The 41,993-nt window shown below is 68.2% G+C and carries 45 protein-coding genes, 1 tRNA gene and 2 pseudogenes; 31 read left to right on the top strand and 17 right to left on the bottom strand.

The window, feature by feature from the left end; translation table 11 throughout:
• Positions 1-90 precede the first annotated feature (90 nt).
• Positions 91-882 carry a CbtA family protein gene (locus tag AV521_RS44225; protein WP_079249726.1) on the top strand — a complete coding sequence of 264 codons (792 nt, stop codon included), beginning with the start codon at positions 91-93 and terminating at the stop codon, positions 880-882.
• 95 nt (positions 883-977) lie between these two features.
• On the opposite strand, the pseudogene AV521_RS48420 reads toward AV521_RS44225, so the two are convergent.
• Positions 978-1,109 (bottom strand): annotated as a pseudogene (locus AV521_RS48420) (serine hydrolase); the annotation flags it as partial.
• Between the two features lie 2 nt (positions 1,110-1,111).
• Here AV521_RS48420 and AV521_RS51980 point away from each other — a divergent pair.
• Together AV521_RS51980 and AV521_RS51975 are read left to right on the top strand one after the other, a co-directional pair.
• Positions 1,112-1,339, top strand: a complete 228-nt coding sequence (locus AV521_RS51980) for a hypothetical protein (RefSeq protein WP_256725981.1) — start codon at positions 1,112-1,114, stop codon at positions 1,337-1,339.
• 390 nt (positions 1,340-1,729) lie between these two features.
• Positions 1,730-2,101 carry a hypothetical protein gene (locus AV521_RS51975; protein ID WP_256725978.1) on the top strand — a complete coding sequence of 124 codons (372 nt, stop codon included), beginning with the start codon at positions 1,730-1,732 and terminating at the stop codon, positions 2,099-2,101.
• 56 nt (positions 2,102-2,157) lie between these two features.
• On the opposite strand, the gene AV521_RS44215 is transcribed toward AV521_RS51975, so the two are convergent.
• The 3 genes from AV521_RS44215 to AV521_RS44205 form a co-directional block, all read right to left on the bottom strand.
• Positions 2,158-3,201: a YncE family protein gene (locus tag AV521_RS44215; protein WP_076097590.1), complete on the bottom strand. Its 1,044-nt coding sequence runs from the start codon at positions 3,199-3,201 to the stop codon at positions 2,158-2,160.
• Positions 3,202-3,274: 73 nt separating this feature from the next.
• Entirely contained in the window at positions 3,275-3,640 is a 366-nt protein-coding gene (locus tag AV521_RS44210) for a hypothetical protein (protein ID WP_076097589.1), read from the bottom strand.
• Positions 3,637-4,638 carry a DUF1259 domain-containing protein gene (locus AV521_RS44205; protein WP_076097588.1) on the bottom strand — a complete coding sequence of 334 codons (1,002 nt, stop codon included), beginning with the start codon at positions 4,636-4,638 and terminating at the stop codon, positions 3,637-3,639. The genes AV521_RS44210 and AV521_RS44205 overlap by 4 nt, the downstream gene beginning before the upstream one ends.
• A 187-nt stretch (positions 4,639-4,825) precedes the next feature.
• On the opposite strand from AV521_RS44205, the gene AV521_RS44200 reads away from it, so the two are divergent.
• The 6 genes from AV521_RS44200 to chrA all read left to right on the top strand — a co-directional run bounded on the left by AV521_RS44200 (position 4,826) and on the right by chrA (position 9,355).
• Positions 4,826-5,536 carry a response regulator transcription factor gene (locus AV521_RS44200; protein WP_076097587.1) on the top strand — a complete coding sequence of 237 codons (711 nt, stop codon included), beginning with the start codon at positions 4,826-4,828 and terminating at the stop codon, positions 5,534-5,536.
• A complete protein-coding gene (locus AV521_RS52460; protein ID WP_076097586.1) occupies positions 5,533-6,615 on the top strand; it encodes a cell wall metabolism sensor histidine kinase WalK in 1,083 nt (360 codons plus the stop codon). Before AV521_RS44200 ends, AV521_RS52460 begins: the two co-directional genes overlap by 4 nt.
• Before the next feature lie 103 nt (positions 6,616-6,718).
• A complete protein-coding gene (locus AV521_RS44190) occupies positions 6,719-7,246 on the top strand; it encodes a Chromate resistance protein ChrB (RefSeq protein ID WP_076097585.1) in 528 nt (175 codons plus the stop codon).
• A complete protein-coding gene (locus AV521_RS44185; protein WP_076097584.1) occupies positions 7,243-7,674 on the top strand; it encodes a chromate resistance protein ChrB domain-containing protein in 432 nt (143 codons plus the stop codon). Before AV521_RS44190 ends, AV521_RS44185 begins: the two co-directional genes overlap by 4 nt.
• A 22-nt stretch (positions 7,675-7,696) precedes the next feature.
• On the top strand, positions 7,697-8,071 hold the full coding sequence (locus AV521_RS44180; protein ID WP_076097583.1) for a hypothetical protein: 375 nt from the start codon (positions 7,697-7,699) through the stop codon (positions 8,069-8,071).
• 45 nt (positions 8,072-8,116) lie between these two features.
• On the top strand, positions 8,117-9,355 hold the full coding sequence (gene chrA / locus AV521_RS44175) for a chromate efflux transporter (protein WP_079249725.1): 1,239 nt from the start codon (positions 8,117-8,119) through the stop codon (positions 9,353-9,355).
• A gap of 274 nt (positions 9,356-9,629) precedes the next feature.
• Here chrA and AV521_RS44170 read toward each other — a convergent pair whose 3' ends face one another.
• Entirely contained in the window at positions 9,630-10,319 is a 690-nt protein-coding gene (locus tag AV521_RS44170) for an HAD family hydrolase (protein ID WP_076097582.1), read from the bottom strand.
• 1,003 nt (positions 10,320-11,322) lie between these two features.
• Between AV521_RS44170 and AV521_RS44165 the strand changes: the two genes are divergently transcribed.
• The 5 genes from AV521_RS44165 to AV521_RS44145 all read left to right on the top strand — a co-directional run bounded on the left by AV521_RS44165 (position 11,323) and on the right by AV521_RS44145 (position 15,869).
• Positions 11,323-12,345 carry a tyrosine-type recombinase/integrase gene (locus tag AV521_RS44165; RefSeq protein WP_076097581.1) on the top strand — a complete coding sequence of 341 codons (1,023 nt, stop codon included), beginning with the start codon at positions 11,323-11,325 and terminating at the stop codon, positions 12,343-12,345.
• Positions 12,345-14,174, top strand: coding sequence for a tyrosine-type recombinase/integrase (locus AV521_RS44160; protein WP_076097580.1), 1,830 nt, complete (start codon positions 12,345-12,347; stop codon positions 14,172-14,174). The genes AV521_RS44165 and AV521_RS44160 overlap by 1 nt, the downstream gene beginning before the upstream one ends.
• Positions 14,175-14,279: 105 nt before the next feature.
• Positions 14,280-14,795 carry an SMI1/KNR4 family protein gene (locus tag AV521_RS44155; RefSeq protein WP_143658757.1) on the top strand — a complete coding sequence of 172 codons (516 nt, stop codon included), beginning with the start codon at positions 14,280-14,282 and terminating at the stop codon, positions 14,793-14,795.
• A 67-nt stretch (positions 14,796-14,862) separates the two neighbouring features.
• Positions 14,863-15,594, top strand: coding sequence for a hypothetical protein (locus tag AV521_RS44150; RefSeq protein ID WP_076097578.1), 732 nt, complete (start codon positions 14,863-14,865; stop codon positions 15,592-15,594).
• The gene (locus tag AV521_RS44145; RefSeq protein WP_076097577.1) at positions 15,591-15,869 is read left to right on the top strand and encodes a hypothetical protein; all 279 of its coding nucleotides are present in this window, start codon (positions 15,591-15,593) and stop codon (positions 15,867-15,869) included. The genes AV521_RS44150 and AV521_RS44145 overlap by 4 nt, the downstream gene beginning before the upstream one ends.
• A 45-nt stretch (positions 15,870-15,914) precedes the next feature.
• Here the strand turns inward: AV521_RS44145 and AV521_RS44140 are convergent, their stop codons facing one another.
• Positions 15,915-16,613, bottom strand: coding sequence for a hypothetical protein (locus AV521_RS44140; RefSeq protein WP_076097576.1), 699 nt, complete (start codon positions 16,611-16,613; stop codon positions 15,915-15,917).
• A gap of 256 nt (positions 16,614-16,869) precedes the next feature.
• On the opposite strand from AV521_RS44140, the gene AV521_RS44135 reads away from it, so the two are divergent.
• A complete protein-coding gene (locus AV521_RS44135) occupies positions 16,870-17,847 on the top strand; it encodes an SEC-C domain-containing protein (protein WP_076097575.1) in 978 nt (325 codons plus the stop codon).
• A 45-nt stretch (positions 17,848-17,892) separates the two neighbouring features.
• Here AV521_RS44135 and AV521_RS44130 read toward each other — a convergent pair whose 3' ends face one another.
• On the bottom strand, positions 17,893-18,195 hold the full coding sequence (locus tag AV521_RS44130; RefSeq protein WP_305965225.1) for a hypothetical protein: 303 nt from the start codon (positions 18,193-18,195) through the stop codon (positions 17,893-17,895).
• A gap of 39 nt (positions 18,196-18,234) precedes the next feature.
• On the opposite strand from AV521_RS44130, the gene AV521_RS49920 reads away from it, so the two are divergent.
• Together AV521_RS49920 and AV521_RS44120 are read left to right on the top strand one after the other, a co-directional pair.
• Entirely contained in the window at positions 18,235-18,456 is a 222-nt protein-coding gene (locus AV521_RS49920) for a hypothetical protein (RefSeq protein WP_179023855.1), read from the top strand.
• 1,163 nt (positions 18,457-19,619) lie between these two features.
• Positions 19,620-20,057 (top strand): VOC family protein, encoded by a 438-nt coding sequence (locus AV521_RS44120; protein WP_076097574.1) that lies wholly within the window; start codon positions 19,620-19,622, stop codon positions 20,055-20,057.
• A gap of 480 nt (positions 20,058-20,537) precedes the next feature.
• Here the strand turns inward: AV521_RS44120 and AV521_RS44115 are convergent, their stop codons facing one another.
• From AV521_RS44115 to AV521_RS44110, 3 genes are all read right to left on the bottom strand, one after another.
• Positions 20,538-21,068 carry a hypothetical protein gene (locus AV521_RS44115; protein WP_076097572.1) on the bottom strand — a complete coding sequence of 177 codons (531 nt, stop codon included), beginning with the start codon at positions 21,066-21,068 and terminating at the stop codon, positions 20,538-20,540.
• A 183-nt stretch (positions 21,069-21,251) separates the two neighbouring features.
• On the bottom strand, positions 21,252-21,446 hold the full coding sequence (locus tag AV521_RS48960; protein WP_143658755.1) for a hypothetical protein: 195 nt from the start codon (positions 21,444-21,446) through the stop codon (positions 21,252-21,254).
• 42 nt (positions 21,447-21,488) lie between these two features.
• A complete protein-coding gene (locus tag AV521_RS44110; RefSeq protein WP_076097570.1) occupies positions 21,489-22,028 on the bottom strand; it encodes a MarR family winged helix-turn-helix transcriptional regulator in 540 nt (179 codons plus the stop codon).
• A gap of 68 nt (positions 22,029-22,096) precedes the next feature.
• On the opposite strand from AV521_RS44110, the gene AV521_RS44105 reads away from it, so the two are divergent.
• The 3 genes from AV521_RS44105 to AV521_RS48955 all read left to right on the top strand — a co-directional run bounded on the left by AV521_RS44105 (position 22,097) and on the right by AV521_RS48955 (position 25,231).
• Positions 22,097-23,389: an MFS transporter gene (locus tag AV521_RS44105; RefSeq protein ID WP_256725977.1), complete on the top strand. Its 1,293-nt coding sequence runs from the start codon at positions 22,097-22,099 to the stop codon at positions 23,387-23,389.
• Positions 23,390-23,805: 416 nt separating this feature from the next.
• Entirely contained in the window at positions 23,806-24,315 is a 510-nt protein-coding gene (locus AV521_RS44100) for an NUDIX domain-containing protein (protein ID WP_256725979.1), read from the top strand.
• Positions 24,316-24,943: 628 nt separating this feature from the next.
• Positions 24,944-25,231 carry a hypothetical protein gene (locus AV521_RS48955; protein ID WP_143658754.1) on the top strand — a complete coding sequence of 96 codons (288 nt, stop codon included), beginning with the start codon at positions 24,944-24,946 and terminating at the stop codon, positions 25,229-25,231.
• Positions 25,232-25,816: 585 nt separating this feature from the next.
• On the opposite strand, the gene AV521_RS44090 is transcribed toward AV521_RS48955, so the two are convergent.
• Together AV521_RS44090 and AV521_RS44080 are read right to left on the bottom strand one after the other, a co-directional pair.
• Positions 25,817-26,461, bottom strand: coding sequence for a hypothetical protein (locus tag AV521_RS44090; protein WP_076097562.1), 645 nt, complete (start codon positions 26,459-26,461; stop codon positions 25,817-25,819).
• Between the two features lie 328 nt (positions 26,462-26,789).
• A complete protein-coding gene (locus tag AV521_RS44080; RefSeq protein ID WP_256725976.1) occupies positions 26,790-27,257 on the bottom strand; it encodes a replication-relaxation family protein in 468 nt (155 codons plus the stop codon).
• A 214-nt stretch (positions 27,258-27,471) separates the two neighbouring features.
• Between AV521_RS44080 and AV521_RS44075 the strand changes: the two genes are divergently transcribed.
• The 3 genes from AV521_RS44075 to AV521_RS44065 all read left to right on the top strand — a co-directional run bounded on the left by AV521_RS44075 (position 27,472) and on the right by AV521_RS44065 (position 29,660).
• Positions 27,472-28,428 carry a serine protease gene (locus tag AV521_RS44075; RefSeq protein WP_076097558.1) on the top strand — a complete coding sequence of 319 codons (957 nt, stop codon included), beginning with the start codon at positions 27,472-27,474 and terminating at the stop codon, positions 28,426-28,428.
• Between the two features lie 441 nt (positions 28,429-28,869).
• On the top strand, positions 28,870-29,208 hold the full coding sequence (locus AV521_RS44070) for a hypothetical protein (protein ID WP_256725975.1): 339 nt from the start codon (positions 28,870-28,872) through the stop codon (positions 29,206-29,208).
• A gap of 242 nt (positions 29,209-29,450) precedes the next feature.
• Positions 29,451-29,660, top strand: a complete 210-nt coding sequence (locus tag AV521_RS44065) for a cold-shock protein (protein WP_076097555.1) — start codon at positions 29,451-29,453, stop codon at positions 29,658-29,660.
• Between the two features lie 481 nt (positions 29,661-30,141).
• Here the strand turns inward: AV521_RS44065 and AV521_RS49915 are convergent.
• A tRNA-Ser gene (locus tag AV521_RS49915) sits at positions 30,142-30,236 on the bottom strand.
• Positions 30,237-30,670: 434 nt separating this feature from the next.
• Positions 30,671-31,678: a zinc-binding alcohol dehydrogenase family protein gene (locus AV521_RS44060; protein WP_179023858.1), complete on the bottom strand. Its 1,008-nt coding sequence runs from the start codon at positions 31,676-31,678 to the stop codon at positions 30,671-30,673.
• Positions 31,679-32,599: 921 nt separating this feature from the next.
• On the opposite strand from AV521_RS44060, the gene AV521_RS44055 reads away from it, so the two are divergent.
• Together AV521_RS44055 and AV521_RS48415 are read left to right on the top strand one after the other, a co-directional pair.
• A complete protein-coding gene (locus AV521_RS44055) occupies positions 32,600-33,136 on the top strand; it encodes an RNA polymerase sigma factor (protein WP_076097551.1) in 537 nt (178 codons plus the stop codon).
• Between the two features lie 11 nt (positions 33,137-33,147).
• Entirely contained in the window at positions 33,148-33,957 is an 810-nt protein-coding gene (locus tag AV521_RS48415; protein ID WP_076097549.1) for a hypothetical protein, read from the top strand.
• Positions 33,958-34,715: 758 nt separating this feature from the next.
• Here the strand turns inward: AV521_RS48415 and AV521_RS51955 are convergent.
• Entirely contained in the window at positions 34,716-34,859 is a 144-nt protein-coding gene (locus AV521_RS51955) for a hypothetical protein (protein ID WP_256725974.1), read from the bottom strand.
• Here AV521_RS51955 and AV521_RS51950 point away from each other — a divergent pair.
• From AV521_RS51950 to AV521_RS44030, 3 genes are all read left to right on the top strand, one after another.
• Positions 34,858-35,295, top strand: a complete 438-nt coding sequence (locus AV521_RS51950) for a hypothetical protein (RefSeq protein ID WP_256725973.1) — start codon at positions 34,858-34,860, stop codon at positions 35,293-35,295. The genes AV521_RS51955 and AV521_RS51950 overlap by 2 nt on opposite strands.
• A 73-nt stretch (positions 35,296-35,368) precedes the next feature.
• Entirely contained in the window at positions 35,369-36,820 is a 1,452-nt protein-coding gene (locus AV521_RS44035) for a S1 family peptidase (RefSeq protein ID WP_256725972.1), read from the top strand.
• Between the two features lie 106 nt (positions 36,821-36,926).
• On the top strand, positions 36,927-37,694 hold the full coding sequence (locus tag AV521_RS44030; protein ID WP_256725971.1) for a hypothetical protein: 768 nt from the start codon (positions 36,927-36,929) through the stop codon (positions 37,692-37,694).
• Positions 37,695-37,965: 271 nt separating this feature from the next.
• On the opposite strand, the gene AV521_RS51945 is transcribed toward AV521_RS44030, so the two are convergent.
• Complete coding sequence (locus tag AV521_RS51945) at positions 37,966-38,094, bottom strand: hypothetical protein (RefSeq protein ID WP_256725970.1); 129 nt, start codon at positions 38,092-38,094, stop codon at positions 37,966-37,968.
• Between the two features lie 356 nt (positions 38,095-38,450).
• On the opposite strand from AV521_RS51945, the gene AV521_RS44025 reads away from it, so the two are divergent.
• On the top strand, positions 38,451-39,005 hold the full coding sequence (locus AV521_RS44025; RefSeq protein WP_076097542.1) for a hypothetical protein: 555 nt from the start codon (positions 38,451-38,453) through the stop codon (positions 39,003-39,005).
• A 224-nt stretch (positions 39,006-39,229) separates the two neighbouring features.
• Positions 39,230-39,634 carry a hypothetical protein gene (locus tag AV521_RS44020; RefSeq protein ID WP_143658753.1) on the top strand — a complete coding sequence of 135 codons (405 nt, stop codon included), beginning with the start codon at positions 39,230-39,232 and terminating at the stop codon, positions 39,632-39,634.
• 162 nt (positions 39,635-39,796) lie between these two features.
• Here the strand turns inward: AV521_RS44020 and AV521_RS44015 are convergent.
• A pseudogene (locus tag AV521_RS44015) lies at positions 39,797-41,174 on the bottom strand (IS1380 family transposase).
• 198 nt (positions 41,175-41,372) lie between these two features.
• On the opposite strand from AV521_RS44015, the gene AV521_RS44010 reads away from it, so the two are divergent.
• Entirely contained in the window at positions 41,373-41,954 is a 582-nt protein-coding gene (locus tag AV521_RS44010) for an SMI1/KNR4 family protein (RefSeq protein WP_076097538.1), read from the top strand.
• Positions 41,955-41,993: the final 39 nt, after the last annotated feature.

The following is a 41,993-nucleotide window of genomic DNA, read 5'->3' as shown; positions in this document are numbered from 1 at the left end:
CCAAGGCCGTCCTCACCCTGGAGAGTCACCGCTGAAGAAGCTCAGTGACCCACGAACTCGGCAACGGTCCGAAATCTGCTGGTGCGTGGCATGCTCGCGGGACTCGCCGCGGGCTTGCTCGCCCTCGTCGTCGCCTACTTCCTCGGTGAGCCGCGCGTCGACTCGGCCATCGCCTACGAACAGGCGCACTCCCACGAACACGGCATGGAAGTCGTCAGCCGCACGCTGCAGTCCACCGGCGGCCTGGCCACCGGGGTCCTCGTCTACGGGGTCGCGTTCGGCGGCATCGCCGCCCTCGCTTACTGCTTCGCGCTCGGCCGGATCGGCCGCTTCGGGCCACGCGAGAGCGCGCTGCTCCTCGCCGCGGCTGGCTTGATCGCCGTGTATGTCGTGCCGTTCCCGAAGTACCCCGCCAACCCGCCGTCCGTCGGCGACCCCGACACCATCGGCAAGCGCACCACCCTGTACTTCCTGATGATGCTGCTCAGCGTGCTGCTGGCGATCGCCACCCTGATCCTCGGCAAACGTCTCGCACCACGCCTGGGCAACTGGAACGCGACGGTGGCCGCGGGGGCGTTCTTCGTCGTGGCCGTCGGGCTGTCGTACGCGTTCCTGCCGGCCGTCAACGAGGTCCCGAAGGACTTCTCGGCCACACTACTCTGGCAGTTCCGCCTGGCGGCCCTGGCCATCCAGGCCACCCTGTGGACTGCCTTCGGGCTGGCCTTCGGAGCCCTCGCCGAGCGGCTGCTGGCTCCCGAGCTGCTGGACAGGCCGCCCCGGGAAAGTCGGCCGCGGGCGTTAGAACGACTTCTGTCCCGCGCTGAGCAGTCCGCTCGACAAGGCCCCGTCCAACCACCTGGTCGGGGCCTTCGGCGCACATGAGGTGACCGGGCCACGGCAGAGCGCTGGCAGAGCAGCAGCTTTGGGTGGTGCAGCGTGAGGGTCAGTTGGACCACCTGGCTCACCCGCGCATTGCCTCACCCGAAGGCGAGTTCACGGAAGGAGTTGCGGAGGTCGGTCAGAGGTCCGCGGTCGCGGCTGTAGTAGAGCCTGTTGGTCAAGAGCACCGCCCATCGGCCTTGCATGGGCGAGATCCACGTGCCCGTGCCGGGTGCAGGAGACGAAGTACCGGGCCCGGTTCTCGGCCGACATCGACGAGTTGATCGCGCTGATCCGGGCCGAGCGGCCCGATGTGGTGGTGGCCAACCAGATCGAGGAGGCACCGGCCGGCCGCACGGCCCTGCTGGAGGCCCGATCCGATGCTCTGCTCGCCGGATCTCCCGCTATCTGCCATTCTCCTTCAACGGCAGCGGCCAGCTCCTGCTGGACCCCTCCCTGAACGATGCAGGGTTCGGCCGACCGGTGCTGCTCGCCTTCGCTGCCGGTCTGGCCGCCTGTGATCGCGTGCTCGTGCATTCCGCCACGGCTGCCTCCTGGGTGTCGGTCGCCGCCGCACGGATGACGCTGGACGTGAGCGAGATTCGGCGGGTGGTGCCGGCGCCCAGGGACGTGCGCCTGGTGCGCGACCCGGCCAGCGCACAGCCTGGCCCCAGCACTGGCGAGGTGATCGGCGTCTACAACCACCGCCTGTACGCGCACTACGGCACTGAGCGGTTCGTCGCCCTGGCCCGTGAGCTGGTTTCCACGGGCACCGTCCGGGTGCTGGTGATGGACCTGTTCGGGCAGCGCCGTACCGAACGCACCGGCCTGGACGACAGCCCCCGAGAAGATGCGCGACCTGCTCGCCGCGCTGCCGCACGTCCAGGTCGTCTCCGACCGGGGCGACCGCGTCCGCTACCGGCGCCTGCTGGTTGGAGCCCGCTTCGGCATCGCCCCGTTCCGGTCCGGCTGTCCGTGGTCGATGAGCATGATCGACTGCCAGGGCATGGGGATGCCCGTGATCTCGCCCCGGCCGGGGTGGCTCGCCGAGCACATCGACCCAGACTTGTGCTTCACCACCACGCAGGAAGCCGTGGCCCTGGCCGAGCGCCAGGCCACGGATGACGAGTTCCACGCCGTCCAGGCCAAGCGCGCGCACGCTTCCACCGCCAACTTCGCACCCGCTCTGGTCGCCGCGCGCTACTTGGAGGCCGTCGCGTGAGCCTGTTCGACGCCGTCTTCCTGTCGTACGACGAGCCGGTGGCTCTCAGACCAGGCTCACGACGAGGGTCGGTAGACGAGGAGGGCCGGGTGCCCGCCGGAGCCGTGCGGGACGGGGTAGTAGCTGAGGTGGGTGGTGGGGTCGGCGGCGACGACATGGGCGCCGTCGGCGAGGTGGGCACGGCCGGTGACGGTCAGGTGCCGGTTGCGGTTGTCGGCGGTGGTGACCCAGCCGGACTCGGCGGCGACGTAGAGGTGGCGGGCGGTGGGGTCGTAGGCGAGGACGTCGGGGTCCTGGCCGACCTGGTCGGTGCCGGTGACGCGCCAGGTGGTGAGATCCATGGTGAGCAGGCGGGCGTTGCCGTCGCAGGCGACGAAGGCGAGCCGGTCGGCGGGATCGAGGGTGAGGCCGTGGTCGTGGTCGCAGCCGGGCAGGGGCACTCGGCGGGTGATGTGGAGGTTGGTCGGGTCGATGACGGCGAGTTCGTTGTGGGTCTGGACGTCGACGAGCATCTGCCGGGTGGTGGGGTCGTAGGCGACGTTGCCGGCCTCGCCGCCCAGGATGACGGTGCCGCGTACGGCTCCCGTGTTGGCGTCCACGACGGTCTCCGAGCCGCCGGACTCGTTGGTGGTCCACACAGTGTTGTGCAAGGGGTCGTAGGCCAGTCCGTCCGGGGTGCCGCTGGTGGGGCTGCGGTGCAGGACCTTGCCGGTGGTCTCGTCGATGGCGGCGACCTGGTTCGCGTCACTGGCGGTGGCGTATACCCGGTGCAGGGCGGGGACGACGAGGACGCCGTGAACGCCGGGCAGGTCGTCGATGGTCCGTACGACCTTGTCCGCGTGGGTGTCCACCTCGATGACCTGGCTCGCGCCGAGGTGGGCGATGAACAGCAGGCCGCGGCCGGAATCGAGGCTTGCGTAGTCGAATCGGGAGCTGTCGCCCGGCAGGGCGATCTCCTTCACCTGGCGGAGCGGCAACGCTGTCCTGGGTGGCTGGTCGCCGCCCCGGGTGAGCAATACGCCAGCCACGGCGGCGGCGACCGCGAGGATCAAACCGGCGGTCAGGGCCAGCAGGGCGCGGGGGTTGAGGCGACGGATCATGTGTGGGCTTTCCGGGGTCGGTGGTGAAGCGGTCCGGTCGTCCGGGCGGCAGCAGTGGGACGACCGGGCCATGTCAATACAAGTAGATGTCGACGAGCAGGGCCGCAACAGCGGCCAGAAGTGCATAGCGGATGCTGCTGCGGCTCGGCTGCGTGGCCAGTGGGCCGAGTCCGTAGCCGAGGGATGCGGCGGCCAGCGTGAAGACGCCGGAGCCGGTGTCCTGCCAACTGATGGGGAAGACAGGTACGGGCGCGTCGGTGAGGAACTGGTCCCCGTGAGCGGCCCGCAGGATGGCGTTCCAGGCGAGGGGCCCGACGGCCGCGGCGAGCGCACCGGTCATGACCACCGCTCGGGTGCGCCCCCGGGCGGCGACGATGAGGACGGCGGCGAACGCTGCCGACAGCGCCGCGCCGTAGCCGACCTGGCCCCAGCCGATCATGAGGCGGGTGCCGGTGCGGTCGCGTCCAGGGCCGGGCGCAGGGCCTTGGCGAGGGTGACTCCGTCGGCGGTGGCCCAGAAGTGCAGGTAGAACAGGCGTGGCTGGTCGGTCAGGGCGTGGTTGTGCAGTTCGACGATGTCGATGTTCCCCTTCCGCAGTGCCTGGATGACCTTCTGCACCTCGGGTGCGGTCATGACGAAGTCGCCGTTGATGGCCGCTTTGTTGCCGCCAAGCGGCTGGAAGTTGATGCCGGTGGTCAGGCCGAGGGCGGCGGGCAGCACGTGGGTGCCGTCGTTGACGGCCTGCTTGCGGGCGACGGTGAACTTGTAGATGCCGCCGTCCGCAGTGCCCTTGCGGCCGAGCGCCTTGTCGATGCCGGCGGTGTCCAGCGCGATGGGCGGCTGGGTGGGCAGAGGCGGCGAGGCGGGCGGGATGGCGGTGGCGTCGAGCGCGGACTTCAGGCCCTGGGCGAGTTTCACCGGGTCGCCCATGGCGTGGACGTGGGTCCACCAGACGGCCGGGGACTGCTGGAGAAGGTGCTTGTGCAGGGCGGTCTGCTCGATACCGGCGGCCTGGAGCGCGTCGGTGACCTTGGGCAGTTCGTCCTCGGTGATGACCAGGTCGCCCATGAGCATGGTGCCGTCGTGGTACTTGGCGAAGTTCGCGTAGCCGCCGAGCGACAGGCCCGGCTTGATCGCTATGCCCTCGGTGGTGACCTTGAGGTCCTTGCGGGGCAGCGCGATGTGGTAGACGGTGCCCTTCATCAGCGTTCCGGTGCGGCCGAGGGCGTCCGCGACGGGCTTCCAGTCCTTGTCCGTGGTCTGCATGGGCTGCTGAAGGCGGCCGGGCTGGACGGCGGCTTGCGCCGCGGCCACGCTCGTACCGCCGGCATCGCTTCTCGTCTGGGTGCCGCAGCCTGCCAGCAGGCCGCTGCCCGTCACCAGCAGGAGCGCGGCCGCCGTCCCTACGGCCGGCTTGGTGATCGAACGGGGTGACATGACCACTCCTCGTCGAGATCGTTGTCGAAGTCGAAGATGCCTATGTGGTCAGAGAACCCACCCCTGATGAAGTTGCCATGAAGAGCCACCGGGACAAACGGGTGACTTCATGCCACCTTCATGAGCGGCGGGGATCGTGAACCCCGCGACGACGTGCGGGCCAACGACGGGACGAGGGGAAGGTGCGATGCGGATCCTGGTGGTCGAGGACGAGCCCAAGATGCGGGACCTGCTGCGCCGGGCCCTGACCGAGGAGGGTTACGCCGTCGACACGGCCCCTGACGGCCCCCAGGCCCTCGCCCTCACCGACGTCGCGGCCTACGACGCGATGGTGCTGGACGTGATGCTGCCCGGTTTGGACGGCTTCGAGGTCTGCTCCAGCCTGCGCAGACGCGGCACCTGGCTGCCCGTGCTGATGCTCACCGCCAAGGACGCCGTCGCCGACCGCGTGCGCGGCCTGGACGGCGGCGCGGACGACTACCTGACCAAGCCCTTCAGCCTTGAGGAACTCTTCGCCCGGCTGCGGGTGCTGATCCGCCGTGGCCCGTTCGAACGCCCGGCCGTCCTCACCGCCGGAGACCTGTCCCTGGACCCGGCCACCCGGACCGTACGGCGCGGCGATGCGGAGATCTGCCTGACCGCCAAGGAGTACGCCCTCCTGGAGGCGCTCCTGCACCGGCCCGGCACCGTGCTGACCCGTGCCATGCTCGTCGAGCACTGCTGGGACCTGGGCACCAGCCCCGGCTCCAACGTGGTCGACGCGCACATCAAGGCCCTCCGCGACAAGATCGACCGCCCCTACGGCACCCAGGCCGTCGAGACCGTCCGCGGCGCCGGATACCGGATCCGCCGCGACGGCGGCCGCACCACCACCCGCAGCACCCCCGGCACGTCATGAATCGCATCCCGCTCCGCATCCGCCTCACCGCGATCTTCGCCGCCGTGATGGCCCTGGTCCTGGCTGGCGCCGGCTACCTGACTCTCAGCCGCTTCCGCGAGTCCCAGGCCGAGTACGGCGCCGCCACCGGCATCGCTCACCAGGCCCAGCAGGAGGCCCTCGACGACCTGGTGCGCGAACTGCTCACCGCGCTGCCCATCGTCTTCGTGCTCGCCACCATTGGCGCCTACCTGCTGGCCGCTGCGGCCCTGCGCCCGGTGGAGCGCATGCGCACCCAGGCCGCCGCCGTCACCGAGGACACCCCCGACTACCGGCTCGACGTCCCGCCCAGCCGAGACGAGATCGCCCGCCTGGCCACCACCCTCAACGACATGCTCACCCGGCTCCAGACCGCTCTCGACCACGAACGGCTCTTCGTGGCCGACGCCAGCCACGAGCTGCGCACCCCGCTCAGCCTGCTGCGCACCGAGATCGAACTCGCCCTACGGCACCCCCGCGACGCCACCGAACTGCACGCCGCCCTCGTCTCCGCCCACGAAGAGACCGAACGGCTCGTCCAGCTCGCCGAAGACCTGCTGCTGCTCGCCCGCACCGACCGCCGGGACACGACGCAGACCGGGTCGGCGGTACCCGACCTGGCCCCTCTCTTGCACCGCGTGGCCGCCCGCCTGCGCAACGGCTCACCCGACAAGGCCATCACCGTCGACTGCCCCGCCGGACTGACCGCCGCCGTCCCGAGCGACCGGCTCGACCGGGCGGTGACGAACCTGGTCCACAACGCCCAGCAGCACGGCCGCGGCCCCGTCGAAGTGACCGCCCGCCCCGACGGGGACCGGATCCGTATCGAGGTACGCGACCACGGCCCCGGCTTCCCGCCCGACTTCCTCCCGCACGCCTTCGACCGCTTCACCCAGGCCGACCGTTCCCGCGGCACCACCGGCATCGGCCTGGGACTGGCCATTACAGCCGCCATCGCCCGCGCGGCCGGCGGCGAGTACGGGGCCTTCAACCACCTCGACGGCGGGGCGGTGGTCTGGATCTCCCTCCCGGCCCTGGCGCGGCCACCCGCGTCGGCTTGATGGGCCCCGAGTGCCATGCAACCATGGTTACGTTTCTTCAGGATCAAGCTGTGGGGGGCATCGATGGACCGGACAAAATCCGCCACACGGATCGGTACACGTCGTGGCCGCTAACACTCCGATCCGCGAGCCGGGCGAGTGGGTCCTGCTCTCCTACCGGATGCCCCGCGAGCCGTCCACGCCTCGCATCGCCCTGTGGCGCAAGCTCAAGCGCCTCGGCGTCGCCCAGATCTCCGACGGTCTGGTCGCCCTGCCCGCCGACGCGCGCACCCGCGAGCAGTTGGAGTGGATCGCCGACGAGGCGATCGAGGCCGGCGGCACTGCCTCCATCTGGATCGCCCGGCCCGCGACCCACGCCCAGGAACGCGAGCTGGCCACCACCATGGCCACGGCCCGCGCCGCGGAGTACCAAGCCGTCATCGACCAGGCGACCCAGGCCGCCGACATACCCAACGTCGCGTCCGTCGTTCGCAAGCTGCGCGCCGAACTGCGCCGCATCGGCCGCCGTGACTTCTTCCCGCCTCTCGAACGCGACCTCGCCCACGCCGCCGTACGCGCCCTCGCCGACGAGCCGGGCGGCAAAGCCCGCACAGCACCGAAGACCGCAAGCCACCCGGAGAAGAACGCATGAAGTGGGCGACCCGCGCCGGCATCCACATCGACCGGGCCGCGTGCGCCTGGCTCATCCGTCACCACATCGACCGGGATGCGGAGTTCGTCTTCGTCACCGACCCCGGCGAAGTCCCGGACGGCACCACCCCGTTCGACATGCGCGGTGTCGAACTCGGCCACCACGGCGGCGACTGCTCCTTCGAGACGATCCTGCGCCACTACGACCTGACCGACCCCGTGCTGTGGAAACTCGCCGAGATCGTCCACGAGGCCGACCTCGACGACGAACGCTACGACGCCCCCGAAGCCCCCGGCGTGGACGTCATCCTCCGCGGCCTGTCCATGATCTGCGACGACCAACGGATCCTGGAGCTGACCGGCCCGCTCTTCGACGGCCTGTACGAGTACCACCACCGGGGCATGCTGCTGGGGCGCGAGCCCTCCTGACCACGTCATCCCGGAGCACGCCATGCCACTCGTCCTCGCCTCGTCACCCGAGGTCTTCACCACCGCCCACATCGGGCTGACTGCCGCGATCACCGGCGTCCTCGCACTGGCAGTGGCCGTCTGGCGGCTTCCGCGGGCCGCGTGGGCCGACATGGCCGCGGTCGCCGTGTTGTCTGCGGCTTCGGTGTACCTGTGGCGGACCTCCGCGAACATGACCCAGCTGAACACCGACGGTCTGCCGAGCTTCTCGGCCAACGACTGGGCCGCGCCCGTCCTGACCTACGTTTTCCTCAGCCTCTACGCCGATGTCCGCCTCCCGGCAGACCCACGTCGCTACGCCCAGACCCGGGCACTAGCCACCCTCGTCTCGCTGGCGGTCAACGTCATCACCATCTGACCGGCGGCCGTTGAGGGAAAATGCAACCATGGTTACAGTGCCGCTATGGGTTCCGACGACACGACCACGCCCGGAAGCGCAGGCAATGGTGAGATACCCGGACCGGCCACGGCAACGGCGCCGGTCGACCCGGGCTTTGCAGCTGTGCTCCGCTATTTCCTGCGCCTGGGCACCCTCGGCTTCGGCGGCCCCATCGCCGTCGTCGGCTACATGCAGCGCGACCTGGTGGAAAAGCGCGGCTGGATAGCCGAGCAGGAGTTCCTCAACGGCGTCGCCCTCGGACAGACCATGCCCGGCCCGCTGGCCGCCCAGGTCGCCATGTGGGTCGGCTACCTCAAGCGCGGCGCGCTCGGCGCCGCGGCCACCGCCCTCGCGTTCATCGCCCCGTCGTTCCTCATGGTCACCGGCGTCGCCGCCGTCTACGCCCACTACGCGGGCCTGAGCGTCGTACAGGCACTTTTCTACGGCATCGCCCCCGCCGTCATGGCGATCATCACCATCGCCGCGTACAAGCTGGTCCATCTCACCGACGGCAAGGACTGGCGGGCCTGGGCCATCAGCGCGGTGGTCTTCTCCGCCACCGCCCTCACCGGCCGGGAACCGATCTACCTCATCGTGGGCGCCGGCCTGCTGATGATCGCCCTGGACGCCCGGCCGCGCCCGCGCCTTCCGCGGCGCCGGCTCCCGAGCCCCGGCACGGACAAAGCCGTGCGCGGCATCGCCGCCTGGCCCCTGGCCTCCACCACGCTCGGCGCCCTCGCCTCCGGCGGGACGCTCGCCTCCCTCGGCCTGTTCTTCCTCAAGACCGGAGCCCTGGTCTTCGGCTCCGGCCTGGCCATCGTCCCCCTGCTGCGCGACGGCGTCGTCGCCCAGCACCACTGGCTCACCCAGGCACAGTTCCTCGATGCCGTGGCGATGGGCCTGATCACCCCCGGCCCGGTCGTCATCACCGCCGCCTTCATCGGCTACCTCGTCGGCGGCACCACCGGCGCTCTCGTCGCCACCGTCGCCATCTTCATCCCCATCTACCTGGGCGTCGTCGTCCCCGGCCGCTGGTTCGTCCGCCACCGCGACAACCCCCAGCTCAAGGCGTTCGTCACGGGAGCCACCGCCGCCGCGGGCGGCGCCCTGTGCGGCGCGGTGGTCGTCCTGACCCGCCAGGCCGTCACCGACCTCCCCACCGCCGCCATAGCCCTGACCACCCTCGCCCTGCTGTGGCGCTTCAAGATCCCCGAACCGTACGTTGTCGGTGCCGCTGGGGTCCTCGGCGTGCTGCTCCACTGACCGGCTGTTTGTAAGCACTTCTCTGGGCACCAGCGCACCAGCGTTTCACGGCTCCATGACGTACGAAGTTGATCTGGCTCCACCGGTATGACAAGACAGTTCAGGCCAGGGGCAGGAGCGCCTGTGCATCGCGTCTGGGGCGTGATCGGATAGGGGATGACTTCGTGCTGAACTGGTAACGGGTACGTTTGCGCGGTATCGAGCCCTAGGACTGGACGGCGTTCGGTCGCCGGGCCCTCAACATCGCGCTGAAAGTCGTCTCGGTCGGGCCACGTCAGAGGAGCTGGAGCACCTCGGCCAGCGCGCCGGGACGCTGGTCAACGGGCAAGGGATCGACCAGGTGGACCCGGCACCCCAGCGTGGCAGCGCCGGAGTCCGCAACAGGCTCGTCTCCCACCATGAGTGAATCGCCTGGCGCCACTCCGAGCTTGTCGCACGCCATCTGGAAGATCCGGGGATCGGGCTTCTTCACCCCGCGCTCGAAGGAGAGGAAGTAGGCGTCTACGAGGTCAACGACACCGTGGTCGCGGAAGACAGGGCGCATGTCCCAGCCGATGTTGCTGACGACAGCGACCGGGATGCCTCGCCCGCGCAGGGCGCGGAGGGTTTCCTCGGTGTCGGGATAAGGCAGCCATGCCCCGGACACTTGGGAACGTTCATACAGGGCCTCGGCCAGGTCAGCCGCAGGCAGCTTCGCTTCCCGGGTAAGGGCTGTGAAGGCAGCCCGGTGTCGTTCGGCGGTCAGATCGCGCTCCCGCCACAGTGCCTCCAGATGGGGCGGCACTTTGCGCGGAGGAACTCCTCCGGGCTGAGCCCCGAACTCTTCCAGCCGGCTGACGCACGCATCGAGTTCACCTTCGGGCACGTCCAGACCGGCCTTCGTTGCCACCGCGCGCAGCCACTGCGCGGCTGATTCGATCCGGAAGAGGGTCCCGGAGAAGTCGAACATCACACCCTTGATCATGCAGCCGATCCTGGCGGCGCCGACGAGCCGGCCGCAACCCCAAGACGATCAAGGTCTGCAACCCGAGCAATCCACCAACGTCCTCAGGCCCTTGATGTCCCATTCAACTGAGGAACAAGACACACGCTGGTCGATTCAGGAATCGCCATGACGATGAGCGAACTCGAGTGATGCTCGGCCTCCGAAGCAAAGTGAGGCTACGGCAGCTTACCGACGACCTGTCCTCTTTGGAGTGAATGCGCTGCTCCGTCCGCCCGGCGACGGCAGGGTTTGTGCGTCGATCGCGGTCATGTCGGAGGCCGTGTTGCTTGATCACGGTCGTGCCGGGAGGCCGGGATGGGTTTGTCGCGGACGGAGCTGTTCGCTGCGATCCGGAGGGACAAGCGTCTTGATCCGGAAATGTCGCAGCGGGTTCTGGCGGAGAAATACGGAGTGCATCGCAGGACGGTGCGGCAGGCCCTTTTGTCTGCTGTTCCGCCGCCTCGGAAGAAGCCAGCACCGCGGGCCACGGTCCTGGACGCCGCCAAGCCGTGGATCGACGCGATGCTGCGGGAAGACGCGAGTGCGCCGCGCAAGCAGAAGCACACGGCCCGCCGGATCCATCAGCGTCTTGCCCAGGAGTACGACTTCGACCTGGTGTCGTACTCCACGGTCTGTGACTACGTGCTGGCCAGGCGTCCGCAGATCGAGGCCGAGGTACTGGAGGGCCGCCGGCACCTGACCGGCATGGTCCCGCAGGTCCACCTGCCCGGCGAGGAAGCCAAGGTCGATTTCGCCGACGTCTGGGTCCGCCTGGCGGGCCAAGTCGTCAAGCGCCACCTGTTCACGCTGCGACTGTCGTACTCCGGCAAGGCCGTCCACGGCGTCTATGCCTCGCAGGCCCAGGAGTCCTTCATGGAAGGGCATGTCGAGGCGTTCAACGTCCTGGGCGGTTATGTGGGTGACAACTCTTCCGCGATCTCGCGCTGCCCGTCAGGATGGTCGCTCCCGTCGAGGAGCTCGGATGGCCTGGCAGCCGCAGTTGGTACGACGCGTCGATGCCGCGGGGAACCCCGCGGCATCGCTCGGGCACGCCCTGGTCGACGACTATCTGGAGTTCGTGGCGGCCCGTTGCCGACCGAACACTCTGCTGGCTACCGCCTACGACCTGAAGGTCTTCTTCTCGGTGGTGTCCAAGGAGCCGGCCGACGTCGTCACCGCGGACATCTTCACGTTCATCACTGCGCAGAAGAAGCCGCGGCGGGGACCGAAGGTTGTCCGGCTCGAGGACGGTGAAGCAGGGCTCTCGGCTCGGACCATCAAGCGCCGACTGGCCAGCGTCTCCGGACTGTTCGGATACCTGATGACCCGTGACGACCTGGCCATTGATCGCAACCCGGTGCCGACAGGGCTGGCCAATCGCCGCCGCAGCGGCAACCGCGCGGCACCGCTGTTGCGCACGCCGCGGACCCTCCCTCGCGTCCTCGGCCTGGCTGAGGTCGAAACGGTGCTCGGCGCGGTGAACACCGCGCGGGATAGGGCCATGGTCCTCGCGATGCTGCTCGGCGGGCTTCGCCGCTGCGAGGTCCTCAGCCTGCGGCTGGGCGACCTGTCACCGGGTGAGCGTCGGGTCTTCATCAGCGAGGGCAAGGGCGGCCACCAGCGCCTGATACCCGTCTCCGCGCAGTTCTTCACCGCGGTCGGCGACTACCTGGACCGCGAGCGTCCACCCGTCGACCACGATCGGCTGTTCGTGGTACTGCGCGGGCCCACCCGCGGCCGACCGCTCTCCGCCGACGGACTGGACGAGATCCTCGACGGCGTCCAGAAGCGGACCGGACTACCGAGGCTGACCTGTCACCAGCTCCGCCACACCTGCCTGACCCGGCTGAGAGAGGCGGGCATGGCCCTGGAAGCGGTACAGGCCCAGGCCGGACACCGCTCCATCGAATCAACCCGCATCTACATCCACCTGGCGAACAACTGGCTCGTCGAGCAGTACCTGCAGGCGAGTGCCGCCATCGACGCCGACTGGGCAGAGTCCTGATGCGCCGGGCCCGCGCCGCCGCCCTGCCGATCGTGCAACCGGACCTGGTCGAGTTCTACCTCTCCCACCGGGCCGCGCAGGGCATGAACACCGATCACAAGGTCCGCTGGGGAGCCCGCGCTCTGCTCGCCACGGTGCCCGACCTGGCCGACTTCCGTCGCCTGCCGCTGGCACGCCAGCTCGCCTTCAACCACGAGACCCACCGATTCATCAGCTGGCTCTCGGTCACGGGACGTATGCAACCCGGGGCGGACTACCTGGTCGCCCGACGCCCGCGCTTGGGCATCGTGCTCGCCCGCACGGAGCCGGAACTGCACCTGAAGTTTATGGAAACGGCCCGGTCCCTTGGTTTTCGCGACGCGGTGGCCATGACCCAGTTCAACCTGCTGGCCCACTTCCTCGCGCTGTTCGGCAAGCAGCCGCACGATCTGCAGCAAAGCGACTGGGACGAGGGACGCCGGCTGCTGCTGGCTGCCGCTCGGCGCATTCCCAACCGCGGCGTCAAGGCTCTGTCGACCGCCTTGTTCAACCTGGAAGCGACCCTGTTCCACTGCGAGTTGACCGACCAGCTCCCACGCCGACGCTCCCCGGACCACGCCGACATCCGAGCTCAGGAGTGGGCCCGCGTCCCGGCCGCGATGGCGGACACCATGCACCACTACCTGCAGCAGATCGCCGGAACAATGCGGCCGGGCACCGTGAAGAACGCCGAGCTGACGCTGCGAGAATTCGCCCTCCTAGTCGTCACCGAAGACACGCACGTCACCTGCGTCGCCGAGCTCAAGCGACGGCACGTCGAACGCTACCGCCAGTGGCTGCTGGAGCGGCCGGCCGCCCGGGGCGGCCCACTGCACCGGCACACCGTCCGCGACCGCCTCAGCAAACTCCGCGGCTTCTTCCGCCGCCTGGACGAGTGGGACGCCGACGACCGGCCGCCCCGCCAACTGGTGTTCGACAGCGATTTCCCGATCGCAGACGAGCCGCTGCCCCGCTTCCTCGACGACGCCGCGGCCGCCAAACTGCTGGCCGCCGCCCGCCAGGACCCCGATCCGTTCGCCCGGCTGGCCATCGAGATCCTCGCCCGCACCGGCATGCGCCGCAGTGAGATGCTCGGCCTCACCATCGACGCGGTCGTCCAGATCGGCTCCGCCTACTGGCTCCGTGTCCCGGTCGGCAAGATGCACACCGACCGCTACGTTCCCTTGCATCCGCAACTCAAGACGCTGCTGGACGACTGGCTGCTGCACCGCCCGGAGGGCCTGCGCTCGAACCTGCTGTTCACCGACCACGGCCGCCCCATCAACGCCTCCCGCATTGAAGCCGCTGTCCGCAGGGCCGCCGAGCGGGCCGGACTGGGCAGGGTCACCCCGCACCAGCTCAGACATACTCTGGCCACCCAAGCAATCAATCGGGGCATGTCCCTGGAAGCCATCGCGGCACTGCTTGGACACAGGTCGTTGTCCATGACACGTGTTTACGCCCGGATCGCGGACCGGACCGTCGCGGACGAGTACTTCGCCGTCTCGGAGAAGGTCGAAGCACTCTACGATGCACCTCGTCAGCTGCCGGCCGACGCCGAGGGAACGGAGATGGCCAAGCTCCGCAGGGAGATGCACCGCCGGATGCTCGGCAACGGTTACTGCGCTCGCCCCGTCGAGATGGACTGCCACTTCGAATCGATCTGCGAGTCCTGCACGTTCTTCGTCACCACGATCGAGTTCCGACCCACCCTCGAACGCCAGCGGGACGATGCGGCAGCCAAGGGACAAGTCGCCCGTGAGCAGATCTTCGACGGACTCCTCAGCCGGCTTGACGAACAGGCTGGCTGAGGCCTCCTTCCAGGCGGCAACCGATAGCTACCCCTCCGTCCAACCGCCCGGTCGATCCAGCTACGTTTGCCGCGTCCAATGACGGCGATCAAGCAGGTGAGATGCATGGCAGGACTTGATGAGTTGCAGCAACTGCTCGGCACACCGGCACTACGCCAGCAGTCGCCAGACGATTGGGCCGCGGTTGAGAACTACATTGGGTCGCCGCTTCCCAGCGACTTCAAGGCTTTCCTGAACACCTACGGCGCCGGAGTCATCGCCGAGGAACTCGTGGTCTTCCATCCTCGGGGGTCCAGTCCGCTGCTGGAGCGCATGCGCAGCATCCACGAGAGATTCGCCGCCCGGCGCGAGCGTCGACCGGACGACTTCCCGCACCCGTTCCACCCCGAGCCCGGCGGCCTGATCTCCTGGGGCTACGACTACGGCGGCGACGAGCACTTCTTCTTGCCCAGCCACCCGGATCCGAACCGTTGGAAGATCGTCACCATGGCCCACGAGGAGGGATGCGAGACCTTCGACGGCCCGTTCGCCGACTTCATCGTGGCGTTTATGGAACGACTCGAGTTCATGGACGAAGACGGCAACATCCGCCCTGCCACCCCAAGCTTCGAATCCTGCTGATCGATCGGCTCTCCAGACCGCGGCATGGTCCCCTCGGGGTTGACACCGAGACCCGCATATTAGAGGAGTGCCGACCAAGCACATCCGCTACGACAATCTGAAACCGGCGGTCAATCGCATCTGCACCGGCCGCAGCCGCATCGAGTCCGAGCGATGGGTGTCCTTCCGGGCCCACTACGGCTTCGACGCCTTCTACTGCATTCCCGGCGAGGACGGCGCCCACGAGAAGGGCGGGGCCGAGCACGAGGGCGGCCGCTTCCGCCGCACCCACCTGGTCCCGGTTCCCGAGGTCGCCACGCTGGAGGAGCTGAACGCGAAGATCGCCGAGATCGACGCGGTCGAGGACGAACGGATCCTCGCGGGCAGGCTGACCACCGTCGGCTTCAACTTCTACACCGAGGCGGACCAGCTGGCTCCGCTGCCGCTGGAGGAGTTCGAGTGCGGCATCACCATGACGCCGAAGGTTGACCGCAGCAGCCGGATCACCGTTCGGCAGTGCCACTACTCGGTGCCGGCTCGCTTCATCGGCCAGAACGTGCGGGTGCTGCTGCGGGGCAACGAACTCCTCGTCTTCGAACGGCGGGAGGTCGTCGCCCGGCACCCGAGGCTGACCCGCCGCGGCGACTTCCGTGACGGACTCGACGACTACCTGGAGATTCTCCTGGCCAAGCCCGGGGCGATGGCCGGCTCGACCGCGTGGTCACCGCCCGGCAGAACGGCTCGTTCACCGAGGTCCACGAAGCGTTCTGGGCCGCCGCCCGGGCCGCCCACGGCGGCGCGGCCGGGACGAGGGTCTTGATCGAGGTCCTGCTGCTGCACTGGCGGATGCCCGCGCCGGCCGTCGAGCAGGGCATGGCCGCCGCGATCCGGGCGGGCGCCATCACCGCCGACGTGGTGGCCGTCGAGGCCCGCAGAGCCGCCGCGGCGGCCCCGTCACCACCTGAGGACCTGGACGACGAGGGGTCTGGGCGGAATTTCGTGACGGTCGTGATCGCAGCAGCGGGCTACGGTCACCGGCCCGCGGTGCTCGACTGGCGCCTGGATCCGGTAGTGCGGGTCTCCGCCGCCCGGTAGGGGGTGGCGGACACCCATCTCGCCACCCGACATCGTCGCGTGGGATCAGTGTGCGGCCACGAGGGCGTCATCGAAGTGGTCGTTGGTCCGGCAGCCCAGGTTCTCGTAGGTGTTGACCTTGGTCTCCGGGTCGGTCCTGAGGAGGTGGTATTTGCAGGCGCTCTTGATGTAGCTGCCCTTGATGCCGCCGGGGAAGTCGATCTCCTTGTTCCAAAGGTATGGGGACTGGTAACCGTTCAGGTGGGCGGTGGCGTTTACGTCGATGCCGCCCGGGGCCTCGATCTCGTACACCCACCCCGTCTTCGCCGCGCCGTACGTGGCGAACTTCTCTGCAACCCACTTTTCGCAACTGGTGCTGACGTGCGCGTTGTTCTGGCCACCGCCCTTGACGATGTACTCAGCGAGCGGGGTGAGCGTCTGGCCGCGGGGAGTGAAGCCGTCATCGAAGAGCTGCTGTACGTTCTCCCGGGTGTCGCCCCGCCAGAGCGTGTTGGCGTCGTCGCGCCACTGCCAGTTCTCATCAGCCGCGGCGTGCCGCACGGCCGGGGCGATGGCGGGGGAGGTGGTGGTGCGCCACCAGTCGGACGGGTGGAACCGGCCGACCGGCCCGCAGGGCCCGGTGTCAGGGGTCGGAGCCTTCGCCGTGGTCGTGCGGTGGACGGTTGCGCTGGCAGGGGCAGCGACGGTCAGCGAAGCGGTGGCGAGGGTGGCGGAGGCGAGAACGCCCAGAGCTGCCTTCAACATGGTGAGCCCATCAGCTGATCAACAGGACGGGCCCTTTTATATCGGCGTACTGATCAAGAACCGGCTGGAACGGATGCCGGGTCACCCTCACGGGTAAACAGTCATACCGCCCCGCCGGCCGGTGACCGGTCCGTTCCACTACGAGAGGGTCTGGGTGGAATTCGTGATGGTCACGATCGCAGCAGGACACGGGTGCGGAGGAGCCGGAAGGATCCCCGGCCGTACATCTGCCGCTTGATCGTCTTAAACGGTTGACGTGGCCGCACGCCTGCGGGGCCAGCACCCCACCGATGCCGGGGCCTGGAACTTCGTCGCCGAGATGCTCGAAACCGTCGGCGAACTCCATGACGCGGCGGACTGGTTCACCGCGGGCCTCACGCATCTCCTGGGACCTGCCACCCCCCTCACACGCACCGCAGTCGAACACGCCCCCGATCCCAGCGGCATCGAGATGCTCGTCATCGGCCGCCACCGGGTCCGGCGCCGACTCGCCCAGCCGCACGACGACCTCGACCGTCTCGCCGACGAACTCCACGCGTACCGCCCGGCCCTGCTCCGTGGCCCCGGCACCCTGGACGACCTGCACGACCCAGACCAACTGCAGGCCGCCGAGAGCGGTGACCCGGACGTCCTACGCGCCTCGATCGAGAAGCTCACCGCCGAGGTCACCGCACGCCGCGCCGCCCGGTCCAGGCCCCGCATGACCTGCGCACTGTTCTGGCCTGAGACCGAGTTCACCCGGCTTCTGACCCAGTGGCCCGCGCTGGAAGAGGCTTACGGGGCTGATCCCCACGATCACATCCGCCGTGTTGAGGAGATCCTGCGCCGCCTGTCCGAGGAGGGCGAAGCGCATCTGGGCATCGCCGAGGCCAGCGTGAGCGACTTCGAGGAATTCACCCGCAACGAGGGCATCTCCCCGCAGGACGGGGACACCCGGGCCGAATACGCCGCCGACCTCGCTGCCCGGGGCCCGGCCCAGGCATGGCCCCCGCCCCGCAACAGCCCCTGCTGGTGCGGCTCTTCCCGCAAATACAAGAAGTGCTGCGGTAACCCCGCCCTGACCAAGATCAGAAGGCGCCTTTCGCTAAACTCGCGGCAGAGCCAGAACCAACTGGCCGCCGACATTCTTGGCGAACAGGGCACCGAGGTCGCAGTAGGCGTCAAGGTACTGGGCTGCACCGAAGTCGTACGCCGCTTTGGCGATCTGCCCCCGCGACCCGGGACAGGTCGTTGAGTCAGTGCCCATGATCACCTGGATTTGCTCGGTCGGTGCCCATGATCAGCCGATGGCGCTCACCCTTTTGCGGAACTGCATGCGTACCGCCGTGCCCGGCCTGCTCAGGAGTTTGTTGATGACGTCTGTGGTTGCTGTTTCGGGTGAGCAGTCCAAGGCCCGGTTGGTCTGTTGCACGCGGGTGATGGCGGTGTGTAGCCCGGAGCGGTTTCCGCGCGCGGCTTCGAGACGCATCCAGTCCCGGTGCAGCAGCTCAGCCGAGTCGTCTACATCGAGGCCGGTCGAGACGGCCTGGCGCGCGGCGTCGAGGTCGTGATGACGGCCCGCGGGGATGCGGTAGGTGGCCACGGTGTTGCAGCATGGGCGCTGGCGAGCGCCTGGCGCGGCGTGACCCTGTATCCGCTGCACGGCCCCGTCGTTGTCACGGGCCGCACGCCGGACGGGGAAGCGGCCGCGCTGGCCGACGCCCTTGCCGAGCACGCCCGCACGGTGACGCAGACCGTGTGGGAAACGCTGAAGGAATGGCGGGCCCGGCCGCCTGTCTCGAACGAGGCGGCCATCAGTGAACTGCTCGCCTACGCAGCTCGGGACGTGGGCTCCGGCCGGTAGCAGGTGCTGCGCATCTGGGGTACCGGCCGTCTACAGGGCTTTGCGTGTGTTCCGCGGATTCGTGAGCACAGGCTCCTGCGGAAACGTCGGAATCCGCGCATGATGAGCACTACTTGTGTCGGTGATCACGAGCAGAACTCACTGCCGGTACGTCCTCGGCGATCACCGTGAGCAGCGGTTGTTGGGCTCGGCCGTGGGACCGGGGCCAGCAGGGCCTGGGGGTGGTGCATTGCCGATGATTCGTTGTGGGGAGCTTGGGCTGACGTGGCGCATCACTGGTCGCGGCGATCGCGGGTTTGGGGAGATCGGGGATCCCAGCTACAGACAGCGATGTGTCAGGGGCGGCGAGGTGTCCAGGGACTCCCGCTGCACTGCGCCGCGGCCAGAGGCGAGCACGAGGAGGCACTTCGCGCTGCGGCTACCGGCATGCGGTAGGGGGTTGCCCGACCAGGGCAGCCTGACTGGATACCGAGAACGTACCTACTGTGCACGGTGCCCTTGTTCGTTCGTGGCGGAATGGGAGGTGTGCCAGGCGTCCCAGATTTCTGCACGGAGCCTGCCACGCGCTGGTACGTCCATGCCCTGTTCGCAGGCCCAGGCTCGTACCTCGGCCACGCTCGGCGCCGGAGCCACAGACTGAGCTCGCCGGGTGGTGAGGACAGGCGCGCGGGGCGGCGTGGGTGGCAGGTTCTCCGGAGTGGTCGTTGTGAATCCGCGGTGTTGGAGGACGCGGCGGCGTTTGTGGTGCATGCGCTCCAGGAGGGGGACGTCGGCCGTCGAGGTAGTCGTGGGCTTCGACGTGGGACTTGCGCTCTTCGGTGTTGCGCATGATCAGGCCGACCTGCTGGATGACGCGTCCCTTGAACGAAATGGGGCTGGTGAGGAAGAGGGTGTCGAGGCGCGGTGCGTCGAAGCCTTCGCCGGCGAGTTTGTGGAGCGCCGGCAACAAGCCGGGGATCGGCGGCACGACGGCACGGTCTTGATCGGCAGTGCGAAGATGAGCGGGCCCGATCGGGGGACTCAAGTTTGGTGTTGGCGCGGTGCCTTGGCCCTTGGGGAGCAGGCGGATAGTTTGAGTGGGATCCGGCTGCTGAAAGCGGTGCCGAGGAGGCCGCATCTGTGGCCCTCAGAGTCCAGTCGCAGCAGGGAGTGTCTCCACCGGCATGGACGTTCTCTTCATCACGAGCGTGGCGGTAGTCGTCGCCGACCCGCCGCTGAGCCGCAAATTGTTCATCGAGGCTCTTGGTCTCCCCCTGGAGGGGGAAGGCAACGGCTACTACTCCAGCGGGAGCGTCCCCGGCAGCAAGCACTTCGGCCTGTGGCCGCTCTCGCAGGCAGCCGAAGCATGCTTCGGCACGACCCAGTGGCCCGCCGACCGCGTGGTCCCGCAGGCATCGATCGAGTTCGAGGTGGCGAGTGCGGAAGCCGTCACAGCTGCCGGTGGCGAGCTGCAGCGTGCGGGCTTCGAGCTGGTGCATCAGGCCCGCACCGAGCCGTGGGGCCAGACAGTGGCCAGACTTCTCACGGCGGATGGTTTGATCGTCGGGATCTCCTACGCCCCTTGCTTGCACGATGTGCAGGACGACCAGCACCCCGGGTGAGGCCGGCCCGAGACCGCCTGTATCGGTGGCCGGTGTGCTGCTGATCCCTTGAGTTCACGGGCACCGCTGCCGTCCGTATCCCGGCTTGCGGATTGGGTGTCTGGTAGGCGAGGGCGTTTCCGGCGAGCGCTGCATCTCCGGCTTGGTGGGAGCGTGGTGACCTCGTCCAGGCTGGCGGGAATCTGCTGGGCACCGTGTGCCGAAGGCTGTCCATCCTGCGTGCTGAGCTTGTTCGGCCAGCACCCGACAGCAGGGCGCGCTCCGTTGCTTCGGTGTGGCTGCGGTCGCGGATGAACGTCTTCGTGTATTGGTACTCGCCGACGTAGGGCCTGTAGGTGTCGCCGCCACGATGGATGTCGTCCGGGCGGTGATGGCGGGCGGTCCGCTCGCGCAGCAGTTGGGCGTGAGGGCGCCGCGCGCAGCGCAAGGCGCCGCCCATCCGCCACGGGGGAGACGGACGAGCAGGGCCGGTCGTGAGGTCTACCAGTGGATGCTCTGGCCCTCCGGAGTGGCATGGATGGTGGCCTGTTCCACTGCTGGCGTCCCTGCGGTATGCCAGCGGCCGAGGTGCTCCTCGACCGCATCCCAGAGCAGGTCAGGGCCATCCTGCCGAACGATCCAGTGGCCGTCTTCTTCGTGGAGCGCGGCGAACGATCCGCTGTCGACGTCGATGAGCAGATCCTCGTGGTGCTGGTCGTGCCGCAGTTTCAGGCGCCGCGCGCTCGGCACGGCGAACTGTGCGACGAAGCGGGTCGGCCAGTCGTCCAGGACATCGGCGTCGATGATGGCCTCGCGTTCCGTGCCCCGGCTGAGGTCTGGAAGCAGGCCGAGCGGCGGCGCCTGGTGGGGCCGGGCGAGCATGAAGCTGACATGTCCGCCCAGTACTGGTCCGGAGGCTGTGCCGTCGTCGTGGACCGTCAGGCGCACCAGCTCGGATGCGTTCAGCCAGCCACCGATGGTCGTCAGGATCTGCCCGCCCGGCCGCGTCTGCTCGAGCCAGACCGCGGGCACTGTGCGTACGGCGCACGTGGCGATAACCCAGTCGTACAGTGCGCCCTCTGCGCCGGCCGCTCACCAGCGACTACATTGCCGAGCAGGCCGATGACTTCGAGCGGCGCTGGCAGGCACTGACCCGCCACCACGCGCAGCAGTGACAATTTGCGCCCCGGTCGTCACTGCGTACCAGTGATCCTGTCAGCGCCACGGCTGCACATCGAAGAGATACCGCAGGTCACCCCAGCATTGCGCCGACTGGCTGTCTAGTGCGCAGCTGGTGCGCACAGCGGTCTGCGCACTGAACCAGTCGCCGAGTAAGTCGCTGTTTTCAATCCGATCTTGCGGGGTGTCGATCGAACGTGAGTGTCCTTGGGTGGCGGCGGCCAGCGACATACCGAGACCTGACGGCGAGAAGCAACGCCGTCGACTCGGGGTTCACCGGTGGCGGCTGTCCGCCTCCGCCTGGATCAGCATCCGCTTGAGCAGGGCGCTGAGCGCGTCCTGCTCTGCCGGGTCGAGCGGGGCGACCATCGAGTCCTCCGCCTGCCCGCGCAGCTCCATCGCGGCCAGCCATCGGGTGCGCCCCGCCTCGGTGAGTTCCACGTCCACCCGGCGTCGGTCCTGACTGCTGCGCACACGTCGCACCAGCCCTGACTGTTCCAAGGTGTCCAGACGGCCCGTCATGCCAGCAGGGGAGAGCATGAGTTCAGCCGCCAGCTCGGAGGGGGTGGCCCGCCCCGGGGCCTCGCGCGCGCCGAGCCGGTGCAGCGTGGCGAACTCGAACTCCTGCAGGCTAACCTCGGCCAGGGCGCGGTCTTTGGCTTGGCTGACGTGCTTGGCCAGGAGCTGTATGCGGGTGATGATCCCTTCCACCCGCGCGTCGAACGGGGCCTTGCCGCGCCAGCGTGCGAGGTGCACGTCGACGGAGTCGTCCCCCTCTGCGGGCCGCTCCCGGCCCTGACTCTCGGTGTCCATGTCCTCAGTATGCTACGCCAACTTACATTTCGTTGCCAAATGATTAGCTGGCGAAATACTATGCGTGCATGACGCAACCCATGCGCCGACTGCTGGTCGGCCGTACCTGCGCGGCGCTGGCCACCGCGCTGATACCCACCACGCTCACGCTCGCGATGCTTCGAGGGCACGCCGCAGGCTCGACGGGTTCGGCGGGGGATCTGGGCCTGGTGCTGGCCTGCGAACTGCTGCCCATGCTGGTGCTGCTTCCTTTCGCCGGCGTGCTGGCGGACCGCTTCCCGCCACAGCGGGTCGTGCTCGCCGCCGACCTGCTCAGGGGCGCAGCACAGACCGCGATCGGCGCGGAGCTGCTCTGCGGCCTGGTCCGGGTGCCCGACCTCGCCGTGCTCGCCGCGGTCACCGGCGCCGCGGTCGCCTTTGGCACCCCAGCGGTCCGCACCCTCGTCGTGGCGACCGTCGACGCCGAGCAGCGGCTGCGGCTGAACTCGCGGCTGGACGTTGCCACCGGCCTGGCCCAGACCGCCGGCCCTGCTACGGCGGGCGGCATGATGCTGATGCTCGGCGCCGGCTGGTCCTCGCTACTGACCGGCGCGCTCTTTATCGGCTCTGCGACCACCCTGGGTGGCCTGCACACCCGCCGGGCCACCAAGCCGGCCGACGGCAGCCACGCGGGGTTCCGGGCGCAGTTGCGTGAAGGCTGGACCGAGACCCGGCGCCACCGCTGGTTCCTCACCAATGTGCTGGGCCATGGAGTATGGCATCTGGCGGCTGGCTTCCTGCTCACCCTGGGACCGCTGATCGCTGTCCGGAGCATGGGCGGTGACGGCGCGTGGGTCCTGGTGGCCCAGCTGGGGACCGTCGGCATGCTGGTCGGTGCTTTTGCCGCAGGACGGCTGCCGATGCGCCGCCCGCTGATCGGCGTGGCCGTGGGCGCGGCCGTCTTCGCGCTGCCGCTGACGGCCTTCGGGCTGGGACTGGCGCTACCCTGGGCGGCGTCTGCGTACTTCCTGGCGATGTTCGGGCTAGGAGTGCTCAGCCCGCTGTGGGAGACCGCCATCCAGCACCGCATCCCGCAGGAGATGCTCGGGCGGGTAGGCTCCTTCGACGCGCTGATCTCGTTTGCCGCCCGCCCGTTGGGCCTGGCCGTGGCCGTTCCGGTTGCCACCCTCCTCGGCACCTCGACACCACTGCTGGCAGGCGCGGTGCTCGTGGCAACGGCGAACCTGGCCGTGCTGCTGCTGCCCGAGGCATGGGAGCACCCGGAGCCGGTCACGGCAGAGGGCGATGCCAGGCGCGAACCTGTGGCCGCGGCGGGCCGGGGTCAGTCGGAGGCTGGCTCCAGGGCAGCGGACGGCAGGTAGCCGGAGGATTGCAGACCCGGTGTCGGCCCATGCCGTTGCCTGACTGACTGTCGTCGTGCCCATCTTGAGGGGCACGACGGGGTCCCGATGGGGTGATCGTGGCAACTGCCGCGCATAAGAACAGGGCCTCTTGGTAGCTCGAAAGGTGTCCACGCCAACGAGCTGTCCAGTAGATCCTGTTGCCGCAGTTCTACGGCATGGTGGGAGCCGATTCCACTCCGGTCACTCTCGCGTGTGACTGCCTGGCGCACAGGTTCGGGAACGCTGGCGACCATGGGGCGCGCCAACGCCGCTACCCGACCGACATCTCGGAGGCCGAGTGGGCGGTGGTCAGGCTGCTGCTGTCGGTGCCGGGCTGGCTGCGGGGCCGGGGCGGCCAGGTGGTGCATGCGATCGTATGCGTCGTGGATGAACTCGTGGAACGTGTTGACGCTCGGGACCGTGTGCTGGGGGTAGTCAGTCGGCGGGATGCCGTTCGGGAGGGCTGGCTGCACCGGGTCGGCGTGGTGGTGTGCCGCGATAGGCAAGGCCGTTTTCTCGTCCATCGGCGGGCCGAGCACCTGTCCCGTTTCCCTGGGCACTACGAACTCGGGGTCGGGGGTGCTGCGGGAGTCGGCGAGTCCTATGAGCAGGCAGCTGCCCGCGAGCTCAGCGAGGAGCTGAGAGTGTGGGCGACAGCGTGCCTTCGGTTCAAGTTCCTCAACCGGGGCGGGCTCAGCCCTCACTGGCTTGCGGTCTGTGACGCTGTGCTTCCGGAGACAGTCGCCCCTGAACCGGAAGAGGTGGCCTGGCACGGGTGGCTGACTGAGTCCGAGCTGCGGCGGGCTCTGCAGCAGTGGACCTTCACTCCTGATAGCCAGGCGGTTTTCGACCGATATCTCGCTTGTCGCGCTGCCCCGGCTTCTGCGCAGGAAGGGTGCTCATGAGCTGGGTCAGTGGGACGAAGGCGCCGGTCGTTCCGAGCTCCCGCGGAGTGGGGCCGACGGGGGTTGGGGTGTCCGCAAGACGTTCGGGGGCCCCGAGGTTGAGGCCGCCGTCGACCAGTTCGAGCCCACCAGCGCGCAGTTCGCTGGGTGGCTCCTAGATCGGTACGGCATCGCCACGTCGGCCGGCGGGCTGCTGTCGGATGAGCAGCTCCAACCCTTGTTGCGGCTCCTCAAGCAGCGTCACACGCCCTCAGCCGAGGACGGGACCGAACCCCACGACCCGCAGGACGCGGACGACGGGTGGGGTGACTACTTCTAAAATGCCTGGCTCGCGTACGCGCAGGAGCACGGGGTCCACCCCGATGCCGACGCGCTTGCCACGTACGTCTACGAACGCGACGGGATCACTGGCTGCGGCGGCCAGCCCATCACGGGCGCAGACTTGGAGGGATTCGTGGCGACCTTCCGGCAGCGTGAGTTCGGCGAGACGCAGCCGCCCGCCGGCGAGGAAGCCGCCGGGTCCGCCGCGCAGATGCCTTCACGTGATACCCGCCTCAACGAGAACGAGGTTGGGGAGTCTCCGGCGGGCGCGGGCGCGCACCCTGCCAAGGGGAAGCGCAGTCGCAGGGTGAGAGCCGCCATTGATGACCTGCCGGGAGAGGACGGCGCGACCGGAGCGCCCGCCGCGCTCACCACCGTCGACCGCTACTACCTCGCCTGGACCGAGTTCCAGACCGAGCACGGCGAGGAACCCAGAGCCGAGCAGCTCTCCGCCTACCTTGCGAGCAAGAAGGGTATGACCGGCCGCGGCGGAAAGCCGGTCAGCCCGTCCACCTTGCGCCGCTACCTCTGGGTCCGCTGCACGATCGCGTACGAACTACTCTCCGAGCAAGACACCATCCCCGCCGCCAGTTAGCCACCGCAGCTGGAACCCAAACTGTGGGGCAGGTCAAACCTGTCACCCGACCCTGCAGCAGACCCAAGAACTCCCCGACGCATGCTGACCCACGGCTGACACAGGCGGGGGCCTCATCGGTCGGCCTCGCCACGGAACCGACCGGAGAGACTCCTGACGGTGCCCGGTACGAAGACTTCCTGTATGACGCGAGGGAACTGGACGTGCGGCAATCGCCCCAGGACTGGGCTCAAACCAAGTGGCGTGGCCCTTCACACCCCTCGTCATCGAGTTCATCGACAGGTGGGCCAGATGGCTGGCCCACGCAGCGACGGGCCGGCTCCAACACCCGAGCCACATGCCAGAGCGCGACCCCCAGGGATCGTGGAGGAAGTGACACCGGGCGGCGCAAAAAAACGCCGCCCGCCCGGTCACATCCGCTGCACTCAAGATCCGCGCCTCACGCCCACCCCACCCCCAGTTCCGCGAGCGCGGCCCGCTGGTTCTCGGTGAGCTTGTCCCCGCACCAACAGTTCCGTTCGCTGAACAGTCACAGCAAGCGTTCAGCGAACGCTTGCTCAGGCCGAGCGCAGCAAGCAAAAGGGTTCAGCCTTCGAAGTCGGACCAGATGATCCCGACGCCCGTCCCGCTCTCGTCGCGGCCGATCAGGATGCTGTTCGAGTTGGTATCTGTGGTGGGGAAGACGAGCGTATTGGCGCCGTTGGACGGGTTGACGACCACGTCGAGCAGCGGGGTCCGGGAACCGGCGGCCAGCTGGGCCGCGAACTCGGCCCCGACCCGGGCCATCGCGTCCGCGTACCCGGGCTCGCCGGCGGTCAGGTTGAGGGCACCGGCGATGCCCCAGCTGTCCGGGGTGCTGGAGTAGATCGCCGAGGCGCCATCGCTGAGGCAGTTGACGTCGTCCGCCTCGTCCTCCCAACTCGCGCTCAGCAGCGCCTCCGGCCTGGTTCCGTCGACGACCAGGGCCACCGCCGTGACGTAAGCGCCCAGCTCCTCGTCCCAGTCGTAGGCCAGGTAAACGTCGTGCAGGCCGTGAGCGATGTCGTCGAAGGTGAAATACTCCGGGGCGCCGAGCCCGCACATCGCGAGGTCGCCGTGCACCCGGAGCTGCCCGGCCAGGATGAATTCGCCCTGGTAGCCCGCCTGGTCAGCAGCGCTCGATTCGTCGGCCGCCCACAGCGGCTCGTAGTTGGCCTTCAGGACTTCGTGGATCGCCTCAGTGATCTTCATGGCGGTGAGTCTGACACGCCTGTCTGACACTCCATCGGCATGCAGCGGACTGTAGCCCCCAGCCAACCCGCTTATACGATCTTTCGCCGAAACTGCACGAGCACGTCGGTCTCCAGCCCGCTCGCGATGGCGCGCAGCGCTGCCAGGACAGCCCAGGACAGATGAAGGCGAAGACGAACTCGCCGCCGTGTTTGGGCGGTCGTCCGCCCGTGGGGACGTAGACCCGCAGCGGTGTCGGTCGACGCATGACACCGTCGGAGCACAGCCGCCCAAGGATCTCGACGGGCAGGTCGGTGATCAAATCGTGAAGCCGGAGGACGAGCCATGCTCAAGACCTGTGGATCGAGCTCCGGGAGCACGCGAACGGCGTACCTTCCCGAGTGATCGACCGATGGTGGACTTCAGGGGTCCAGTCCAGCGGCTGGCACACCTCGCCGCGACGGCGGGCGTCCTCGAGGAAGACGGGCGCAGTCTCAGTCACGATCAGCGTGTGGCTGGCCTTCAGCCGCACGGCGGTCGGATCGGACACGGTCCTGGAGGGCCGGCGCCCGCACAGCGCGGGCCACTCACAGGCGAGCTGCGCGCCGTACAGGGTGGGGAACCACACCCGGGTCCGCCCGGCGTGCGGCAGCGTGATGCGGTCGACCAGCCCCTCCACGCGCAGCCGGGCCAGCCGCCGCCGGGTCTGCTCGATACGCACCTCGGGGGCGGTCACCCGGTGCATCTGCTCAGTGGTGGCCATCCGGTACTGCGCCAGCACGCCTAGCCCCATCCGGTTCCCGCTGCCCGCGTCCACGCCCAGAGGGTGAAGCCGCGCGCGAAGGACGAACCCGCGCGTGCGAGGGGCAAACCCCGCGCGTGGAGGCGACGTCGCGCACGTAATGACCTGACGCGCTCCTGACAGAACCTGTTCCTTCGTGGCACGCTGCCTCACGCACGTCGATCCGCACCGTTCTCATCCCCACCTGCCCCGGTACCACCCTGGCCGGGCACGGCAGAAGGAGACATGCGTGAGACGCCATCGCACTGCCGCGGGCATCCTGTTGGCCGTCGGAGCCCTGCTCACGGGCGGGCTGTCGGCCGCCACCGCAGCCAACGCGGCCGCCCTGGAACCCGTTTCGGCTCACAGCCCCTCGGCCGCCGAGCAGCAGAAGGCCGGAACCTTCTGGACCGCGGACCGGATGCGAGGCGCCACCCCGCTCGATCTGCTGCTCACTCCGAGTGCGGCGAAGACCCTCAAGGCCCCGAAGCCCGGCAGGAAGGCGACGACCATCGCCCCCACCGCGTTCCCGCAGGCCGGGGGCCCCTGGACGGGTGGCGGCGCTGTGGTGAAGACCTCCGGCCGGGTGTTCTTCACCTTCCAGGGCCGTACGGCGTCGTGTTCAGGCAACGCTGTGACCAGCCAGAACTCCAGCACGATCATCACGGCCGGGCACTGCGTCAAGTACCAGGGCAGCTGGCACACCAACTGGGTCTTCGTGCCCGCGTACAACAACGGCCAGGCACCGTACGGCCAGTGGACCGCGTCCAGGACGCTCACCACACCGCAGTGGGAGGCGAGCGAGGACATCAACTACGACGTCGGCGCGGCGGTCGTCGCCCCACTTAATGGCCAGAAGCTGACCTCGGTGACGGGTGGACAGGGCATCCAGTTCAACGGCGGCTACAACAAGCAGATGTACGACTTCGGCTTCCCGGCGGCGTCGCCGTACGACGGCACGAAGCTGATCTACTGCAGCGGCAACAGCTCGAAGGACTTCCTGTTCTCGAGGGACCACAGCCTGGGCTGCAACATGACGGGCGGCTCCAGCGGCGGCCCCTGGTTCACCGGCTTCAGCGAGACGGCCGGCACCGGCCTTCAGGTCTCGGTGAACAGCTTCGGTTACGCCTTCCTGCCGGACCGGATGTTCGGACCGTACTTCGGCGACGAGGCGAAGGCGCTGTACGACAAGGCGCAGGTCTCCTGACGGCACGGGCGCGTGACGGCAGGCGCCCTGACCGAAGGTGCCCTGACGCAGGGCACCTTGGTTCCTCAGGGCGGGCCACGCGGTGGTCGGCCTGTCAGATCTCGTTGGGGGCCTTCGCCTCGCGCCGGTACACCAGCTCGTACACCTCCCGGCAGCGCTTGGCGCCGGAATGCGCCATCACCACGAGCCCCGGGTCCAGGGCGGCGACGATCCCGTACCCGGGGGCCGGCTAGCCATGCGCCGCCGCGACGCTGACCGCCTGACGGCGGATGGCAGTCACCGGGACCGGGGGTTTGCGCAGTGCCAGGCCCTCGATGAACTTCACGAGATCCCCGGGGATCCTGCGCCGCGGCCAGGGCCGACTCCGGTGCGGGCTACTCACGTTCATCTAGGTAGCTGCACCCAGGCGGAACACACCGTCTACCGTCTAGCCTTCGGACCATGAGTTCCGCACAGCAGATCGATCCGTTCGAAGAAGAGGCGATCCCGCGGTCGACGGGCGCGGGGTCACTCATGCTGGGCACCATTGCTGTCGCGCTGATCGGCTGTCCCCTGCTTCCAGCGTCCGTTCCGAACCAGCTCCGCTTCCCCCCTCTCTTGTTCATCCTGCCCCTGGGGATCTGGGCGGTTGTCTCAGGAGGCATCGCCCTGCGACGCACGCACGGCGGCGAGGGAGCCAGTCGCATCCGGGCGCGGGCCGGGATCACCCTTGGCACGGTGGCCATCGTGACGGCAGTGGCCGTCATCGTCTGGGCGTGCTGGGCGCTGCGCCACATCTAAGAGTGACGGCCCATGAGGCCCCCAGCGGGAGAACGCGCCTCACCGTCCCATCGCAAGCCCCAAGTAGCGCCAAAACAAAGGCTCATCGACACATGACGCCCGCAACTCGGTGTACGAAGCGAGGACCGAGGCTGAGCGCAATGCGCTATCAATCTAGTACTCTCCGTGATATCGACTGGGAGTGGTCGGGGTGAACGGTCCCGTCCCTGCGGTGTGGTGCCCCGGCGTAGGAGGAGAGCAGCATGGCCACTGGCACGGTGAAGTGGTTCAACGTGGACAAGGGCTTCGGTTTCATCACGCAGGACGGCGGCGGGCCGGACCTGTTCGTCCATTTCTCCGCCATCCAGACGCGTGGCTTCAAGGAACTGCACGAGAACGACCGCGTCACGTACGACCTCGCCCGGGGGCCCAAGGGTCCTCATGCCGAGAACGTGACGGTCAACAGGGCCTGAAAGGGGCCTGCCGCGGCGCGGGCGTCGACGCATCCCAGAGGGCCGCGGTTCGTTGGCCCGCCGCACGCTCGGCCTGTCCGTGAAGTACTTCGAGAACTTTGACAAATCCGTGAACGATCACTGGATGGGTGAAGCGTTGATCTGGGGGCTAGTGATCGTTTCAGGATTCGTGACTGTGGTGCGGTGAGTCTTTGAACTGGCGTTTTCGTGGGGCTGTGGTGGCTGGAGAGGTCCTGACGTGCGAGTTCAGTGATCGTCTCGCAATGTTGTGATCGGTGCGGGATTTCGTATTGTCTGCGGGTCCGGGCGGGTGGTTCGCACTGTGTGTCGCGTCGGCGCCGCCGGTAGAACGCGGTGGGCCGCTCCGGGAGTCGATCCCCCCGGGGCGGCCTGGTTGGTGGGCAGGCACCAGGGCGGCGGCCCTTGGTGGGCCCAGGACTTCGCGACCGGATAGCCCCAGGTAGGCGTCTGGCCCCCGTTGCGGAGAGGGCAGGATTCGAACCTGCGTGGACCTTTGGGGGTCCGACTCTGGGCAGCTGCCCTGGGTCCCCGATCAACCACTCCGGGCACCTCTCCTCGTTCCCGGCTCTCGCGGTTTCCCGCGGTGCCGTTCACGAGTACTACGGTGCCAGGTCGGCCTGACGTGCCCCTGACGCCCTGCTGATGGGTACGACAGGGACCGTGGCCCGACGGGCGACGGTCCCTGTCGCATTCGAATTCGGGGTGCTCAGCCGGTCACTTCGCCCCACATGTTGACGGCCGCCGCCCATGCCGCAGTCGAGGATGGAGGCCCATTCCTGACCGCTCTGGCGGCCGCCCTCGGTGCCGGTGTAAGGGCCGCGCATGCCACGGACATTGGCACAGTAACCGTGGACCCTCCAGCGGCCGTTGTCGCTGTCGCACCATCCGCTACACCCTTGTGGCGCTGGACGGGCTGGACAAGGTGCAGCGCATCGTGGCGGCCGTCGCAGCCGGCCGACGCGCGGACGTCGCTGTGGCGCACGGGCCGGTCAGGGCAAGTCGTTCACGAGTACAGCCGCTCCGTCGAACCGTCCCGCCTTGAGAGCTGTGAGCGCCTGGTCGGCCTGCGAGAGCGGATAGGCGTGCGTAGTCGCGTGCACCCCGTGCCGCGCGGCCAGGGCCAGGAACTCCCGTGCGTCCTCACGGGTGTTGGCGGTGACGCTGCGCAATTCCTTCTCGTAGAAGAGGTCGCTCTCGTAGTGCAACGGCGGCGTGTCGCTCAGGTGGATGCCGGCGATGGCCAGCACGCCGCCACGCTCCAGGGCCCGCAGCGCGACGGGTACCAGGTCACCGACGGGGGCAAAGAGGATCGCGCTGTCCAGCGGCTCGGGCGGCACGTCGTAGGCGCCCCGCGCCGAGGCAGCGCCCAGTTCCAGAGCCAGTCGCCGGGCGGCCACACCTCGTGTCATGACGTGCACGGTGGCACCCTCGGCGATCGCGACCTGCGCACACAGGTGGGCGCTGCCCCCGAAGCCGTACAGCCCCAGACGCCCGCCCGGCGGCAGCAACGCCCGGCGCAGCGCGCGATAGCCGATGATGCCCGCGCACAGCATCGGGGCGAGGGCAATGTCGTCGAGTTCGCCGGGCAGCCGGTGCGCGAAGGCGGCCGGCACCGTCGTGTACTCGGCGTAACCGCCGTCGGCGTCCCAGCCCGTGTAGAGCGAGGCCGGGCACAGATTCTCGGACCTCCGCCGGCAGTACGTACAGTTTCCGTCGGTGCGACGCAGCCAGGCCACTCCCACGCGCTCGCCGACCGTGAAGTCCCGCACCGCGGCCCCGAAGCCCTCGACCACGCCGACCACCTCGTGACCCGGCGTGACCCCGGGACGGTGCACCGGCAGGTCACCCTCGATGACGTGCAGGTCCGTGCGGCACACCCCGCACGCGCGCACGCGCACCAGCAGCTCATCGTCCTCGGGCACCGGAACGGGCTTTTCGACCAACCGGAGGGGATCTTCCTCTATGGGCCGGGGCCGGTCCACGACCCACGCCCGCATCGTCATTCTGTTCGTCATAACGCTCCCCGTTCGCCGAAGCCGTACCTCTCCGCACGTCTCATCCGGAACCGGTCCGGCAAACCCAGTCTGGAACTCCAGTCTGGAACGAAGGACGGTTGCGGGGCGTCAGCCGACGCCGTAGTCGAAGATCTCGTCTTGGCGGGGTCATCTGGCTGCGAGGATCATCGTCACCACGAGGAACCCGGCGACGACGAGGCCGAGGATCAGGGGATCGGCGACCGGGCCCCGCCTGGCGGGGGCGCGGTGGGCACCTCTGCTCATGGTGGTCATGGTGGCGCCTGGCGGTGCTCCGCGAGCGGAGGCGGGGCCGGTGACGGGCGCGAATGGTTGTGCCCGACCCGGAAACGGGGCGGCTCCCGGCAGGACGTGCACCAGCTGGTTGAGCCGGGTGGTGTTCATCTGCCGTGGAGAAGCCCTGGGACGGCGGGCCCGGGGCTTTGTGGGGTCCGGCGGTCACAGGTTCCCTTCAGCGGGGAGCTGCGGGACGCGCTTCGAGCGCCCCCTGTGTGGGCGATCGCGGACGGCAAGGAACAGCGGGACGCTTCCCCTGCGCGGGAGCGCGGGGCGAGGCCCCGGCAAACCCTCCTGCCCGGCCAGAGCGACCACCTGCCACCTCGAGGCCCGGAAGCGGAGAGGTGACCCTGTCTTGGCTATCTGACGGGCGCTCTGCCGCGCCGCGCTCACCTGGCACCTCTTCTGCACGCGTCTGCGCTTGTGCGTCTGGCCTTGCCGCGTCGGCCGGGGGACGCGAGGTGGTCCTCACTGCTGACCTTTGTGTACGAAACGGCTGATCGAATGGTTCAGCTCCGAGATCATACGGTCCGGAAAACTCGCGTGCTTGGGCCTGTTGCAGTTGTGCGGGTGATGGACATGTAGGGGCAGGCGCTACGGAAGGAAGCCATGCCCATCGATACCGAGGCCCAGTTCACGGAGGTGTACCGGGCTCACTATGAGGACGTGTTGCGGTTCGTACGCCGCCGCGCCCACCCGATGAACGTCGACGACATCGTGGGCGAGACGTTTCTCGCTGCGTGGCGCCGCCGACGCGAGCTTCCGGGGAACCCGCGGCCATGGCTGTTCGGCGCGGCACGCAACGTGATGCGGAACGCGGACCGCGGCATGCGCCGGCAGTCCGCACTCGTGGTGCATATTCAGCAAACCACCGCGGCTGGCTGCCACGAACCGGCGGTCGACGTGACGGCCCAGGCAGACAGCCGGGTGGACCTCGTTGCCGCCTGGCAGTCACTCACTGCGGCCGACCAGGAAGTCCTCTCGCTGCACGTCTGGGAGGCACTCGACGCCCGGGACGCGGCCACGGTCCTCGGCTGCACCCGCGCGGCCTACGCCATGCGCCTCACGCGTGCGAAGCGGCGCCTTGCCGGCCGTCTTCACACCGCCGCCGTCCCCGCATCGCCCGCCCTCTCCCTGACGCACTGACAGGAGCCCTCATGAAGCGCGACCCTTTTTCCCATCTCGCCGAGCTCGATGCCGCACCGCGCACCGAACCCTCCGCCGCCGACCTGGATCGTGAGAAGCGGCTGCTGCGGACCATCCTGAGCGACACGGAGCAGCCCAGCCGCTCAGTCGTCGCCGCGTTCCGCCGCCCGTTCATGCGACGCGTGACGTTCACGGTGGCTGGCGCACTCGCCGCGGGTGCTGTCCTGCTGTCCGTGTCGGCTGATCCGCCCCGGCAGGGCGGCTCCGGGCCGCTACCGGCAGCAGAAGTGGCCACCTGGACCGACACTGCGAGCGACTTGAACGATGCAGGCAGCGCGGGTTCCTCCTCTCTGGTCTGGTGCGTCAGGGAGACGAAGGGAGCTTCGGGGGAAGGAGGGCCAGGTGAGCTCGGTAACGTGGACATCCGCGGAACGATCGCCTCCATGATCGTCACGCGACACGGCCACGCAGCGTACTGCCTGGCCGGATCGGACGGCTCCGGCGTGGCAATGGCCATCAGCCCGGCGGTCGCGGTACCCGCGGACGGCATCACGCTGGACGCGCAGGGAGCCCGGGGGAGCGGCTCGGCCCGGTTTCATTACGCGGTCGGGTCGATGGGTTCCGGCGTGAAGGAGATCACCGTGCGCGACCACGGACGCACCGTCCACGCCACAGTGCGGCAAATCCGCACACTGCCGTACGGCCGGTGGACCGCCTGGTGGCCGGACAGCGATCCTCACGGCCTGCTGACCGGCACTCTCACCCTCACTCTCAGCAACGGCACGACCCGAACCGTCAACGCAGACTCACTGATGAAGTGACCAGAAGATACAGGCGACCTGGGGTAGTCGGCGCGTCCGGACCTTCTCCTGCTCCCCATACGGTCCCTGGTCCCACCACCGGCACATCACCACATACGCCTCCAAGCGGACTCGGACCAACCGCGCCGTCCGGCGCAGCGCCCTCGACGACCTGTTCCGCACCGCGTCTGGGAGGGTCGGCCGCACCGCCTACGCCGCAGAGCGAGCCATCACCGGCTACCTCTACCACGTCGCGCCCGACGCCCCGGCCAGACGATGACCGAGGAGATCGCGCGCCACCGCCGCTCTCGAAGGGGCCGACGACGACGTGAAGACGAAGGCCCACCGGCGCCTTCTCCTGCTCATCCGGGCCTGAACCATCAGGCGGCCGGGCTCGCGCGGGCCCGGCCGCTCTGGAGGGCCGCCGCGCCGCTCCCTGGCCTGAAACGCGGCCCACCACCCGCCTGGCCCCACCTGAGCCGACACCAGCCCATTTGTCGCCAAGACCGGGCCGGGCGACGACGTCGAGCCGGTCATGACGGTCATCTGCCGTGCCCTGGTGCCGCCGGCCCCGGTCCCCACTCGCCGGCCTCCCGGGTCGGGCTGCCCTCAGCTTCAACCGCCCTGCTGCGACAGGGCGGCGGTAGCGTCCCTTCACCGCCACTCGAACAACTCGCGTTTCACGGCGTACCTTTGGTGTTCGTCACACAAATCCAACGGCTGCCGAAGGCACTGTGGTTACGCCTACGGCACACGACTGCGGGAGATAGCGTCCCCGGTCACAGGCGGGTGGCGAAGCGGCCGTCGGGCAGTTTGCGCAGCAAGCCGCGGTCGACGAGTCTGACCAACCTGCCGCGCAGCGGCTCCAGCTTGGCCCGCAAGGTGACGTCGACTCCCAGTATCTCGCCGACTTGACGGGCCATGACTGGTCCGGCGGCCTGCCGCACGGGCAGCGAGGATGCGCTGGTAGTCCAGCGGGAGCAGGGTCTCCTCCATGTCCGGCGTGCGGTGCGGGATCAGCATCACCGCCCGGCCGCCCACCTGCCCCGGCGACGGGGCGACCGAGACTCGTTCATCGGCAAGCTGTTCGCTCACCCGCTCAAGGACCCGCTCGGCGACAGCGAGTTCGTCCCGCTCGGCCCGCACCTCTGCCAGCTGCTTGGCCAACCGTTCTTCGAGTTCATCCAGTTCCGCGCGCCGCGCGGCGATCCGTTCCAGCAGCTCGGGATCCACGCACCGGATCGTAGATGGCAGCCCCGCCCCAACGAGCTGGAACCAGCGAACCGTCCGGCTCCGTCAGACGATCTACACCGCACCTGCCTCAATTTCACCTTGCTTCCAAGATCACAACCGAACTAGCTTGATCATGACAATTGCGCAACTGAGGAAATGAGGTCTTGTGAAGGACACTGGCAGAAGCCGCAGTCGGGCAGTGACAGCCATCCCCGTCGCGGCGCTGGCCCTCTCCCTCCCCTTCATCGCTTCCCCCGCCGCGGGCGCGTCGCCCCAAGCGCCCGCCAGCGCGGCGGCAAAGGCGGCAGCCGTCGCCGGGAAGGGCCGCCCTGTCACGGATCCGCGCATCATCGCGCTCGAGAAGAAGCAGGAAGTGCTCGACAAGATCGCCGGGCAGATCACTGAAGGGCTCTCCGAATCGGACCGGGCCAGGATTCCCGGCTTCACCGAGATCGAAGTCGACCCCGACCACAACAGCCTGCGCCTGCACTGGAAGGGCTCCCCGCCGCAGCGTGTGCAGCGCATCCTTGCTCACCTGCCCAAGGGCGTGACCGCTTCGGTCCTTCCGGCCCGCTACTCCAAGGCCGATCTGCACACGGCCCGCAACAAGCTCCTGCGCGGCGGGAAGCCCGTGAATCTGCGCGTGGCTGGCGTATCCACCCCCATCCGCATCACCAGCCTCGGCGGGGCCGTGGACGGCAGTGGCCTCGACATCACTTATGCCGATGCCTCCGGTCCGGGTACGGCCGCCCCAAGGGATCACCTCGCGCCAGCTGCCCGCAAGGACCGTTCGCGCGAGGTCAAGGCCCTCACCGACCGACTGACGGGCATCAACACCGCCGCGAGTTACAAGGCTCCGCCCGCAGATGCCACAACCCCCACGACCCCGGCCAGGCGTGCTGCCCCAGCAAGCCCCAGGGTGGGGGGGCTCAACAGGCAGCATGACGCCGCCCCCTGGACCGGAGGTTCCGGGCTGAAGAATCCCACCGGCGGTATCTGCTCCAGTGGCTTCGGCGTCAAGAACTACAAGGGGGTGAACATGCTGACCACCGCCGCCCACTGCAACGGGAACGACGGCCTTTGGCGAACTTATCTGGGTGGCGACGCCGTCGGCTCAAGTGACGGCCTCGCGATCTCCATGAGCGATGACGTCCAGGGAATCGACCTGCCGAAGCCCCAGCTCAGCGGCGCCCTGTACGACGGGACAGCGATGCGGTTCGACTACTACGCGAAGCCGGTCGGCGGCTGGGGCCACAACAACGTTGGTGACTACGTGTGCGAGGACGGCGCCAACGGCGGTGTCCACTGCAACATCAAGATCGCACAGACTGACGTCCCAGCCACTGGCGCCAACGGTGTATTGCGGCCAATCACCGACCTCGCGTACGCCACCTCGCTGACACCGGACGGCATCGCAGGAGTCAACGGCGACAGCGGCGCCCCTGTCTTCGCCGGCGCGAACAACTTCACGACCGACGAGGCACGCGGAACACTTACTGCCTTCGATACCACGGTTACCTGCCCGTCAGATGAAACCTCCAGCACCGTGACGGATGGCTGGCAGCGCACGCCGTGGTGCTTCAAGGGTCTCTACTACGTGCCGATCTACCAGACGCTCCAGGACATGAACTGGACCCTCGTCACCAGTTGACATCACGGCGGGGGGCCCAGCACGCCCCCCGCCTCTATTTCTCTTCGGTTCCGCCATGGCAGGCTTGGCGTCAGCCATCCGCCGGAAGACTACGGAGTACGCGACCGTGCCCTTGAAGAACCCCCGCCGTTTCCGCTGGATCATCTGGGCCGGTGCCGGGTTGATCTGTCTAGCGGCAGCCGTGACCGGCTGGATGGCTCTGGACAGAGTGCACACCGACGACGGGCCTGTAAACAGCGACGTATTCATAAGCAACCACGGGCGCACCCTCACCACCGTCACATCCTGGATGGACTGCGAGAACAAGCCCGATCTCCAAGCTCACGAGTCTGACCACGGCATCGCGCTGACAGAAAAGCGCAAATGGCATGGTCAGCGTCGGTCCAGTGACTCGTGCCACAACCCGCATGGCGGCCTGATCAGCACCTCCCTCGACAAGCCCGTGGGCGACAGGAAAATCACCGACGGTGTCACCGGCGATGGCATCATTACCTTCGACGACACTCACTTCCCCTACCCTCGATATCTGCCGTCCGGCTTCGCGCCTGCAGATAAGACCATCGGCCCCAATAACCCCCTGGGGCTGCCGAACCCGGTGAGCAGCAAAGCCACGTGGACCTACACCTATGAACGCAAACCGGGCAAGGGGGGGCAGGTCGGCGCCCTGAGTATCACGGCGGACGCTGGTGAGACCACACCCACAGAGGGGACTCCGATGTCCTTCGCCGGTCATGCTGGCCGGCTTCAGAAGACGTCAGACCCGTCGTGGACGGCAGTGTGGACGCAGAACGGGTACACCATCACCGTCTGGACCGACGACCCGTCCATGACTGACGCCGAGTTCCTGCGAATTACGCAGAGCATGAGGAGCTAGAGAGCCTCCCCGGGCGATCACGAACGGGAGCCAGATGACCAGGGATGCGACGGTGCCCGTGCGGAGGGCGACGGAACCACGTTTGTCGAAGCGCCTCGCGACGGCCTCGTATGCCTTGAGTTTGGCACGGCCGCGGTGGTCCAGGCACTACGCGAGAGGCGCCTGATCTGGATCTCCGCCGCCCGGTCCGGCCGGACCCACGACATCGCCGCCCGCCACAACCACCGCTTGGCCCGCCTGCACGCCTTACATGTCCTGATGAACCTCGAAGTCAACCGCTGACAGACGATCTACTCCGCAGACTGCTGCCCACGACCAGCGCGAGCACCCGGAGCACCAGCCACACCAGCCCTTTGACCTGCGACGTCAGGTTGGCGGAGACTCGCAGTGATTGCAGCATTTCGGCTCATCCAGAGTGCAAGCGGTGGTGCGGATTTCTGCCATGGTTCGCGCGTGCCCTGTGCGCTCCGTTTCTATAGCCGAACGTATGGGGCACATGGTGTCCCTCCGATTCCGCTTACCTCTCTGCAGGCGTCGTCTCTTCGCCATGTCGGGGCTTATGTTCTTGCGTCTGCTGCTGCCTGTGGGCATAGAGTGACGGTCCGCTCTCGGTCAGTTGGGGAACTGCCAGCCCGTATCATCCGGACGGGACGGGAGTGGACGACCAACGCACGCTCAGCACAACGGGGACCGCAATGACGCTCGTGCCGCCACGGGCGAGGCCCCTTTGCGTCTTCAACATGGGGGAATGACGCTATGCGCAAGTGGCTGCCTGCTCTTGCCGTGTCCGCAGCCGCAGCTTTCGTCTCTTCGGTCCTGACAGCTCCACAAGCTCTGGCCCAGGACTCGAAGCCCGTTCCTGAGAAGGTGCCTGGCACCAACGTGGAGTTTTCACCGAGCGCGGCGCGTGATCCGCGGGCGCATGCCCTCGCGGCGGCCAATCCTGCAGCGGTACAGGCCGGCGGCTTGTTGTGCGGAAGCGGATACAGGCTGTCATTTGTGGACCCCCTTCCGGATTCGCGCCGGTTCGGAACCCTGTTCACGTACTTCAAGGAATCCATGACGCCGGCAATGTCGGGGGCATGCGCCCTGTTCGACAACAACCTTGGGGTCAAGAAGCACATGAAGCTGAAGCTGTGCTGGACCACGTGCAAGGTCGATGAGGGCTCGTTCTTCGACTACGCGGGTCCGGTCAAGTACGAGAGCAACGATCCAGACTTCCAACCCCGCTGTGCCGAGGTGAACGCACTGATGTGGGAGGGCGACATCGCGATCATCGACCGGCAAACCGACGTTGCTGCCTGCGACTGACCATCACCCACCCCTCTCTTTCTCCGAGGTAGATGTTCATGCCCCTGCGTACGCCGGCGTCCCGTCGGCTCCTTGTCCTGATCGTCGCTGCCGGAGCAACGACCGCTGCGTGCGGGCATGCCCAGGAGAGCCATCGGTCGGGCGCCACGGCCGTCCGGTCCTCGTCGTCGGCTGCTGCCACCCCGTCAGCTGGCACTGCAGGGGCTGACAGCACAGAGGCGGCTATGCAGAAAGCGGAAAGGGAGCGCAGGCAGGCCGCACCGCCCGGCACCACCATCACTCCGTCGCCGGCCGGGACCGGCATTGGCAAAGGCAGCGAGCACTTCGGAACGCCGGTCATTCGGCAAGGAGACGTGACCGTTTACGCGGCCCGCCGGGACAAGGGTGGGCTGACGGTCCTCGTAGAGGTGGTCAACAGCGGTCGGAAGCGCGCGTTCTACCGATTCCGCATTCGGATCACGGGTCCGGGCGGTTTCGACGCAACGGCCAGCGCCTCGATGGACGTCGTCGGCCTGTTTCCCGGGACCTCGTGGCCCACTGAGCTGACGGTAAGCGACCCCGGTCACACGCCTCCCGCGCACCCGCACATCACCATCGAGAGCGTCGAGCGGAACGAATACAAGGCCTAGCCTCGATCTTTCGCGAGGGCTCGCCGACGGAGCCGACGGGCCCTTTCGGTTCCCAGAGTTGATGGTGGGCAGGTTGAGGGCCCGGCTGTCGTGTCGGGTGGGCGCCGGGTTCCACTGCCCGGGGCGGGTGATGTTGTCGTCGGGACGGTGGAAGTTTGCTGATCAGCCGGGGGTGGCCAGGAGCGCGAGCCGTTCGAGTGCGGCGGTGATCTCGCCGGTCCAGGGCCAGTGCTGGGTGAGGCGGAGAATCCTGCGTCGGGCGGTGGTGACGAGCTGAGCGGCTGCGGAGAACAGGCGGAATCGCAGGCGGTGGGGTTCCCAGAGCCGGGCCTTGCCGGTGATGGCAAGCATGGGCATCCAGGCCAGCAGGTCGAGGGCGATCTGGATGATCTCCAGCCAGACCTTGTTCTGGGCTGCTGTGTGGAGTGGCAGGTTACGCAGGCCGGTGGCCCGGGTGGCCCTGATCCGGTCCTCGGCCCGGGCCCGCAGCCGGTGACGGAGCTCGAGAGCGGCGATCGGCCGGTCAGGGGTGTTGGTCGCGAAGCACGTGATCCGCATGCCGTCCGCGTCCATGATCCTCAACTGGGTGCCAGGATGGGGCCGTTCTTTTCGGGCGATCAGTCGCATGCCCTTGGGCCAGCGGTCCAGGAGCTTGCCAGTGAGCTCGGCGACCCAGGCCCCGTCACGGGCCTCACTGTCGGTCTCAACGGCCGGGGTCCAGGCCGAGGCGGGGTCCTTCAGCACGTGTTCGTGGATCGCTTGGGTGATGACCATGCCGACCGAGTAGGAAAGCCATCGTCCTCGTCGCGCGAGCCAGGACACGAAATCGTGGGTGCCGCCCGCGGAGTCGGTGCGGATCAGGGTCTGCCGCCCTCTCCGGTAGTGCTTCGGCAATTGGGCCAGGGCGAGTTGGACGGTGGTGATGTGGTCGGCTGCCGTGTTGGAGCCCGCGTTTCCCGGCCGCAGGAGGGCGGCGACAGGCTCACCGGTTCCGCCCGGTCCATGGTCGAGGAAGGCCATCAGGGGGTGATGACCGTAGGTCTTCTTCCAGGTCGCGGCCGCGTCCTCCTTCTCGGTGTGGGCGATCACGAGGACACCGTCGAGATCGACGACGACCTGACCGTCGGCGTCCGGGGCGACGCCGCCAGCCAACGACCAGACACGGCCACGGACTTCGGACCGTGCGGACCGGATGGCCTGCAGACCCTTCTCGCCGGAGGCGGCGAGGGCGTCGATCAGGCGGGAGATGGTCGGGTCGGAGGCGACCGGACCGAAGACGGCCGGCTCACACCGCAGCATCGCGACGTTCGCGAGGCAGTCCCCGCCTAGTGTGACCGCCAAGGCGACGTCCAGCAGGGCCTTGCCTGGATCGTGGACGGCCCGCGGCTTGCGCCACGGAGCCAGAGCCTGGGATATGGCCTGGTCAAGACCGGTGTTGCGGACCGTTTCGACGAGCAGGACCGACCCGGCCTGGGAGACGGCCTGGCGGCCGTCGTCCTGGATGCGGAAACGGGGGGTAGGACCCGATAGAGTGCTTCACGTGGGAAGTGCCTCCGGCTGGTGCGGGAACAAGGACCTCGACAATCCTCATTCTCGCTGGTCAGAGGCACCTTCTGCTTTCCTGACCGCCTGCCGGACAGCCCGCTTCATGAAGCCGCGAGGCTAGTCGTAGGACGTGCCGGACCCGCCCAGCCGGATGCCACGCAGAGGTGAACCTGCGCGGCATCCAGGAGGAGAAGTGAACGAGAACATCCGCAAGCTGATGACCCTGATGCCTCCGCACGACGGTGCGGGTGAGGTCATCGACTGGCGCCGGGTGCGCGAGGTATGGGGCTGCGATTTCCCCTCCGATTTCAGGGACTTCATGTCCATCTACGGATCAGGCGCGATTGAGGACGTCCTTGCCGTCTCCCGCCAGAACGAGGGCGCCCCGGGTGACGGGCCCTATGACGCCTGGTTCGTCCCATTCGAGGACTGGCTGGTGGAGGTTTCGGCGCCGTATCCGGCCTGGCCGGCAACGGGGAGTCTGATCTGCTGGGGGGAGGATGCCAATCGGGATGCCTTTTTCTGGTCCACCCGAGGCAGCGATCCCGATCAGTGGCCGGTCGTTGTCTGGGACTCCGGCGGTCTCGACGGCGAGGCATTCATCGAGTTCGACTGCGGCATGGCGGAGTTGCTGCTTCGGATCTTCAGTGCAGAACAGCCGTATCCCTTCAACGAGGGATTCCTGAGCGGGGTCACCCGTCCCAGGTTCGTGCATCGCAGGGAAGAAGCCCGCCTGCGCGCGCTCGGCATCAACCCTTGGCCGGACGCCTTGTGATTCCGGGGTTCGTAGTTGGTGTGGTGTGGGTGGCTTGAA

Source organism: Streptomyces sp. IMTB 2501, from assembly GCF_001953885.1.
Classification (GTDB): Bacteria; Actinomycetota; Actinomycetes; order Streptomycetales; family Streptomycetaceae; genus Streptomyces.
The sequence above is the reverse complement of the archived record's forward strand: the minus strand, read 5'-3'. Positions and strand labels throughout refer to the sequence as shown.

Excerpts from the sequence above, each read along its gene's own strand:
- AV521_RS44225 (WP_079249726.1), top strand. The coding sequence starts at position 91 with ATGCTCGCGGGACTCGCCGCGGGCTTGCTCGCCCTCGTCGTCGCCTAC.
- AV521_RS51975 (WP_256725978.1), top strand. The coding sequence starts at position 1,730 with ATGCGCGACCTGCTCGCCGCGCTGCCGCACGTCCAGGTCGTCTCCGAC.
- AV521_RS44215 (WP_076097590.1), bottom strand. The coding sequence starts at position 3,201 with ATGATCCGTCGCCTCAACCCCCGCGCCCTGCTGGCCCTGACCGCCGGT.
- AV521_RS44210 (WP_076097589.1), bottom strand. The coding sequence starts at position 3,640 with ATGATCGGCTGGGGCCAGGTCGGCTACGGCGCGGCGCTGTCGGCAGCG.
- AV521_RS44205 (WP_076097588.1), bottom strand. The coding sequence starts at position 4,638 with ATGTCACCCCGTTCGATCACCAAGCCGGCCGTAGGGACGGCGGCCGCG.
- AV521_RS44200 (WP_076097587.1), top strand. The coding sequence starts at position 4,826 with ATGCGGATCCTGGTGGTCGAGGACGAGCCCAAGATGCGGGACCTGCTG.
- AV521_RS52460 (WP_076097586.1), top strand. The coding sequence starts at position 5,533 with ATGAATCGCATCCCGCTCCGCATCCGCCTCACCGCGATCTTCGCCGCC.
- AV521_RS44185 (WP_076097584.1), top strand. The coding sequence starts at position 7,243 with ATGAAGTGGGCGACCCGCGCCGGCATCCACATCGACCGGGCCGCGTGC.
- AV521_RS44180 (WP_076097583.1), top strand. The coding sequence starts at position 7,697 with ATGCCACTCGTCCTCGCCTCGTCACCCGAGGTCTTCACCACCGCCCAC.
- chrA (WP_079249725.1), top strand. The coding sequence starts at position 8,117 with ATGGGTTCCGACGACACGACCACGCCCGGAAGCGCAGGCAATGGTGAG.
- AV521_RS44170 (WP_076097582.1), bottom strand. The coding sequence starts at position 10,319 with ATGATCAAGGGTGTGATGTTCGACTTCTCCGGGACCCTCTTCCGGATC.
- AV521_RS44165 (WP_076097581.1), top strand. The coding sequence starts at position 11,323 with ATGGCCTGGCAGCCGCAGTTGGTACGACGCGTCGATGCCGCGGGGAAC.
- AV521_RS44160 (WP_076097580.1), top strand. The coding sequence starts at position 12,345 with ATGCGCCGGGCCCGCGCCGCCGCCCTGCCGATCGTGCAACCGGACCTG.
- AV521_RS44155 (WP_143658757.1), top strand. The coding sequence starts at position 14,280 with ATGGCAGGACTTGATGAGTTGCAGCAACTGCTCGGCACACCGGCACTA.
- AV521_RS44140 (WP_076097576.1), bottom strand. The coding sequence starts at position 16,613 with ATGTTGAAGGCAGCTCTGGGCGTTCTCGCCTCCGCCACCCTCGCCACC.
- AV521_RS44120 (WP_076097574.1), top strand. The coding sequence starts at position 19,620 with ATGGACGTTCTCTTCATCACGAGCGTGGCGGTAGTCGTCGCCGACCCG.
- AV521_RS48960 (WP_143658755.1), bottom strand. The coding sequence starts at position 21,446 with ATGTCGCTGGCCGCCGCCACCCAAGGACACTCACGTTCGATCGACACC.
- AV521_RS44110 (WP_076097570.1), bottom strand. The coding sequence starts at position 22,028 with ATGGACACCGAGAGTCAGGGCCGGGAGCGGCCCGCAGAGGGGGACGAC.
- AV521_RS44105 (WP_256725977.1), top strand. The coding sequence starts at position 22,097 with ATGACGCAACCCATGCGCCGACTGCTGGTCGGCCGTACCTGCGCGGCG.
- AV521_RS44090 (WP_076097562.1), bottom strand. The coding sequence starts at position 26,461 with ATGAAGATCACTGAGGCGATCCACGAAGTCCTGAAGGCCAACTACGAG.
- AV521_RS44070 (WP_256725975.1), top strand. The coding sequence starts at position 28,870 with ATGAGTTCCGCACAGCAGATCGATCCGTTCGAAGAAGAGGCGATCCCG.
- AV521_RS44065 (WP_076097555.1), top strand. The coding sequence starts at position 29,451 with ATGGCCACTGGCACGGTGAAGTGGTTCAACGTGGACAAGGGCTTCGGT.
- AV521_RS44060 (WP_179023858.1), bottom strand. The coding sequence starts at position 31,678 with ATGCGGGCGTGGGTCGTGGACCGGCCCCGGCCCATAGAGGAAGATCCC.
- AV521_RS44055 (WP_076097551.1), top strand. The coding sequence starts at position 32,600 with ATGCCCATCGATACCGAGGCCCAGTTCACGGAGGTGTACCGGGCTCAC.
- AV521_RS48415 (WP_076097549.1), top strand. The coding sequence starts at position 33,148 with ATGAAGCGCGACCCTTTTTCCCATCTCGCCGAGCTCGATGCCGCACCG.
- AV521_RS51950 (WP_256725973.1), top strand. The coding sequence starts at position 34,858 with ATGACTGGTCCGGCGGCCTGCCGCACGGGCAGCGAGGATGCGCTGGTA.
- AV521_RS51955 (WP_256725974.1), bottom strand. The coding sequence starts at position 34,859 with ATGGCCCGTCAAGTCGGCGAGATACTGGGAGTCGACGTCACCTTGCGG.
- AV521_RS51945 (WP_256725970.1), bottom strand. The coding sequence starts at position 38,094 with ATGCTGCAATCACTGCGAGTCTCCGCCAACCTGACGTCGCAGGTCAAA.
- AV521_RS44025 (WP_076097542.1), top strand. The coding sequence starts at position 38,451 with ATGCGCAAGTGGCTGCCTGCTCTTGCCGTGTCCGCAGCCGCAGCTTTC.
- AV521_RS44020 (WP_143658753.1), top strand. The coding sequence starts at position 39,230 with ATGCAGAAAGCGGAAAGGGAGCGCAGGCAGGCCGCACCGCCCGGCACC.